45 protein-coding genes and 2 tRNA genes (1 of these 47 cut by a window edge) are annotated in these 41,088 nt (G+C 33.2%); 12 read left to right on the plus strand and 35 right to left on the minus strand.

Features of this window, described 5'->3' with window-relative positions; all coding sequences use genetic code 11:
• A protein-coding gene (locus ACJAZK_RS04215) for an FUSC family membrane protein (RefSeq protein ID WP_415222763.1) crosses the window boundary here: on the minus strand, window positions 1-976 show its start. It extends 1,280 nt beyond the left edge of the window; 976 of the gene's 2,256 nt are visible here — the first part of the coding sequence; its start codon is at window positions 974-976; the stop codon falls past the left edge of the window.
• A 293-nt stretch (window positions 977-1,269) separates the two neighbouring features.
• Window positions 1,270-1,443: a hypothetical protein gene (locus ACJAZK_RS04220; RefSeq protein WP_415222764.1), complete on the minus strand. Its 174-nt coding sequence runs from the start codon at window positions 1,441-1,443 to the stop codon at window positions 1,270-1,272.
• A gap of 269 nt (window positions 1,444-1,712) precedes the next feature.
• On the opposite strand from ACJAZK_RS04220, the gene ACJAZK_RS04225 reads away from it, so the two are divergent.
• A complete protein-coding gene (locus ACJAZK_RS04225) occupies window positions 1,713-2,204 on the plus strand; it encodes a hypothetical protein (RefSeq protein WP_415222765.1) in 492 nt (163 codons plus the stop codon).
• Window positions 2,205-2,268: 64 nt separating this feature from the next.
• Here ACJAZK_RS04225 and ACJAZK_RS04230 read toward each other — a convergent pair whose 3' ends face one another.
• The 10 genes from ACJAZK_RS04230 to recF all read right to left on the minus strand — a co-directional run bounded on the left by ACJAZK_RS04230 (window position 2,269) and on the right by recF (window position 13,398).
• Entirely contained in the window at window positions 2,269-3,057 is a 789-nt protein-coding gene (locus tag ACJAZK_RS04230) for a PhzF family phenazine biosynthesis protein (protein WP_415222766.1), read from the minus strand.
• Between the two features lie 1,252 nt (window positions 3,058-4,309).
• Window positions 4,310-4,486 (minus strand): hypothetical protein, encoded by a 177-nt coding sequence (locus tag ACJAZK_RS04235; RefSeq protein WP_415222767.1) that lies wholly within the window; start codon window positions 4,484-4,486, stop codon window positions 4,310-4,312.
• A gap of 103 nt (window positions 4,487-4,589) precedes the next feature.
• Window positions 4,590-5,369 carry a hypothetical protein gene (locus tag ACJAZK_RS04240; protein WP_415222768.1) on the minus strand — a complete coding sequence of 260 codons (780 nt, stop codon included), beginning with the start codon at window positions 5,367-5,369 and terminating at the stop codon, window positions 4,590-4,592.
• A gap of 321 nt (window positions 5,370-5,690) precedes the next feature.
• Window positions 5,691-6,602 carry a DUF2268 domain-containing putative Zn-dependent protease gene (locus tag ACJAZK_RS04245; protein ID WP_415222769.1) on the minus strand — a complete coding sequence of 304 codons (912 nt, stop codon included), beginning with the start codon at window positions 6,600-6,602 and terminating at the stop codon, window positions 5,691-5,693.
• Between the two features lie 1,100 nt (window positions 6,603-7,702).
• Complete coding sequence (locus tag ACJAZK_RS04250; protein ID WP_415222770.1) at window positions 7,703-8,056, minus strand: hypothetical protein; 354 nt, start codon at window positions 8,054-8,056, stop codon at window positions 7,703-7,705.
• On the minus strand, window positions 8,046-10,472 hold the full coding sequence (locus ACJAZK_RS04255) for a penicillin acylase family protein (protein ID WP_415222771.1): 2,427 nt from the start codon (window positions 10,470-10,472) through the stop codon (window positions 8,046-8,048). Before ACJAZK_RS04255 ends, ACJAZK_RS04250 begins: the two co-directional genes overlap by 11 nt.
• Before the next feature lie 65 nt (window positions 10,473-10,537).
• A complete protein-coding gene (locus tag ACJAZK_RS04260; RefSeq protein WP_415222772.1) occupies window positions 10,538-11,314 on the minus strand; it encodes a metallophosphoesterase in 777 nt (258 codons plus the stop codon).
• Window positions 11,315-11,369: 55 nt separating this feature from the next.
• Window positions 11,370-11,666 carry a DUF721 domain-containing protein gene (locus ACJAZK_RS04265; protein WP_028872254.1) on the minus strand — a complete coding sequence of 99 codons (297 nt, stop codon included), beginning with the start codon at window positions 11,664-11,666 and terminating at the stop codon, window positions 11,370-11,372.
• Between the two features lie 51 nt (window positions 11,667-11,717).
• Window positions 11,718-12,155, minus strand: a complete 438-nt coding sequence (locus ACJAZK_RS04270; RefSeq protein ID WP_415222773.1) for a hypothetical protein — start codon at window positions 12,153-12,155, stop codon at window positions 11,718-11,720.
• Window positions 12,156-12,318: 163 nt separating this feature from the next.
• Window positions 12,319-13,398 (minus strand): DNA replication/repair protein RecF, encoded by a 1,080-nt coding sequence (gene recF, locus ACJAZK_RS04275; protein ID WP_415222774.1) that lies wholly within the window; start codon window positions 13,396-13,398, stop codon window positions 12,319-12,321.
• Between the two features lie 120 nt (window positions 13,399-13,518).
• Here recF and ACJAZK_RS04280 point away from each other — a divergent pair, with 120 nt between their 5' ends.
• From ACJAZK_RS04280 to ACJAZK_RS04310, 7 genes are all read left to right on the plus strand, one after another.
• On the plus strand, window positions 13,519-14,292 hold the full coding sequence (locus ACJAZK_RS04280) for a tetratricopeptide repeat protein (protein ID WP_415222775.1): 774 nt from the start codon (window positions 13,519-13,521) through the stop codon (window positions 14,290-14,292).
• A gap of 34 nt (window positions 14,293-14,326) precedes the next feature.
• Window positions 14,327-14,809, plus strand: a complete 483-nt coding sequence (gene ribH / locus ACJAZK_RS04285; RefSeq protein ID WP_415222776.1) for a 6,7-dimethyl-8-ribityllumazine synthase — start codon at window positions 14,327-14,329, stop codon at window positions 14,807-14,809.
• A gap of 527 nt (window positions 14,810-15,336) precedes the next feature.
• The gene (locus ACJAZK_RS04290) at window positions 15,337-15,642 is read left to right on the plus strand and encodes a hypothetical protein (protein ID WP_415222777.1); all 306 of its coding nucleotides are present in this window, start codon (window positions 15,337-15,339) and stop codon (window positions 15,640-15,642) included.
• The gene (gene mutL / locus ACJAZK_RS04295) at window positions 15,642-17,501 is read left to right on the plus strand and encodes a DNA mismatch repair endonuclease MutL (RefSeq protein ID WP_415222778.1); all 1,860 of its coding nucleotides are present in this window, start codon (window positions 15,642-15,644) and stop codon (window positions 17,499-17,501) included. The genes ACJAZK_RS04290 and mutL overlap by 1 nt, the downstream gene beginning before the upstream one ends.
• A 6-nt stretch (window positions 17,502-17,507) precedes the next feature.
• Entirely contained in the window at window positions 17,508-18,260 is a 753-nt protein-coding gene (locus ACJAZK_RS04300) for a rhomboid family intramembrane serine protease (protein ID WP_028872262.1), read from the plus strand.
• Entirely contained in the window at window positions 18,257-19,132 is an 876-nt protein-coding gene (locus ACJAZK_RS04305; protein WP_415222779.1) for a rhomboid family intramembrane serine protease, read from the plus strand. The genes ACJAZK_RS04300 and ACJAZK_RS04305 overlap by 4 nt, the downstream gene beginning before the upstream one ends.
• Window positions 19,133-19,137: 5 nt before the next feature.
• On the plus strand, window positions 19,138-20,163 hold the full coding sequence (locus ACJAZK_RS04310) for an endonuclease/exonuclease/phosphatase family protein (protein ID WP_415222780.1): 1,026 nt from the start codon (window positions 19,138-19,140) through the stop codon (window positions 20,161-20,163).
• 249 nt (window positions 20,164-20,412) lie between these two features.
• Here the strand turns inward: ACJAZK_RS04310 and ACJAZK_RS04315 are convergent, their stop codons facing one another.
• The 14 genes from ACJAZK_RS04315 to ACJAZK_RS04380 form a co-directional block, all read right to left on the minus strand.
• Window positions 20,413-20,721, minus strand: coding sequence for a DUF6122 family protein (locus tag ACJAZK_RS04315; RefSeq protein ID WP_415222781.1), 309 nt, complete (start codon window positions 20,719-20,721; stop codon window positions 20,413-20,415).
• On the minus strand, window positions 20,721-21,341 hold the full coding sequence (locus tag ACJAZK_RS04320) for a WbqC family protein (RefSeq protein ID WP_415222782.1): 621 nt from the start codon (window positions 21,339-21,341) through the stop codon (window positions 20,721-20,723). The genes ACJAZK_RS04315 and ACJAZK_RS04320 overlap by 1 nt, the downstream gene beginning before the upstream one ends.
• A 15-nt stretch (window positions 21,342-21,356) precedes the next feature.
• Window positions 21,357-22,931, minus strand: coding sequence for a signal peptidase I (gene lepB / locus ACJAZK_RS04325; RefSeq protein ID WP_415222783.1), 1,575 nt, complete (start codon window positions 22,929-22,931; stop codon window positions 21,357-21,359).
• 64 nt (window positions 22,932-22,995) lie between these two features.
• A complete protein-coding gene (gene dapB / locus ACJAZK_RS04330) occupies window positions 22,996-23,697 on the minus strand; it encodes a 4-hydroxy-tetrahydrodipicolinate reductase (protein WP_415222784.1) in 702 nt (233 codons plus the stop codon).
• A gap of 3 nt (window positions 23,698-23,700) precedes the next feature.
• The gene (locus tag ACJAZK_RS04335; RefSeq protein WP_415222785.1) at window positions 23,701-24,297 is read right to left on the minus strand and encodes a DUF5683 domain-containing protein; all 597 of its coding nucleotides are present in this window, start codon (window positions 24,295-24,297) and stop codon (window positions 23,701-23,703) included.
• Window positions 24,287-25,186 carry a ParB/RepB/Spo0J family partition protein gene (locus tag ACJAZK_RS04340; protein ID WP_415222786.1) on the minus strand — a complete coding sequence of 300 codons (900 nt, stop codon included), beginning with the start codon at window positions 25,184-25,186 and terminating at the stop codon, window positions 24,287-24,289. The genes ACJAZK_RS04335 and ACJAZK_RS04340 overlap by 11 nt, the downstream gene beginning before the upstream one ends.
• Window positions 25,186-25,950: a ParA family protein gene (locus tag ACJAZK_RS04345; RefSeq protein WP_415222787.1), complete on the minus strand. Its 765-nt coding sequence runs from the start codon at window positions 25,948-25,950 to the stop codon at window positions 25,186-25,188. Before ACJAZK_RS04345 ends, ACJAZK_RS04340 begins: the two co-directional genes overlap by 1 nt.
• Before the next feature lie 623 nt (window positions 25,951-26,573).
• Complete coding sequence (gene scpA / locus ACJAZK_RS04350) at window positions 26,574-28,694, minus strand: methylmalonyl-CoA mutase (protein ID WP_415222788.1); 2,121 nt, start codon at window positions 28,692-28,694, stop codon at window positions 26,574-26,576.
• A gap of 5 nt (window positions 28,695-28,699) precedes the next feature.
• Window positions 28,700-29,356 carry a hypothetical protein gene (locus ACJAZK_RS04355; protein ID WP_415222789.1) on the minus strand — a complete coding sequence of 219 codons (657 nt, stop codon included), beginning with the start codon at window positions 29,354-29,356 and terminating at the stop codon, window positions 28,700-28,702.
• A gap of 11 nt (window positions 29,357-29,367) precedes the next feature.
• Window positions 29,368-30,729 carry a methylmalonyl-CoA mutase subunit beta gene (locus tag ACJAZK_RS04360; RefSeq protein ID WP_415222790.1) on the minus strand — a complete coding sequence of 454 codons (1,362 nt, stop codon included), beginning with the start codon at window positions 30,727-30,729 and terminating at the stop codon, window positions 29,368-29,370.
• Entirely contained in the window at window positions 30,722-30,976 is a 255-nt protein-coding gene (locus ACJAZK_RS04365; protein WP_415222791.1) for an FtsB family cell division protein, read from the minus strand. Before ACJAZK_RS04365 ends, ACJAZK_RS04360 begins: the two co-directional genes overlap by 8 nt.
• 50 nt (window positions 30,977-31,026) lie before the next feature.
• Window positions 31,027-31,635: a uridine kinase gene (gene udk / locus ACJAZK_RS04370; protein ID WP_415222792.1), complete on the minus strand. Its 609-nt coding sequence runs from the start codon at window positions 31,633-31,635 to the stop codon at window positions 31,027-31,029.
• A 51-nt stretch (window positions 31,636-31,686) separates the two neighbouring features.
• Window positions 31,687-32,139, minus strand: a complete 453-nt coding sequence (locus ACJAZK_RS04375) for a c-type cytochrome (protein WP_415222793.1) — start codon at window positions 32,137-32,139, stop codon at window positions 31,687-31,689.
• A complete protein-coding gene (locus tag ACJAZK_RS04380; protein ID WP_415222794.1) occupies window positions 32,136-33,242 on the minus strand; it encodes a PQQ-dependent sugar dehydrogenase in 1,107 nt (368 codons plus the stop codon). The genes ACJAZK_RS04375 and ACJAZK_RS04380 overlap by 4 nt, the downstream gene beginning before the upstream one ends.
• A 124-nt stretch (window positions 33,243-33,366) precedes the next feature.
• On the opposite strand from ACJAZK_RS04380, the gene ACJAZK_RS04385 reads away from it, so the two are divergent.
• The 3 genes from ACJAZK_RS04385 (at window position 33,367) to ACJAZK_RS04395 (ending at window position 34,946) form a co-directional block, all read left to right on the plus strand.
• Window positions 33,367-33,441 (plus strand) — tRNA-Pro (locus ACJAZK_RS04385).
• 8 nt (window positions 33,442-33,449) lie between these two features.
• Window positions 33,450-33,523, plus strand: a tRNA-Arg gene (locus tag ACJAZK_RS04390).
• Between the two features lie 625 nt (window positions 33,524-34,148).
• Window positions 34,149-34,946: an ice-binding protein gene (locus ACJAZK_RS04395; protein ID WP_415222795.1), complete on the plus strand. Its 798-nt coding sequence runs from the start codon at window positions 34,149-34,151 to the stop codon at window positions 34,944-34,946.
• A gap of 538 nt (window positions 34,947-35,484) precedes the next feature.
• Here the strand turns inward: ACJAZK_RS04395 and ACJAZK_RS04400 are convergent.
• The 4 genes from ACJAZK_RS04400 to ACJAZK_RS04415 form a co-directional block, all read right to left on the minus strand.
• Window positions 35,485-35,613 carry a hypothetical protein gene (locus ACJAZK_RS04400; RefSeq protein ID WP_415222796.1) on the minus strand — a complete coding sequence of 43 codons (129 nt, stop codon included), beginning with the start codon at window positions 35,611-35,613 and terminating at the stop codon, window positions 35,485-35,487.
• Between the two features lie 203 nt (window positions 35,614-35,816).
• Window positions 35,817-35,984, minus strand: a complete 168-nt coding sequence (locus ACJAZK_RS04405) for a transposase (protein WP_415222797.1) — start codon at window positions 35,982-35,984, stop codon at window positions 35,817-35,819.
• Between the two features lie 427 nt (window positions 35,985-36,411).
• Window positions 36,412-36,594 (minus strand): hypothetical protein, encoded by a 183-nt coding sequence (locus ACJAZK_RS04410; protein ID WP_415222798.1) that lies wholly within the window; start codon window positions 36,592-36,594, stop codon window positions 36,412-36,414.
• A 4-nt stretch (window positions 36,595-36,598) separates the two neighbouring features.
• Complete coding sequence (locus ACJAZK_RS04415) at window positions 36,599-36,895, minus strand: hypothetical protein (protein ID WP_415222799.1); 297 nt, start codon at window positions 36,893-36,895, stop codon at window positions 36,599-36,601.
• Between the two features lie 523 nt (window positions 36,896-37,418).
• Between ACJAZK_RS04415 and ACJAZK_RS04420 the strand changes: the two genes are divergently transcribed.
• Window positions 37,419-37,838, plus strand: a complete 420-nt coding sequence (locus ACJAZK_RS04420; protein WP_415222800.1) for a hypothetical protein — start codon at window positions 37,419-37,421, stop codon at window positions 37,836-37,838.
• A gap of 3 nt (window positions 37,839-37,841) precedes the next feature.
• Here ACJAZK_RS04420 and ACJAZK_RS04425 read toward each other — a convergent pair whose 3' ends face one another.
• The 5 genes from ACJAZK_RS04425 to ACJAZK_RS04445 all read right to left on the minus strand — a co-directional run.
• Entirely contained in the window at window positions 37,842-39,020 is a 1,179-nt protein-coding gene (locus ACJAZK_RS04425) for a class I SAM-dependent methyltransferase (RefSeq protein ID WP_415222801.1), read from the minus strand.
• A gap of 7 nt (window positions 39,021-39,027) precedes the next feature.
• Window positions 39,028-40,116, minus strand: a complete 1,089-nt coding sequence (locus tag ACJAZK_RS04430; RefSeq protein ID WP_415222802.1) for an AI-2E family transporter — start codon at window positions 40,114-40,116, stop codon at window positions 39,028-39,030.
• 24 nt (window positions 40,117-40,140) lie between these two features.
• The gene (locus ACJAZK_RS04435) at window positions 40,141-40,647 is read right to left on the minus strand and encodes a TrmH family RNA methyltransferase (protein ID WP_415222803.1); all 507 of its coding nucleotides are present in this window, start codon (window positions 40,645-40,647) and stop codon (window positions 40,141-40,143) included.
• A 37-nt stretch (window positions 40,648-40,684) separates the two neighbouring features.
• Window positions 40,685-40,894 (minus strand): hypothetical protein, encoded by a 210-nt coding sequence (locus ACJAZK_RS04440; RefSeq protein ID WP_415222804.1) that lies wholly within the window; start codon window positions 40,892-40,894, stop codon window positions 40,685-40,687.
• A 15-nt stretch (window positions 40,895-40,909) separates the two neighbouring features.
• Window positions 40,910-41,088: DUF4159 domain-containing protein (locus tag ACJAZK_RS04445; protein ID WP_415222806.1), on the minus strand; the 179-nt coding region annotated here is incomplete at its 5' end.

Below are 41,088 nucleotides of genomic sequence, written 5' to 3' on the forward strand. Positions count from 1 at the left end.
ATTTGACAGTATTGATATAGTTTGTGATAGATTCGTTGGCTCTTGATAATGCTTTTATTAAAGTATCATTGTTTGGTATTTTATCATTTTGAATCAATAATTCAGATAAACGAATAAGATGGTTACCCATAAGTTTATTTAGCGTCTTAGAAGCTTTTAGGAATTCTTTTCGATGGCCAAAAATCTCATCGATCATTTTATAATCCAAATGTGTTGCTTCTATCAATTCGAAGATATTGATAGAAGAGAGGAAAATTAATAGTTGCTTTTCTTCGTAACGAGAACGTCCTGAGCGTTTACGTTCGGTAAATAGAGTTTCTCGAAGTGTCTCGTGTTTCTCATTGATTTGGTGTTGAAGTACGAAGATTTGTTTGAGAAGTTTATCACGCTTGGTTTTCTTTGTTAATAATTTGGCACGTAATTTTAAATATTCACCAATAAGTAGGAGCGTATCAGACAATAATTGATTCTGATCTTTTTTAGGCGCTAATTTTTGAAAAACAAAGGAAACGACTAAATACCAAAGACCACCAACGCCCATTAGTGCCACCTGAATTAAAATCTCTTGTGGTGTTTGTTTTTGAATAGCAAATGCCAATACCATGGCCAACAAGCCAGAAAAGGAAACTAAAGACGCTCTAAAACCATAAACAGAAATTAGGGATACAACAAAGGAAATGACTATAAGAGCGATTAGCAGAAGAAGTAGAAAAGGTTTTGAGAATAGTATTATCGCTGTAATAACCATCGTTAAACCAATACTGATTAATATAGCATTGACCTTACGTTTGATACTTCCAGGAATATCGCCTGGTGCATTTAAAAAAGTACCGACAACAACAGCAGGAGCATATTCGAAATAGCCTAAAAAATATAAGACACCAAAGGGTACAACAATACCAACACCAAGTCGAATACCTCGATCAAAGTTGGAACTTTTTAAAAATAATTCTAACTGTTTTAATTTTTCTCTCAATTGGATTTACACTTTGATTGCAAAGTTAGAGTAATTGAGCTAAAGTACGGTCTACAAAAATTGTTTTAGTTGTGGTTTGAGTTGTACATTTAAGAAAATGTCTGCTGTGAAATTGTGTTGTAAAGGCGTTCTTAACTTTTGTCTTTTTGATCCGGAAAGCTTTTAGGAGAAGGAATCTCATTTTTTAGTAAGTAATTTTAAGGTTTATTAATTATGTATCTTTAAAATTATAATTAATTATTTATGATCAAAGTTTTTAGACGTATTTGGCAGGAACTGTTCTCTCAACATAATTATGGTTTTAATGGTAAAATTATAATAGTTTTAACCTTATTGATAGCTAGTTCTATGTTTTCCCAACCACCACCGCCATGCGAAGCAAACGGAAATTCAGGATTTGGAGGTGCTGTGGGCGAAGGCCATTTTTTATTTACTGGCGAATTCAGTAATCCAATAATATTTGCCATGACTACTAGCGGTAATGAAATAAACGATATTTTCGTTTTATATTATAGATACAGGTGCCCCTGGGCGCAATGAAATTGATCTTACAGTTGATGATGACACCAACGACCAAACTATTGCAATATCAAATAGTAATGCTTTTGGTAATGGAAGTATTGTCAATTTTCCAGCTGGTTTTGAAGCTTCTTATGCTGTGGCTTTAGATATGAATTCTGGTGGTTTGTGACCCACACCAATTACAGGCACTGTAGGAGAAGGAGAATTAGAGTTTGTGACGTCTGTTAACTCTACTTTAGAATCAAGTACACAATCTTTTTACGAGTTCAGTTTTAATTGGGAAGATCTTGGACTAACTAGTCCAAATGAGTTCAGTTTTGTAGGACTTTATGTTAGTAATACAGCGTATTCCTCAGACGAAGGTTATGGTGAAGGAATTGCTATTGGAACAGAAGGTTCTGATGCTATAACATTTACGGGCTACCTCACTTTACCTGGTTGTGATGCTGTACTAAGTACATTAGCTAATTTATTTAGTGCGATTACTAGTTATTATGTAAATGGCCAGTTGTTTATAAAAGGCATCAATGAGTTAGCTATAATTAGTGTTTATGATTTACAAGGTCGAGAACTATTTAGAAATCAGTATCAAATCCAAGACGCCGTACCAATATCATTTGAGCTTAATAATAATAATAATAAATTACAATTTATTATTATCGAAAGCTCTAATAAAAGAAAAGTGCTAAAAGTAATTTCTAATTAATAATGTATCAAGCCTAAAAGAACTAGCAGCACTATTATGATCTAACTCAAATTAGTTATGGTTTTTAGTCAATCCAAAAAGTGCCTATTGAATACGTTTTCGCTTGACCACTAATGATGACTCTATCGTTTTTATCTTGACAGTTTAATGTTCCAACTCTTTCAGAGATTTGCATAGCAGAAAGTTCTTTTTTGTTAAGTCTCTTTGACCAAAATGGAATTAAAGAGCAATGAGCTGAACCAGTCACTGGATCTTCTAAAATTAAGGCTTGAGGTGTAAAAAACCGTGATACAAAATCACAATCATTTCCTTTAGACGTGACAATAACACCACCTGGATTTAGGTTTATTTGGTCAAATGTTTGTCTGTCAATTTTGATGTTTTTTATATCTTCTTGAGAATCATAAATTAAGACGTAATCTCTTGATTTAAATACCTCCTTTGGTAATATGTTTAGTGATTTTTCTATTATTTCTGGTAGTTTAGAAATCAAGGGCATTCTTGATGGAAAATCTAAAAAATAGAAATCATTTTGCATGAAAACAGTGAGGTCTCCACTCAAGGTTTCAAATATAATTTTGTCTTTAGGATAATTTAAAATTGATTTTAAACAATGAGCAGTTGCAAGAGTTGCGTGACCGCATAAATCCATTTCAATATCTGGAGTAAACCATCGTAAATGTATTTTATCTCCTTTGTCAACATAAAATGCAGTTTCTGCAACCGCATTTTCTTTCGTTATTTTTAAAAGTAAGTCGTCTGATAACCATTCGTCTAAAGGTACTACACAAGCTGGATTTCCACCAAAAATAGTATTAGTAAATGCGTCTATTTGATAAAGGTCTAATTTCATATCTCGTGAAGGTAGTAATTGCAGTTCGCGTTTGGTAATTGTTTAAACAACTAATTTAGCTAAAATGGGATTAACCAAAGAGAATTCCAAAGAAGTTTCCCGAGCAGACTAAAACTGGTAATAAATTATAAACTTATATGAATATGTACCTCGTCAATAGTTGCATCCTTATTGATTTTCGATAGTTGTTTATCTTTTTTCTTCTTTTCATCCAACATCTAGATCATTTCTTCATCACCTAATTGTTAATTTACAAAAGTAAAGTTGTTAACTTATATGATGTATACACTTAACTTTATAATTCCGTAGAGGGGAGCTATTTTTATTCCTAATTTTATTTAAGGCGTTATTAATTAAAATATATTGTTCTTGTTTCTGGTCATTATGGTTGCCTACTGAACTTCAAAAAACGCTGATGAAAAATAAGTAATTGATGCTGATAAATAGCTCGAAAGAGATTTAGAAATGCATCACAAGGAAGGGGCTTCCTATTTAGGCGGAGATACATCTGTGATGAATTTACAAAACTTTACTAAGGATATTGTTATAGTAACAGCTGAAGGTAATCTGGCTGGAATGGATGAGTGCAAAGCTTACTGCTTAAACTATTTGACTGGCTTTACTGAAATTAAATAGACCATTATTGACGCTTGTGGGCAAGGAGATAAACTGACCAAACACTGGAACTTTAGAGGCAAGCACATTGGAATGTTCTTCGGTATTACTCCAATAGCAATTTTTTTAGATTTAGCCAGAAGGACTCTTTAATACTAAGAATAATTACTGCAAATTCCAAAAGGTATTTAATAATTTTTTTCGTCATCGATGCTAATTAATAGGAGTACCTACAATAGGATAAATTATTCATGTTCATCTCTTAATTTCGAATCAATTTATGGCTACAAGAAACACTAATATTAGTTATACGTTTTTCAAGTAGTAAGTCGGGATTACAATTATTGGTGAATGGTTTGTTGCGTTTTTAAGCAATTAACTTAATATTATTTCAGATGATAGTGCTTTACTTTGGACCTAGCGTCACAAATAGGTGAGATTTTATTTTCCTTACATTAGACGTTTTAATCTACATGGCTGAATACTTCCCATTGACTAAAGATTCGTCACTTTTTTCTGGGTCGTATCCATTCCAAATTCCAGTTTCCCAAACCAATCCTATTTTTTCATTAACTATAAGTGCTTTTGTTTCGCGAACCAGATATATTTTACTTTTTCCACCATCTGAAATATATTTTTATAATGCTTTTTTTCCAGACAATAAATTTCCATTTCCCTTTGTTGTCAAGACGTCATTGGTTAGATATGAAAGTACTACTTCTTCTTTGTGTGACTTAAGAGCTAGATTTGAAGCCTTTCTAATTGCTAATATTTGCTCTTCATTAGTTTGCGATAATAGTTCTGATGTGCACATTAAAAGGCAAAGAACTATAAAAAGGATGTGTTTCGTGTTTTTTATTTATTCTATACTTTATTGGTGTTCGCTTTTATTTATTTTAGACATGTTTTATATTCAATTATGGGCAAGAGCTGATAACAGATAATGCGAAATCAACAAGAAATTGATATTTATCTGTATTGTTACTATCACCTATACTGTGCACTAGCGCCGTTCTATCTCCGATGCCTAAGTCTTGATACTTGTTTATAATTATTATACCGTTTTCTGGATCATGTGCATCTGGGTTTATTGGGTTCTCGGATGCTCCTGGTTCTCTGCCATAAACAAAGTAAATTGGTGCTGATGATATATTTACTTCGTCTGTTGGAGACCACCAATTAGGATCTGTCCAAATACCATCAGGAAGTGCATTATAAAAATAAAATCCTTTAATATTTAGGCTCTCTTGGTGTCCATATTTCCAGCTGATAATGCTTCCACGAGAAGAACCTCCAATAATAAAGTTGGACGTGTCGAGGTTGAATTCTTCAGCATTATTTATAACCCATTCAAACATAAGTTCTGCATCATTCCATCCCATTTCTACCTCGCTTGGTGTATTTACTGAAGTTAGAGATTCCCATGCAATAACAGAGATACCTTGGGCATTCAAATCTTCTATTATTGAGTTTGGCATATAGGTATTGCCACCATTTCCATGAGCATCAAAATAAACAGGCGTTGAACAATCTGATTCAGCTTTATAGATATCAAGGAACTGTCTAGATTCCGAGCCATATTGTACTCCTTTTAAAAGGAAACTTTCTGTTAAAGAGTTATTGTTTATTCCTTCATTATTAGAACTACAGGAAACAAAAAGAATCGCAAGTGTCAAAATTTTTAAAAATGTCTTCATCTGAATTTAATTTTTTGTTACTCCTCTTTTGATCATTTAAGGACCCTGTTGCTTAATCCAATTCTGAATAATATATTTGTAATATATTGAAAATAAATGTATTAAATCATTTGTTTTTGTCTTTTATCCGCTAACTAAATGTCAGCACAAAGTCATTATTTGCTGTCCTTTAAAAAGAGAAATTAGTACGTATGATTTATGGTTAGCCGCTTTGGTTAGCAACTAAATTAGTCAAAGAAAATGAATCAGAGGGAAATCTGGAGGATTTTTCGAGTATACGCATAACAAGTAATTAAATATTCACGTTATTAGTGGTTGTTTCTATTTGTATTTACTCTTTCTTAAAATATTGACAGCTTCAAGATTAGTCCAATATTCTACTTTAAGACTTTTATTGTTTTCTAAGGCTGTTCTCACAATATCATAGCCAACAGAATAACCGCCCCAAACAGGGTAATTGTTTGACCCAAACATAATCTCCATTTGAAGGCCAATATCTGTGCTTTGTAAGTTTGGCTGAATAGTATTCCATAAATCTGAAATTTGCTTTTCAGTTAATGCCGTGGTCCAAGGAGCTATTACACTAGGGTACATTGAGTGGGCGAAACAGTCGCCTTTTCCTTCAAATACCAAGTAGTCAAGCAGTGTCCAATTGGTTGATTTTCCAAAATTTAAGTTTGTCCAGTATGCATGGTTAAATTCATGAGCAACCGCATATTCAAGCATGTTTTCCCATCCTAAAATATCTGGTTCAATTGTCAAAATGATTTGTTTTGAACCTGCCGTCAAACCCATTATACCACTCATTTCTGCTATGACTTGCTTAAGATTTGGGTTTACAGGAAGGACATAAATGGTCAAACTTTCGTTGAAAATAGATAGTCGACTTTTATTTATTGCCCCAATTATTTTGTTTTCAATTGTTGTTTTGTTTTTCGAAATTCTATCAATTGATTGTTTTAGTTCGAAGATGTTGTTTATAGGAGAGGCGATAAAGTCCTTAACAATGGCAGAATACTCGCTTTTCTTAAAGTATCTGTTATAGATAGGAGTGAGTACCTTTTCATTATAAATGCTGTCCACTTTTTTATCGTCTGCATTTAATTCTTCAACGAAAGTTTCATAGTAGTCTGTTAGGAAAATAATTTTGTCTGAAGTTGTTTGTCCATAGGATGAAACCAAGCTGGACAACAAAGTAAATGTCAATAAAATAATTTTATTACTTTTATTCATGGGTAATTATTGCTTTAAGAAATGACGACTGATTCGTTGAATTGTTACAAGTGAGATTAACGTGTGGTTCACATTTAATTGACCTGGCTAGCATCTAAATTAGTAAAATAAAATTAACCAGAGGTGAATTTGATAGCATCTTAAGAGTACACATATAATAAGCATTTGATTATACAGGTTATTGGTTTTTCTTTATACTGCTCGTAATTTGGCCATAAAGCATTATATGTTCAAATCATCTTAAATTTTTTATTTCTCTAAATCCTTATTAATTCAGTCTTTTAAATTGTTTGATTTAATACTAATAGCATCAATAGGTCTTATAAGGTTTTCTAAACTTTTTTGTACAAAGATGAATGGTCTTATTAGTGTGGTCTATTCGTCAGATTTATTGTAAGGTAGCTCTGTATTGCTGTGAAGTGCATAGTTTAGTTCTTTTTTGCTGTAGTCCTATTTGTCTTTTGTGATTCCTTCATTGACATCACTAATAATAGTACTTCTCACCCAATCATTTCCTATCAGTATATAGTAATTTCATCTTTTGTAAAGTTTGTAATTAGGCGCAATGGTATTTGGCAAATAGTTAGAGTTTAGTGCCTAGGGTTTTTCTCTAGTTTTCGTTTGCTCATAAGCAGAACTGCTAAAGTTAAATGTACTTTATGAATAATAATTTTATTTTAAAGATATTTCAACATTTTACCCATTAATACTGACCAATAATGTGCCATGTTATTTTAAAAAATAGTTTCAAATTTAACAGATATAAAATTTAAGCAGTCGATGTTTGATTGCAGTTCTATATCTAATTTCTTAAGTAATGAGGTTTGAATAGCCTCATTTTGATGATCAGTATTCCAATTACTTATGTGAAGTGCTATAAAAATTTCGGTAGCTACAGGAAAAATTTATTCAATAGCATAAAGTACATATTTACAGCCTTATCATATTTATTTCTCGGGAACGAGGGAAACTTATTAGTTGGTCTTAATGAAGGCTAACAATCGGATATACCCAACTGTAAACATCCAAATTAGGACGCTAATATAATAAATCTTTGATTTTTACATATGATTTATTGGAGTCATGATTGTCTTTTTAAATCACTTCCTAACCAAACCAACAAGTTGCTTACCAAACACTGCAGCAACACCAGAGGCCAATCCACCAACTAATCCAGTCACCAAAATCAATACATAAGGATTACCACCAAGAGGTAGGAGTACGGCTATCTTTTTAGCCAAAGTGAAATCATTAGCACTACTTACGATAAAGGCATAGATTGCCCAAAAGCAAAATACAGCTAGAAAAGGCACAAAAAATACAGCAGCCTTTTTCAGACTAAAAAATAGTGCAGATACAAATCCTGCAACCATAACAGACCACCAAGGTAAATAGAGCGATAGGAGTAATGCCATAATTATTGTGATGACGAAGTTTATAATGTTAGTCTTCATAGTATTTGATAGGTGTTAATGTTTGTGTCCCCATAATTTGATCTGTAGCCTCAGCATTGTACAAGAAGTTTAATTCATGATACTTGCCAATTGCCCAATCATCAATAAAATTATCGTAATAGGCGCTTCCTGGATTACCAGATTGTCCACCAGGATAAATCCCGAAAGCTTTAGGAGGCGAACTCATTTCTACAATCATTCTCCACGATGGTCCGTGAGTTGAAGAAGCCGCATTGACAATATTGCGATCACCCCCAATAGGTAAATCAAATCTCGAAAAAGCAGGTAAACCCTGAAGTAGATGACCAACATGAGTGCCTTTATAAGCTTGCCAATTATAGTCACCATTTTTAGCTTTCCAATCCATGAGCTCTTTTACAGTATCTTTAAATGACAATAAAAACAAATCTTGAGCCGTTTCTTTCTCTGGAGTTTCTACAATATCCATAAATTCATTCTCCGGTTTTGTTTTCATCAAATAAATAGTCTGATAGGCATATGGTGACATCAATGCTTCCTCTTCGGTATCAAATTCATCCCAAGTTAAATGGTATAATTTGGAGTACCATTTTGACCAAATACTCGGACCTAATTTTTCTATATCGTTAATAAAATCCCAAGCTTTGATTTGGGTATAAATCTCCTTTTCTTCGGAAGTCATTAAACTATCGTCCATCGAATCAAACATAAAAGGCAATAACTCAGCGGCTTTTAAATTATAATTATTATTGTGAAGTGCTTTAAAATCATCTATTGAAAATTTATCTTTTGAATTAAAGAAATCATTAATCACACGATTTCTATAGGTTTCATAACCGTCATTAAATACATAAAACGGATAGTTTTTATCAACAGGATGTTGATTAGCCGAACTCACAAAACCACGTTCTGGATTTTTAGTGTGTGCATTAAATGCCTGCGGAATATAACTCTGCCAATCATGTTCTGGATTAGAACCATCCAATAAGAATTTACCTTGACCTTTCCACTTATTAGGAAAAAGACCTTGAATCCAAATAGCAATATCACCTTCCGTAGAGGCAAAAACAAAGTTTTGAGCGGGTGCTGTATATGCTTTTAATGCGTTGACATAATCGTCATAATTTTTTGATTTGTTCAACGCTAAAAAGGCACCCTGATTATTGCCTCCAATATGACCAACCCATTTCATAGCATAACCAGATTTTTCGTTATCACTCATGAAATTATGATCGTAAGTCACAGGTCCGTGATGCGTATAAATTACAGAGTCGATAACCGTTGCAGCACCTTTTACTTTAATCTCTTCAATACGCACTGATGTGTTTCTCCATTGATTATCATATTTGTATTCTGTTCTAGTGTTGTCTTTAAATTCAATTTTGTACCAATCTAAAACATCACGAGTCGCGTTAGTTTCTCCCCAAGCTATATGATTATTAAATCCTGAAATAACGCCTAGAGCCCCTGGCAACGTCGCTCCCATAGTATTATACTCTGGTGTGCTCAACTGCATAACAAACCAAATGGAAGGTAAGTTTAAGCCTAAATGTGGATCGTTGGCAAGAATGGGATTTCCAGTAGTCGATTTTGCTCCGGAAACTGCCCAATTATTACTGCCATTATCTGGATTTGGTTTTTCTATGGTTTGCGGTATGGTATCCAACGGCAGTTGTCCTTCAGGAGTTTTAGTGATCTCTACATCAATAAAACTCCAATCTGTTTCTTTTGGAATAATGGGATCATTAACATCAAAAAAATCTGGAAATAGTAAGTCAAAACGCTCTTTTCCGAATTTGCGCAACATATTCGTGTATTCTAAATCATTGTCTCCACCAGCTAACATCTTTGTCATATACATTAATAGTAGCATGGTCTTTTTTGTGGTCCAAGCTTCTGGCTTATAATCTAATAGTTTATATTCTACAGGAAATGTTTTAGCATCTAAGGATCTTATATAACTGTTTACACCATCACGATAGGCTTCTAAGAACTTTATAGCCTCTGGATTTTCTCGCATTTTTTCTAGTGCTTTTTCTGCACCAAATCCCATTCCTCGTCTACGTTCACTACGATCATAATTTAAGCCTGCGCTTCCAATAAGTTCTGAGACACGTCCTGCAGCAGCATGTGTTTGGAATTCCATTTGCCATAACCTATGTTTTGCAGTGATATAGCCTTGTGCTTTATATAGATCTAAATCGTTTTGAGCAAAAATATGGGGAATCAATTGTTCATCATAATGAATGGTTACTGGAGCAGACAAACCTTGGATATTGACATTTCCGTCGATAGTTTCTTCTTGATCATTTTGCCAAACTCCACCTGCAGGATCTAAGAATTTACCAATAGGAGGTACTGAACCTAATTTTGTATTAAATCCATAGAAAACAGTTATTGTGGCTATAAAAGTTATGACGAGTTTGAGGTATTTCATATGGTTAGGGTTAGTCTTCTAAATTACTGATATTTAGGATTATTATTGTTATTCAGATTTAAGGTTTAGATATCAATCTCAACCATTTCTGCCCTAGCACCAAACCGAATTGGTATGGCACTTGTTCCAATTCCTTTTGAAACATACATTATAGGTTCAGTTTCAGTATACCAACCTTTTAGATATCTACCGCTACCTTGAGGTGTAATTGGAGCAAAACCTAAGAAAGAAATTTGCCCTCCGTGCGTATGCCCTGATAAAACAAGATCAATATGTAAATCTGCTTTTTCAACTACAATCGTATCTCTGTGTTGTGGGCAATGCGTTAAGACAATATTAGTTTCAGTGTTTCTTAAGTTAGTGACCGCTTTTTGGAAATCAGGATAACCGCCAACAAAATCATCAATACCTATAACTGAAACTGACCGATTTTTAATAGAGATACTTCGGCTCTCGTTAATTAAAAGCTCACAATTATTTTTTGAAAACATAGTTTCCAATTTAAGTAAATCAACTTCTCCCCAATATTCCCAATTGCCTGTAATCGCATATTTTGGAATGGTATTATCGATTAATTGCAAAAACGTATCTAAAGCATCTATTTTATCTGTGTTATTAACAGAATCACCAGTTATAAAAATCAGATCAGGTTGTAGGTCATTTATTTTTTTTGCTATTGATTTGTGGAAATATCGAAGTGTCTCAAAATGCAAATCTGATATTTGAATAATTTTTATCTTGTTATTTTTAGGTTTAGAAATATCGAAATAGTTCCAATCGATAACATATTTTTCAAACCAAAAGCCGTCTAACAGGACTAAACCAATAGTTGCTAGTAACATTCTTTTAACAAATTTTCTTCTGGATAATCTTGACATTTATAAAAAATAAATAGCTTTATCTGAGCACCAATTTACTCACCACTTTTTTACCGATAGCGTCATTAAGCATGTCCACAATTTTTTGTTTTCCGTAGCTTAATTCTTCACGAAGTACGCTAGAGCTCAAAGCCACATATAAAACATCTCTGTCCAATGAAACATCTGTAGTATAATTATTCACACCATTTCCCATCATTTTTGCCCAGGCATCTTTAACATCTACCTTGTCCAAGCCAGATTGTAATTTATTCTTCTCTACAAACTCTTTAAGGATATCGCTAATTGGTAAGTTTTCGTTGTGTCGCTTTGCCATGTTCATTTTCCGAAGTTATCGGAAATCTTATTATTCATTACTAAAAAATTGTTATTTGGTATCAAAATCTAAATCTAAAGATTCGTAACGTTTATAAATATAGACGTCTTTATTGGTGTTATTGAGAATTATCAATTGGGTTTCATTGGCATTTAAAATCGTTTCTTTCCATTTTGAATAAGGAGTTGTATAATAAATATTGAGACTGTCGTCTTCTATTTTTATACTGAAATTTTCTTCACTTCTAGACGTTTCAAAAGTTCCAAATAAATTTGGTTTTAGTTTTCTTCGGAAACCAGACAAACTATCTGAAACCTCAATATAATCTATCGTATCATTGAAATTATAGTCTTTTTTTGTGCCATCACTCAAAGTTACTTCGTCAATTTCCCAATACCCATTAAGATGATTTATCATCGTATTAGGATCGTTTGAGCAGCTAAATAACAGTAATGTTATAACTAGTAAAGAAAGTCTTTTGTACATCATATCACCAAATTCCAAAAAATTAAAGTACAAATTCCGTGCGCCTTCAAGAACGGTATCTGTAGAAATTACATTTATAAGATTTATTAACAGTCCAAAGTTAAAAAACAAAATACAATAATATCTCAATAAGCCTTTGGAATTTTTATATCGAAATTTTTAAATTTTAAAGCTTGAATATTTTATAAGACTGATGAATTTGCTTTATCACATGTTCTGTACGTTCGGCATGAGTATCACTGATAAATAATTGACCAAAATCTTCCTTATCAACCAAACTAATTATTTGAGCAACGCGATTTTCATCTAGTTTATCAAAAATATCATCTAGTAATAGGAGTGGAGTAACACCACTTTGTTGTTTTATAAAATCAAATTGTGCCAGTTTTAAAGCAATCAAAAAGGATTTTTGCTGACCTTGACTTCCAAACTTTTTAATGGGATAGGTTTCAATTTCAAAATTAAGATCATCCTTATGAATTCCAACGCTTGTATAATGTAAGGCTTTATCTTTATTAATATTTTTTGCTAATAAGCTTTTTAAATCATCGTCAAACAAATCACTTTTATAATTTAAATTGACTTCTTCATTATCATTACTAATAGCTTTATACCGTGCTTTAAAAATAGGAATGAATGTATTTAAAAATTCATCACGGGTTTTATAAATCTCGCTTCCATAAGTGTGCAGTTGTTCGTTATAAACTTCAAGTGTTTGTACATTAAACGTGTTATTAAGTGCAAAATATTTCAATAAGGCATTACGTTGTGATAAAATCTTATTGTAATTAATTAAATTACTCAGATAGACTTTATCACTTTGTGATATGACACTGTCAATGAATTTTCGGCGTGTTTCACTACCTTCAATAATCAAATCACGATCTGCAGGAGAAATTATAACTAGAGGAATTAAACCAATATGATCACTAAATTTTTCATACGCCTTTCCGTTGCGTTTGATCATTTTCTTTTGTCCACGTTTTAGGGACACGACAACCTTTTCGGTTTTGTCGTTTTTATCAAAAATACCATCTACAACAAAAAAGTCTTCGTTATGTTTAATGTTTTGAGATGCAATAGGGTTAAAGTAGCTTTTTCCGAAGGATAAATGATAGATTGCATCAAGGGCATTTGTTTTACCAACACCATTAGCGCCGACAAAGCAATTAATTTTAGCGTCAAATTCGAAATTCTGTTGTTCAAAATTTTTATAATTAACTAAGCTTAAAGTGTTTAAAATCATAAAAGTAAAGGGGAATATGGGTATTTGGGCGTCCTAAATATACGCGGAAGTAAAAATAACAAATAATTTACCTTTTAAATCCCAATAAAAATTTTATTTTTGCGCCACAAATAAACAACCATGGCAACATATAAGAAACGAGGTTATAAACCAAAAGCTACCAAAGAAAAAGGTGAAACGTTAGATGCTTTAGAGCAAGATTCTACAACAGCAGAAGTGTTTAATACACTGGATGAAGGAGCTAATAAAGCTGAAGATTGGGTTGCTGGAAATCAAAAAGGAATTTTTATCCTTATTGGTGTGGCAGCAGTAATTATGCTAGGTTACTTAGGATATAACAAGTTTATTGCTGAGCCTAAGGCTGAAGAAGCAATGAATGAAATGTACTCTTCTCAGAAATATTTTGATGAAGCTGTAGATGGAGTAGACAAAGATTCTTTATATAATTTAGCCCTTACAGGTGGTGGTGGAAAATTAGGTTTAACAGATATCGTTGACCAATATGGAACGACTCCTGCTGGAAATTTAGCAAACTATTATGCTGGTATGGCATATTTAAATACTAAAGATTATACGAATGCTGTTAAGTATTTAGCTGATTTTAGTACCGATGATGCTGTTCTTGGACCAATTGCTAAAGGAGGAATGGGAGATGCATTTGTTCAATTAGAACAATTGCCAGAAGCTTTAGAATATTATGAAAAGGCAATTGCCGCATCAACTAATGACTATACAACACCAATGTATCTTTTAAAAGCGGCGAATGTTGCACAATCATTAGGTGAAAATGATAAAGCTTTAAAATATTACATGAGAATTAAATCTGATTTTAAAACGTCAGACCAAGCAAAAAATATTGATACCTTTATTGGTAGAGCAGAATCGAGTAAATAATTAAATAGAGCTCCGATGTTACGGAGAATGCACTATGGCAACTGCAAATCATAATTTATCTCATTACGATAAAAACACAATCCCAGACGCGAAAGACTTTCGGTTTGGGATTGTTGTTTCTGAGTGGAATGATACCGTCACCAACGGACTTTTAAAAGGAGCACAAGAGGTCTTAATAGATTGTGGTGCTTTACCAGAGAATATTATCACATGGGATGTTCCTGGGAGTTTTGAGTTGATTTACGGAAGTAAAAAAATGATCGAGCAGAAGGTTGATGCGGTTATTGCCATAGGTTGTGTGATTCAAGGTGAAACCAAGCATTTTGATTTTGTTTGTGAAGGTGTCACTCATGGTATCAAAGCACTCAATCTAAACTCTGATACTCCAGTTATTTTTTGTGTGCTTACTGATAATACAATGCAACAATCTTTAGATCGTTCTGGAGGTAAGCATGGTAACAAAGGAACAGAAGCTGGTATTGCTGCTATAAAGATGGCAGAATTACGCGGAAGGTAGTACTCCGTTTTCAGTCGCGATTTTCATATTTTCACTCTTACTCTACACATGAAATCACTCTAACTCTCGAGTTGTCTGGCAAAGTCAACGAGATGCTAACGCTACTCATACGCCGAAGGCCCCCTTTTTTTAATAGTTTATATGATTTTATAATTAATACATCAGTTAGCTCTTAAATGGATTGATGACGTGTATTGATTTAAAATTTCTAAAGTAAATATTAACAATTTTTAGCACTCCAAATCGCTATTTTCCTAGTAAATTCTGTACTTTTGAGGTATGGCAATTATAATTTATAAGTCACTTGTTTAATCAAAGAAAAAATAAACGTTTTAGTTTTAAACCTAATTTTAAGGATTTAAAAAAAACTGAATATAAAGACGACTTGGAAGAGAAATGGAATGAAATGCGTTACAATACTAAGCGTAGTGGGAATATTTTAACTTCATTTCCAGCTCTAATTATAATTTTAGGTTCGATTTTTGTGTTAATATATATACTTAACAGATATATTTAATAATTGTATTATGGGTCCAATAAAATTTACTGTATTTAAAGGGTTGTCTAGAAATAAAAGGTTCAACTATACACCTATGCATTATAATGGTAAAGAAGGTACAGATACTTCACAATATCCAACAAAGTTTGATGCCTATGCCGACACATATAATAAAAATGATTTTTCTGGTCAATGGTATGAGAATAGAATAAAAAATAGAACTAGAAATAATTACGGATTTAATAGAACTATCTTAGTGTTAATTGGAGCCTTTGTGTTAATTTTTCTGTATATCATAGATTTCGATTTATCAATATTCTCTATTGAAAGCTAATGGCAGACATCATTCAATTGTTACCAGACCATGTTGCTAATCAAATCGCAGCAGGTGAAGTTGTACAGCGACCAGCATCGGTTGCAAAAGAGTTACTTGAAAACTCTATTGATGCTGGTGCAAAAACTATAAAACTTATTGTAAAAGATGCCGGCAAGACCTTAATACAGGTCATTGACAATGGTAAGGGCATGACAGCCACAGATGCTCGATTGAGTTTTGAGCGTCATGCGACATCTAAAATACGTTCGGCCCAAGATTTATTCAGTCTTAATACCAAAGGGTTTCGAGGTGAGGCTTTGGCTAGTATTGCTGCCATTGCTCATGTAGAATTAAAAACAAAACAAGAGCAAGATGAACTTGGAACGCTTATAGAAATTGAAGGTAGTGAGATAAAAAATCAAGAGGTCACAGTGACACCGACAGGTACTTCACTTTGTGTAAAACATTTATTTTTTAATATTCCTGCACGTCGTAACTTTTTGAAATCTAATAATGTAGAGCTCAGACATATTGTTGATGAATTTCATCGGGTAGCTTTAGCGCATCCAGATATTGAATTCTTAATGTATCATAACGGTAGCGAAAGTTTTAACTTACCAAAAAGTAATTATAGACAACGTGTGGTACATATCTTCGGACATAAAACAAACGAAAAACTCGTCCCTGTTGAAGAAGCAACTGAGGTTTTAAAAATCTCGGGATTTGTGGGTAAACCCGAATTCGCGAAACGTACTAGAACTGAACAATTTTTCTTTGTCAACAACCGATTTATAAAAAGTCCATATCTTAATCATTCTATAAACTCTGCTTTTGAAGGCCTAATGAAAGATGGAAGTCATCCTACTTACTTCTTAAATCTAACCGTTGACCCTAAAAGTATAGATATTAATATCCATCCTACAAAAACAGAAATTAAGTTTGATGACGAACATACATTGTATGCCATTTTACGCTCTGCTGTTAAGCATAGTTTGGGACAGTTTAATATTGCACCCGTTTTAGACTTTGATCGCGATAGAAACTTAGATACACCTTATAATTTTGAAAACAAAAGAGTATCCACTCCAACGGTAGAAGTAGATCGTTCTTTTAACCCATTTCAAGCAGAAAAAATAGAGATCAGGTCTAATAGGTTGTCGTCAAGCTATAAAAAAGAACCCACTTCACAATGGGAAAGTCTGTATGTTGGATTAGAATCTAAAGGCACAAAAACCGAAAACGATTTTAGCGAAGTACAGTTTGAAAGTCAACCAGAGGCCCCATCATTATTTGATGATGACAAACAATTAGAAACCAAACAAACAACGTATCAACTACACAATAAATATATTATTAGTACTATAAAATCTGGGATGATGATTTTAGATCAACATCGTGCACATCAACGTGTTTTATATGAAGGATTTCTTAAACATCTCACGGTAAAAGAGGCTGTAAGTCAACAACTACTGTTTCCCTTACGTTTAGAATTTTCTTCTACGGAAATGGAAATACTGCAAAATTTAAAAGAAGATTTAGAACATACAGGATTTGTGTTTTCAGTATTTAAAGATATTATTATTGAGATTACAGGAGTGCCAATCAATGTTCCTGAGAGTGAAGTCTCGATTATTTTAGAGCAGCTTATAAGTGATGTTGAGCAAGAGGTACCAGATAGTAATTTTAGTGCAACAGATTTGTTGGCGAAATCAATGTCTAAAAGTTTGGCTATTAAAACAGGACAAAGCATATCACGTTTAGAACAAGAACATTTAGTAAATAGCTTATTTGCTTGTAAAGAACCAACGGTTTCTCCTACTAATAAAGTCACGTTCATCACAATGAGTGTAGATGACTTTGATAAAAAATTTATATAATTTATGATGAGAGGTATTACAGATACAGTAAAGCATTTGATTATTATAAATGTAGTCATGTTTATTGGTACGCTTGCTATTGGTGGAGGTGAGTTATTTTATCAATGGTTCGCACTATATTTCCCAGAGAACGATTTATTTAAGCCATGGCAAATAATTACCCATATGTTTATGCATGGTGGAGTAACTCATATTTTATTCAATATGTTTGCGTTGTGGATGTTTGGTACAGCTGTGGAAACACAATTAGGGTCCAAGAACTTTTTATTTCTATATATATCGGCAGGTTTAGGAGCAATGCTTTTTCAATTAGGCTATTACTATTTTAATTATCTACCTGCGTACTCCGAATTAATAGCTTCTGGTTTATCTGATGGTCAATTAATTGAAATGTTTACAACCAATAAGTCAGTAGTTCAAGTATCTAGTTCTCAATTGAATTTACTTCGAGGCGCTTATAGTGCCTACAATGCCAGTATGGTAGGCGCTTCGGGCTGTATCATGGGTGTTTTAGCAGCTTTTGGGATGATGAATCCCAATGCTAAGTTGATGATGATATTTCTGCCTATACCTATAAAAGCAAAGTACTTTATTCCTGGGATTATACTGCTAGATATTATTTCTGCAGTCTCTGGACAGTCTTTCTTTAGTCCAAGTAATACAGCTTATATGGCTCATGTTGGTGGTGCGATTACAGGTTTCCTCATCATGTGGTACTGGAAAAAAACACAGTTTAATAAAAACCGTTGGGATAGATGACTTCATTAAATAACGACTTTAAAGACAAACTCAAAAACCTAAATGTGTTTGAAAAAATTATGGCAGTTAATGTTTTGGTTTTCTTCATTGGTTGGTTACTACAAATGATTCTTAAAATCCCAAGATTTTATACATTGTCGTGGTTAGAGTTACCCAAAGGATTCCTTGACTTTATTGTGACGCCTTGGTCTATTTTTACATATGGATTTACACATTATGATTTCTTTCATTTGTTGTTTAACATGGTCGTCTTGTATTTTGTGTCACGTAGCATGGTTAATTTGTTTCCATCTAAACAATCGCTTAATATTTATTTTTTAGGAATCTTAGCAGGAGGATTATCATTTTTAGTCGTGTACAATATTCTACCTGAGTCGTGGTCTTCAACAGTTGGGTCTTTAGTAGGAGCATCTGCGGGAGTAAATGCGCTTTTGATTTTTTTATGTAGCTATATGCCACATAGGGAAACACGCTTCTTTACGTTATCTATAAAGCTGTGGCAAGTAGGGGCCGCTATTGTATTATTTGATGTGATTGGTTTATTTGGAGCTAATCAAGGCGGTAAGGTAGCGCATTTAGGAGGCAGTTTATTAGGTTATCTTTACGCTACACAACTCATAAAAGGCAATGATATTGGCTCTGGATTTATGAAATTTACAGATCGTATTGTTGATATGTTCAATAATAAAACGTCTTTAAAAACAGTACATAGAAATAAGAAAAATGATTTTGCGGGTCATAAGAAGCAAGATTTTGACGCGTTTAATACACAAAAGAAAATAGATCTCATTTTAGATAAAATAAGTAAAAGTGGTTATGAAAGTTTAACTAAAGAAGAGAAATCATTTTTATTTAAAGCAGGGAAGAAATAACGTCTATGGGTAAACTTAAGCTATTTGAGAAGTTCATATTCCTTATCAATTCGTTGATAGCATTTGCATTACTCTTGTCTTATATTTTACCTTATGTTGAGCCTAAAAAATTTGCATTCCTATCCGTTTTAAGCCTAGCAGTTCCGTTCTTAATAATCCTTAATATTCTATTTCTCATTTATTGGTTATTAAAAGTCAAAAAACAACTATTACTATCGCTTCTAGTTTTGGCTATTGGTTATAATTATGTGTTGTCGTTATATAAGTTTACGTCTTCTAAAAATGTGGATGATAGCGAGAATATCTCCGTTATGAATTATAATGTGCGCTTATTTAATCTTTTTGATTGGATTGATGATCCCAATTTAAAAGAGAATATGTCTTCATTTATTTTAGAAAAGAGTCCAGATATACTCTGTATGCAAGAATTCAGACCTGATGAGGAGATAGACTTAGAGATGTATCCCTATAAACACATTGAACTATCAGGAAAGAAGATTAGGAATGGTCAGGCGATTTATACCAAATTTCCAATCATTAACTCTGGGTCCATAGAATTTCCGAATACATCAAACAACGCTATCTTTGCAGATATCGTAAAAGGAAAAGATACGATTAGAGTTTATAACTTGCACTTAGAGTCTTCTCGTATTGATCCAAATGCTGAGGAATTCTCAAAAGAAAATTCACAGAACTTATTTAAACGGGTAAGCTGGACCTTTAAAAAGCAACAGTCACAAGCAGAGCAGTTTTTAGTTCACAAAAATAAATGTCTGTATAAAACAATCATTTCTGGAGACTTTAATAATACAGCATATTCTTATATTTATAAACAGATTAAAGGTGACATGGAAGATGCTTTTGAACACGCAGGAAATGGTTTTGGGAGAACATTTGATTTTAAATTTTTCCCTGTTCGTATTGATATTATATTAGTGGATGATGCTTTTGAAATCAATGCCTTTAAGACATTTGATGTTAAGTATAGTGATCATTATCCTGTGATGGCCAAAGTGAAGGTTAAAGAGTAAGCGATCGCAGTTTTTAGGTTTTACTCTTGTACGTTAGAACGTTAAATGGAGTGTTTGTTTTTTGCAGTTGTATTGCCTATTCATTTAAATACTTTGAGAAAGCATACTCCATTGATTATAAATATGTCCCCTAGGAAATTTTAAACCTTTTGTGTTAGTCAATTCTAAAAAAAACCTATACTCTTTGTGAAATTTTATGCTATTATTTGAGCCGCTGTGTAAATAACTAGTGCCAAGTAGGTCATAGTCTTACATCATTAAACAATCTGCCCAATCTGCCAGCATATGAATAAGTAGCCCTAAACCAATAATTCTTGTTTTCTTTATAAACGTTAGAATGATGTAAATAGCAATGGCATAATAGGAGTGAAGTGGGTGAAAATTAATGCTACATCGTGTTGGGTCAAAAACAGGATTTGCGAGTAAATGATCGAGATCAATTATGATAGCACTCAACATAATTATAGATGCTAATTTCCAATGTTCTCTAAAAAAGAGTAGCGCTATGAGGATAGGAACTAAAAAATGGATGCTATAGTGTATAGTTGTTTGTAGCATTACAAATCAAAAGTTTGAGATTTGAGATATAACTCAGTATTTGGCCCTTCATTAAATAAGACATCTAGAATACTTAGATTATTTAAAAATTTGTGTTTATTATCAAATACTTGTGCATAAAGCTTGAATTTCTGCGGTATCTCCTTGCGACTATTTGCTAGCAACCTAGCGTCAATGACATGTTTTGGTTCTCGTTCAAATTCTTCTGTGATTTTATACTCAAACGGAAGTTGCAAGCACTCAAATATAAGCTCTAAACATGTAAAGTTATAATCCATAATCGTGTCAGCTTCCGAAGTAAATAGAGGCATTAGATCATCAATATAAAATTCAAAAAAAGGGGATGTTCTGTAGGCCGACTCTAAAGATTTTAGGTGTTGAGCTTGCCAATTTTCAGTATTAAAAATTTTGACATCTTTGTAAAGCTGTCTGTTTTTTTGTGAGTAAACAACTGGTATGTTTAGATCTAATTTTCCGTTTGCGCCATAAATTGAAGCACGATTGCGATACGTTTGCTTTTGATAATTATCACAAACTTCAAATACAAGCTCATCAGCGTTCATCATAGCAACAAAATGCGCTACGTTTGGAAGGTATGTAGGATGAATTATTGTTTTCATCTTTAATTGAAAAAGCTATTTATGCTTTCTTTTTCTCCATGTATTAAAACCAAACCAAGCGGCTAATAAAACTAAAAAAGGAATTAAATAAGACATGGGATTTCCAGATCCACCAACAGTCGTAAACCAACGTTCCCAACGTGGATTTTTAAGACCATCCCAACTCATCCAAATAAATACAGGTTTACCTACTACATGATCAAAAGGAACGTAACCCCAAGCACGAGCATCAATAGAATTATTTCTATTGTCTCCCATCATCCAATAATAATCTTGCTTAAATGTATAGGATGTTGTGGGTTGGTCATTAATGATTATTTGATTACCTCTAGTGACAACGCTATTTCTCTCGTATTCTCCAATGAGGCGCTTATACAATGGAAGTACTTCCATTGTTAATTCTACAGTTTCTCCTTTCTTCGGAATATAAATAGGTCCAAAATTATCATAACTCCAGTCATAACCAGCAGCTCTAGGGAACAAGGACTTGTAGTCAATACCTCTTGGAGTTTCGCTTCTAGTGATACTTCCAACGTTTGGATGATTTTTGGCTTTTGCTGCAGCTTCAACTGTAGCTTCTATAAGCAACGTAGTTTGACCAATTTGATAGACATCTGTAATATCATATCGTTTTAAACCATCATAAATTTGTTCACCACTATAAGTTCCTTTTAATTCAATTTGATAAGCAAACTGAAGTTTAGCACGATCTGGCAATTCGTTACGTTTGCCATTGATATAGACATATCCATTTCTAACTTCTAGTGAATCTCCGGGAACACCAACACAGCGCTTAACAAGATTTGTTTTCTTGTCTATTGGCTTATAATAATTGCGATCTGGATTAAAATCGTTCATATTTAGAAGCGTATCTGCAGGTTGATTAAAAACAACAATATCGTTACGCTCAATATTTTCAAATCCAGGAATCCTCATATAAGGCAACTGTAATTTATTTTTCCATGACGTGCTGCGCTTCTCGAAATTGTCGTCAAACAAATATGATTTAACATTGGCTATAGGAATCGTATCATGAACCATAGGTGTTCCAACTGTTGTCATTGGTATTCTTGCACCATAATGAAACTTACTTACGAATAAGAAATCCCCTACTAATAATGATTTTTCTAAAGATGAACTTGGAATAGTAAAGGGTTGAATAAAATACGTATGTACTATGGTTGCTGCAACAATAGCAAATAATATAGAGCTCGTCCAGTCCCCAGAACTTGATTTTGGATTAATATCTCTATCGGCAACGTAATTGACCTCTGTTCCATAATTGAGATAAAAATTATAAAAACCTAAAGTAATAACTGCTAAAAAAGTATCAAGGAATTGATTCTTGCCAAAACTTCTAGCGGTTTCAACCCAAACTACAGGGAGCATGATTAAGTTAACAATAGGAACAAACAATAAAATCGTCCACCACCAAGATCTATTAATTATTTTCATTAATATAATCGCGTTATACACGGGAATAAACGCTTCCCATGCCTGACGTCCAGCTTTAACGTATAGTTTCCAAGTCCCAAGTCCGTGAAGGATTTGGATGACTAGAATAAATATTAACCATTGTGTAATTGTCATGTCTATAGTTTAATTTCTTTAATGAGTTGAAAAGTCTTCGAAAACGTTACATCAATCTGTGATATTAACTAATGTTTAAGACGTCTTTCATTGTGAATATTCCTTTTTTGTCATGTACGAATTCTGCAGCAATTACAGCTCCCAAAGCAAAACCTTCTCTGCTGTGTGCTGTATGTTTAATTTGAATGCTATCGACTTCAGATTTGTAAATTATCTCATGGGTTCCTGGAACATTTTCAATACGTTTTGCTAAAATACCAATCTCATTTTGTTTTGGCGTATCTAATGTCCACTTTTCGTAATTAGTTTTATCTATTATTCCCTTAGCCAGTGTAATCGCAGTTCCGCTAGGCGCGTCTAATTTTTGAGTATGATGAATTTCTTCAACAGTTACATTGTACTTTGGAAGCTTAGCCATTAACGTGGCTAAAGTTTTATTGAGTTCGAAAAATATATTGACACCTAAGCTGAAATTTGAAGCGTATAAAAAGGTGCCTTGAGTAGATTCACAAAGAGAAACTATTTTGTCGTAATCGTCTAGCCAACCAGTAGTTCCTGAAATCACTGGAATTCCTACTTCTAAACATTTGGAAATATTTGTAACCGCTGAAGATGGGAGACTAAAGTCTATGGCGACATCACAATCTTGGAGTGAAAAACTTTCCGAAGCACTAGACACTTTTAGCCTAATACTATGACCGCGTTGTATAGCGATAGTTTCTATAGCTTTTCCCATTTTCCCATAGCCTAAGAGTGCAATTCTCATACTTTAGAATTTGAAATTAAGAGTTAAACCTAAATTGGTGTTGTTTTCCATTTCATTGTACTTAAAATGTGGACGCAATGATAAATCTTGGTCCACATTAAATTGCAATAGATGTGCATCAACGTTAGCATCTACAATATTTAAGGCATACATACCAATAGCTATAAGTAAGGCTAATTCTTTGTTACGCCTCAATTGTTGTTGTGCGCGTATTAGACCATCGTTTGAAACATTGGGATAAGGTGCACCGTCCCTACTTTGATCAAATCCTGCCAAACGTCTTTTATATTCGTCACGATATAAGCCTAAATCTCGATCATTGGTAATGAAGAGATAGGTAGGAATACCAATAGCAGCATAGACTAAAGGAACCTTCCAATATTTTTTATTGTAAGCTTGGCCCAAGCCGGGTAAAATAGCAGAGTAGAAGGCCGCTTTTGATGGTGCCAGTACGTCCAGAGCTCGTCTTTTAGTTTTAACAGTATCTTGAATAACCATTAAGCCTGTATCTACGTCTTCAGCTTTTTTGTCATCCTGTGCAAATGTTGTGCTACTGAAAAAGAGAAAGAAAAGACTGCTATAGACCAATTTATTTAGCACTTTCAACTAGTTTTTTTATACGGTTAAAATCTTCTTCAGAATGAAACGGAATTGTTATTTGTCCCTTACCATTCTTTGACAATTTAACGCCAATTTTATGCCCAAAGTATTCTGAAAATTCTTTTATGCCTTTTTTAACAAATTTAGGTAGCTCTTGAGCTTCGGTCGCTTTTTTAGCTAACGGATTTTGGAAATTCTTAACCAGTTGTTCCGTTGCTCTAACCGATAATTTATCTGTAATTATTTTCTCGTAGATATCTAATTGGTTATTCGGGTCGTCAATATTGATCATAGCTCGTCCATGACCCATTGAAATGAATCCGTCACGCATCCCAGTTTGAATGATAGGATCTAACTTTAATAAACGCAGGTAGTTTGCAATTGTTGATCGTTTTTTACCAACACGCTCGCTCATTTGCTCTTGAGTTAAAGCAATTTCATCAATTAAACGCTGATAAGAGAGTGCAATCTCTATAGGATCTAAATCTTGGCGTTGAATATTTTCTACTAACGCCATTTCTAACGACTCTTGGTCATTCGCAATTCTTATGTAGGCAGGAATTGTAGTTAACCCAATGAGTTTCGATGCTCTAAAACGTCGCTCACCAGATACCAATTGAAATTTGTTGAATTCTAATTTACGTACTGTAATGGGTTGTATGACACCAAGTTCTTTAATAGAAGAGGCTAGTTCTCTTAGCGTTTCTTCATTGAAATTGGTACGTGGTTGAAATGGATTGAGGTCTATAGTACCTAAATCTAATTCTACGATGTTACCAATAATGGTATCAGCGTTTTTGTCTTGAGCAGACTGTATGTCATTAGAAGGGTCTTTCAACAATGCTGATAAACCTCTACCAAGTGCTTGTTTTTTTGTTGCCTTCGCCATTATGTGTTTTTCTTTATGATTTCTTTAGCCAAACTTAAATAATTCGTTGCGCCTTTACTGCTAACATCATATTTGATAATGCTTTCTCCATAACTAGGAGCTTCTCCTAATCTTACATTTCTTTGAATGATGGTATCAAACACCATATCACTAAAATGTTTTTGAACTTCTTCTACCACTTGATTAGATAAACGTAAACGTTGATCAAACATGGTTAATAACATCCCTTCAATATCTAAATCTTTATTATGGATTTTTTGAACACTTTTTACAGTATTCAAAAGTTTACCAAGGCCTTCTAATGCAAAATATTCACATTGAATAGGAATAATTACAGAATCGGCTGCAGTTAAAGCGTTTAAAGTAAGTAATCCAAGAGAAGGCGCACAGTCAATTAAAATATAATCATACGATGATTTTAGGTGCGTAATTGCTTTTTTAAGCATGTATTCACGTTCCTCTTTATCTACAAGTTCTATTTCAATCGCGACAAGATCAATATGAGACGGAATAATATCTACGTTTGGTGAATTTGCTGCAATGATACATTGTTCTGCAGTGGCGGTATGTTCTAATAATTGATAGGTGCCAACTTCAACATGTTCTACATTAATACCAAGACCAGATGAAGCATTGGCCTGAGGATCTGCGTCTATAAGTAATACCTTCTTTTCTAGAACCCCTAGCGATGCAGCTAAATTCACAGAAGTTGTTGTTTTACCAACACCTCCTTTTTGATTGGCAATTGCAATGATCTTACCCATTAATTGATTTCGTTTTATGACATAGAGATTTAAAATATCCCCGATGTAAAAATACGATTATTTGTGAGTTTTGAAAATTGAAGTTGTTAATAGTTCTTCAAATTTTGACTTTGAAATTCAACTAGAATTGAATGTTCAATTGTAATTCAGGAATTAATTTTTCTTATTGTTCTTTTGGCATTTTTGTGACATACATCATATCATTTTTTGTGTCAACGTCCTTAATTATAAGTGGATACGTATTCTCTTAAATATGACCAATTGGCTTTTTTGCAAAACTAATGGCATTGAAATACTTAGTTTTTATCCCATCTTTAAAACAATCGCAGTTTGAGGCATAAGAGCAATTATTTTTAGATATTATAATTTCCACTCTACCATAGGTGTTTCAAAGCGCAATTCATAGTATTAAAACCCATTAAGTCAAAGATGGAAATAGTCATAAAATAGCCTACATGGATTCCTTTTTCTTCAGAAAATATAACTTATCATTCCTCCTGTAGGCAAAATTAATAGAGATAAGCTTAAAACAAACATGAGTAATCTCATAAAAACAGGAGAGGGTTTTACAAATAAGGCGAGTGCATTACCTTCTCGCAGGTATTGATGCATTCATTGGATAACTAATCAATTAATATCTCTAAAATTTTAATCGCTGCATCACTAATTTTAGTTCCTGGTCCAAAAACCGCAACCGCTCCAGCATCAAATAAATATTGATAATCTTGCTTTGGGATGACACCTCCAACAATCACCATGATGTCTTCACGACCATAGTTTTTAAGTTCTTCTATGACTTGAGGTACTAATGTCTTATGTCCAGCAGCTAAGGATGATACGCCTAGAATATGAACATCATTCTCTACGGCTTGTTTAGCAGCCTCTTTGGGTGTTTGAAATAAGGGACCAATATCAACATCAAAGCCAACATCAGCATAACCAGTAGCGACAACCTTTGCACCACGATCATGACCGTCTTGTCCCATTTTAGCAATCATTATACGAGGCCTTCGACCATCTTGCTCTGCAAATTGGTCTGCAAGCTCTCTTGCTTTTTTAAAGCTTTTGTCGTCTTTAATTTCTTTACTATACACTCCCGAAAATGTTTTTATTTGTGCTTTGTAGCGTCCAAATACGTCTTCAAGAGCATCACTAATTTCTCCTAAAGTGGCACGTTCTTTTGCTGCAGTTACTGCTAAAGCTAATAAGTTCTCTTGTCCTGAGCGAGCAGCTTCAGTTAATTTTAAAAGTGCATCACTAACAGCGCCTGAGTTTCTTGTTGATTTTATGCGTTCTAGGCGTTTAATTTGCCCGATTCTAACAGTTTGATCATCCACTTCTAAAGTAGATATAGGATCTTCTTCTTTTAATCGATATTTGTTGACACCAACAATGACATCTTGATTAGAATCTATTCGTGCTTGCTTTCTAGCTGCAGCTTCCTCAATTCTTAGCTTAGGAATTCCTGCCTCTATGGCTTTGGTCATTCCACCTAGCTCTTTAACCTCTTCAATTAAAGACCAGGCTTTTTGAGCAATGTCATGGGTTAGTTTTTCAACGTAGTAACTTCCAGCCCATGGATCAACCGTTTTAGTTATGCCTGTTTCTTCTTGCAAAAATATTTGTGTGTTTCTTGCGATACGTGCAGAAAAGTCTGTAGGCAATGCAATGGCCTCATCTAAAGCATTTGTATGCAAACTCTGTGTGCCACCAAAAGCAGCAGCAGTAGCTTCGATTGTTGTTCTAGCTACATTATTAAAGGGGTCTTGTTCGGTTAAACTCCATCCTGAAGTTTGACTATGCGTTCGTAATGCTAATGATTTTTCATTTTTAGGATTAAACTGACTCACTAATTTGGCCCACAACATTCTTGCTGCACGCATTTTAGCAATTTCCATAAAATGGTTCATTCCAATAGCCCAAAAGAAAGATAATCTAGGAGCAAAGGTATCAATATCCATACCGGCCTCTAATCCTTTTTTAATGTACTCGAGTCCGTCAGCTAAGGTATACGCCAATTCAATATCGCCAGTTGCACCAGCTTCTTGCATGTGATATCCTGAAATACTAATACTATTGAATTTTGGCATATTCTTACTCGTATATTCAAAAATATCTGAGATAATCTTCATAGAAGGTGAAGGAGGATAGATGTATGTATTTCTCACCATAAACTCCTTAAGGATATCGTTTTGAATTGTTCCAGCTAAATGAACTGGATCAACACCTTGTTCTTCTGCAGCAACAATATAAAACGCCATAATTGGTAAAACAGCACCATTCATAGTCATCGACACAGACATTTTATCTAATGGAATCTGGTCAAAGAGAATTTTCATATCCTCAACCGAATCTATAGCTACTCCAGCCTTACCAACATCACCGACAACACGTTCATGATCTGAATCATAACCTCGATGAGTTGCTAAATCAAACGCAACAGATAATCCTTTTTGACCAGCAGCAAGATTTCTTCTGTAGAAGGCATTACTATCTTCGGCAGTAGAAAAACCTGCATACTGACGAATCGTCCAAGGTCTGCGAACATACATCGTAGAATAAGGTCCACGAAGATGTGGCGCAATACCTGCAACAAAATTTAAATGCTCTAAATTTAAAATGTCTTCCTTGGAATATGAAGATTTTATATCAATATCTTCAGCTGTTTTAAAAGTCGTTTTAGCTGTTGACTTGGAATCTGTAGGAGCTAACTTTATAGTTATATGTTGTATGTTTTTGCGCATAAATATTAATGGTTATGACCATCATTTTCTGAATGTTCGTTTTCTATTGGAGTGTTGGTCTTTTTTGATACATCAGCACTTAAATCGGTGTCATAAAATTTTCCGTAGAATAATTCTAAAGCCACAAATGTTGCTAAATATTTGTCATCTTTCATTCCAAATGTTTGACGTCTTAGTTGACCACTAAACATCCTTAAACTCATGCTGTTTGTGTCTATCAAGGCCTTGAACGTCTTACGCAAAGGCTCATCTTTAATTTGATTACCAATGCAATCAAATATAGGGTGATTAAAATTAACTTTACTACCATCTGGGTTTGTCTTCCAGAGCATTTTATCTTGTTTTAGGGCTTCTAGTACTGTTTTAGAATGATCTGAAACCATTGCTGAGTAATCTACTTTATTAGAAATTGCCTGACTCACAAACAGACTGTATGCACGGGACATTACAGGTTGCTCTGGAGTATAGAAATTCGCAATGTCTTCTTCAAAAGATTGCATAGCTTCTTGGAATAAAGCATGGTCAACGCCTTCACAGTCAACGAGCTTTTGTACGCTTGGAAATTTGTAATCAAAATCTACTACTTTTGTTTCTGTTTTCGCCTCTTCTTTACAGTTAAATAGGCATAAGGATAAGGCCAGTAGTACTAATTTATATGTCATGATTATATTATTTATTCGTTTTTTAATCGGTCTTGCTCTAATGTTTCGGCTAGACGCTTTTCTATAATGGGTTCTATTAATGTCTTAATTGGATTCGTTTTAACGAAAGGATATATTTCTAAATTGGCTTTCATTCTATCCTGAGGATTAGGGTATTTATTTGTACCCAATAAAACAGTGTCACCAGAATCAAAAAGGTTTTGCTCTTTAGTCGCACTTTCTTTTATTTTTTTCTGGATAGTGCCTACTTTCAGTTGTGACAGAAACCCTCCATTTGCTTCAATATCTTTAAATAATTCTAAAGCTTTATCGCATAATTGACTGGTTAAAGATTCGATATAATAAGCACCATCTGCAGGATTGTCAACCTTATCAAAGTAGCTTTCTTCTTTTAAAACAAGTAATTGGTTTCTTGCTATACGCTCTCCAAATTCGTTGTCTTTATGATAAAGGCTGTCGTAAGCTAAGTTTGTTATGCTAGAGGCACCACCTAATATTGCACTCATACATTCTGTTGTTGTGCGCAACATATTAGTATTGTAATCATAGATAGTTTTGTTACGCTTCGTTGGCGTTACACTAATTTCACAATTAGTATTAAAACCATATTCATTAGAAAGCGATTGATAGAGTTCACGTAACGCTCTTAGTTTTGCGATTTCAAAAAAATAATTAGTTCCAACCGATACCTGAAACGTCAACGTGACCTTTTTTTTATCAGTTTTACTTAAAATAGGATCTAAATAATTAAAATACTCATTGGTATGCGCTAATGCGTAAGCTAGTTGCTGTACCATTGTTGCTCCAGCATTTTGATACAAACTGTTATGAATACAAAATGAATGGGTCAATTTTACGATAGCTTCAAATTGTTTATGGTCGTCTTTAATATTTTTAAACCAATTTCCTGTTTTTGCAAGATGACCAATAATATCGGTTTGGATTGTTATGTTATGATCTGTTGGAATGGATTTTACATATTCCGAAGATAAAAAAAGCAACTTAAAATTAATTGGAGTAGAAGCGTGGTCTATGCCTTTTAGAAGGTCTTTAGTTGAAATATCTTCCGAGGGAATAATAAACTCTATAGTCTCTGCTCCTCTAGAAATGGCATCTATAGCCTTGGCATTAGATTTTTCTAAATGAGCAACAAAAATGGACTGACAAATCTTAAACTCACTAGCTTTTGTTTTTGACGGTTTAAATTTTTGCTCAAACTCATCGGCATGATAAAATGGTTTTACGTCAATACCTTCGGTTGTATGCCAAATTAGCGTATCATTATAATCTACCCCTTTTAAATCAACTTGGATTTTTTGTTTCCACTGTTTAGAGGACACCTCTTTAAAATTGTTGAATAGTATTTTACTCATCCTTCCTTTTTAATTTTAGACTGTCTTCATATTCGATAATATAAATGTCTTCATTTTCCTTCTTCATATAGTATTTCTCTCGAGCCATTTTCTCAATACCTTCTTCGGTACTTAATTCTTTAATGGCTTTATCATCCTTTTGTATTTCATTTCTATAATAGCCTTTTTCGTCCTCAAGATCTGTAATATCTTCATTAAGTTCTTGATGAATCAATAATGAGTTTGAATCAAAAAAGAGCATCCACACTGCGAAAATGGCAAATACAATGACAAATATATTTCTAAACTTTTTGATAATTAATTGAGTTTTTCGTTGATAATGGTCTTCACTATATTTACAGCTACCGTATTGTACTTATTGTTTGGTATAATAATATCTGCATACTCTTTCATGGGTTCAATAAACTGTTGATGCATGGGTTTTAGGGTTGTTTGATAACGTGTTAATACTTCATCTATATCTCGTCCCCGTTCGGTTATATCGCGTTTTAAACGTCTAATTAAACGTTCATCACTATCTGCATGAACAAAAATTTTAATATCAAACATTTTACGTAATTCAGGATTTGTAAGTATTAAAATACCTTCAACAATCATTACTTTTCTAGGGTTCGTTTTAATTGTATCTCCAGTTCGATTATGTTTTACAAATGAGTAGACAGGTTGATCTATAAAATTACCGGCCTTTAATTCTCTTAGATGCTGCTCAAGTAATTCAAAATCTATAGACCTCGGGTGATCAAAATTAATTTTCACTCGCTCATCATATCCCAAATGTGAAGTATCCATATAGTAGGAGTCTTGAGAGATTATTCCAACTTCACCTTCAGGTAATTCGTTAAGTATTTGATTTACAACTGTTGTTTTCCCACAACCCGTTCCACCTGCAATTCCAATAATAAGCATATTTTTAAAAACTATTTTTAGTAGAACAAATTTAGTAATTATGATATAATATCAAGGTTCAATTTTAGAAACTTCACTTTCAGTTATTAATTTATCGTTAGCATTACCCCAACTATTTGTAATATAGTTCATAACATCTGCAATTTCATCATCTTCTAATCCTAGCGGAGACATCACATTATTATATTTTTGACCATTAACAATAATTTCTCCAGACTGACCATATTTAATAGCTTTTATACTAGCCATACGATTAGTCATCAAGTAGTCAGACTTTGCTAAAGGCGGAAATATTTTAGACACACCCTTACCATTAGGTAAATGACAAGTTATGCAAAAATTAGAGTAAACAGTTTCCCCACGAGTCATACTTTCTTTAAGAGCAGAGTTTTGTACCGTGATTTTTTCTTCGGAAATAGTAACTTTTGACAGCTCCTCCTTTTTTTCCGAAGAATTGCAAGACACCAATACAAGTGCTATTATGCTATATTTTATTCTCATCATTTTGTTTTAATAAGTTTTACGATTCCTAAATTTTCTATACCAACATAAATATAACCGTCAGGTCCTTGGTTTATTGATCTCACGCGACCTAACCCATTTAAAAGACGCTCTTCTTTAACAACTTTGCCATCTTTTATATAACAATTATCTAAATACTGAAATTTCAAAGACCCAACTAATAGATTGTTTTCCCAGCCTGGGTATTTATCGCTAGAGATAAACTCCATTCCGCTTGGAGCGATTGAAGGCGTCCAATAATGTAAAGGGTCTTCCATTCCTGGTTTGCTGGTTTCATCAGTGATTTTTGTACCAATATAGTTTATACCATAAGTAATTATGGGCCAACCATAGTTTTTACCAGGTTTTATAATATTAATTTCATCTCCGCCTTTAGGACCATGCTCATGCGTCCAAATCTCTCTAGTTCTAGGATGAATTACCATCCCCTGCGGATTTCGATGCCCATAAGAATAAATTGCAGTTTTTGCGTTTTCAACAGTAATAAACGGATTATCATTTGGGATGGTTCCATCATCATATAAGCGATATACTTTACCCCCATCTCGCGTTAAATCTTGTGGGTTCTCATCTCGATTACCACGTTCTCCAATTGTAAAAAACAAATAGCCATCATCATCAAATACAATTCTAGAACCAAAATGCTGACCTTTTGTAGTATTTGGAGTTGCTTTATATAGTACTTGTGTTTCTACTAAAGAATCTTTACTAAGTTTTGCACGCATTAAAGCTGTATGGCCACCTTTCTCTTCACCTTCAGAAGACGAGTAGGTGAGGTAAATCCAAGGATTGTCTTCATACTTAGGATGTAATTTTATATCTAGCAATCCACCTTGGCCACGATTATAAACTTTAGGAACTCCCTTTATATCTATTTTTACTCCGTTATTAAAGTGTACAATCTTCCCTTCTTTTTCATTAATTAACATAGAGCCATCTGGTAAAAAAACAAAACTCCAAGGGTTAATTAATTCTGATACAATGAGTTCGTAAGAATGTTCGTTGTTAATTGGGTTTTTGTCTTGTGCACAAGCAAAAAAACTTAGAAAAGCACTAATGAATACCGATTGTAGCAGAAATTTCATGAAAATAAATATTATGTATAAATTTAGTAATAAAAGTTGTCAAATTTTAAAGAAAATATATATATATTTGCACCTCGAAATTTTGGGAACTTATTATTATTCTCAAAGTATTAGATAACCAATTCGGGGTGTAGCGTAGCCCGGTTATCGCGCCACGTTTGGGACGTGGAGGCCGCAGGTTCGAATCCTGCCACCCCGACTTTTTGAGGGCTCTTAGCTCAGTTGGATAGAGCACCTCCCTTCTAAGGAGGCGGTCGCAGGTTCGAATCCTGCAGGGCTCACAACTCACAAACCTAGCGGTAACGCTGGGTTTTGTTGTTTAAAGACACTTCTACTTGTTCACTTTGTTGGTAAATAAATACCTTAATACATGTCAATTACATATTCGTAATTGCTTAAACTCCAACATTACTGTTTTTTGTAACCGCAATATCACATCGTAAAATTAAAATTCCGATAAAAAAATGTTTTGGATTCCGATTAGTCTGTGTTTTATCCATAAAATTAGTCTTAAAAAACGGAAACGATCCCCCTTTAATTTTGTAAATAATGTGCCTTTACCGCACTGAATTATTGCTAACTTTTGTTATATGGCTTGTTGCGTTTTTAAACATCTAGTTTAATAAACAAATCACAGATATAAAATTCCGTTGGAATTTTCTTAACTAGGCTAGTATCAAGCAATAAATCACAGACGTTGTTATTCTTTCGTTATTGTTCTACAATTTCTTTATCAATTAAGTCTAATTAGTTTATATATCCTTTTTAACTCCTTATAAATCAGCTTAAATACACATAAAAACTGTTTAAAAGGAAATAGGATTAGTTAACGTTGGTTTCATTATCTTTAAACTATATTTACACCAAACTACTAAGTTTTAAACAGTTTAAAATTATAAAAAAATTATGAAATCTATTAAAAAAATCCCAATACTAGCGATACTATTTTTTGGACTATTGTCAAGCTGTAATTCAGAGATAGAATCCTTAGAAGTTGAGGAAGCGAATGTAATGAGTAAGAAGTCTGGATCTTTAGTATCTGTTGATCTTGGTCTTGCTGGAGATTTTGCGATTCTTTCAAAATCAGGAATCACTAATGTGCCTCCATCTGTCATTACAGGCCATGTAGGAACAAGCCCAATAACGGGTGCTGCTCTTTTATTAACATGTCCTGAAGTTACTGGAAACATATATACAGTTGATGCAGCAGGCCCGCTCCCTTGCAGAACAACTGATGCTTCTGGACTTACAGCAGCTGTGCTTAATATGCAAGCTGCATATACAGACGCAGCAGGACGCTCTAACCCAAATTATTTAAATGAAGGCGCTGGAAATATAGGAGGACTTACTTTAAATCCAGGGCTTCATAAATGGACAAGTACACTCTTAATACCCACAGACATAGAACTGGACGGTGGTAAGGATGATGTATGGATATTTCAAGTTGCTGGAACGCTTACGATGAGTTCTGCAGTTAGAATGAATTTATCTGGAGGTGCACAAGCAAAAAACATTTTTTGGCAAGTATCAGGCGCTGTTACACTAGGCACCACAAGTCATTTTGAAGGAAACCTATTAGGAGCAACCTCAATAGCGGTACAAACAGGAGCTACAGTAAATGGAAGGTTGCTAGCACAAACAGCGGTAACTTTACAGATGAATACAGTTACTGCAGAAGTAGAGGTACTTCCAGTTGGAAGGTAACTTGAACGATGATGTAGTAGTTTTCTGGATAAATCCAGAGGATAATGCACATGGTTTGGTATGTGGTCTTGTAAATGTAGCGAACAACCCTAAAAAAATGGTCCTATAATGTATCAAATATAGGTGCAACAAGTAAAGACGAGTTAACCAGAATGCACAATAATAAATCAACTTTGGAAACACAGTTTAATATGACTGGATTCAGTAATATGTATTGCGGTACCACAGAGAAAAATGAAGCCAGAGTTTGGTGTCAGATTTTTTATTAGCACTTAGGATACAAGCCACAAAGGGCTATATACATTACTACAATACGGTATTCCTATGTCTGAATTATGAGTAAGCTGTTTAACATTTTTAGCTTGATAAATCGCTTTATTAAGAGCTCTTAATAATCACGTTTTAGTGCAAAACAATGGGTAGGTCTTTAAAGTAGCAAATTTCTTAAATTTCTCTTTAGCTTTGATTAGTGTTTTATACTTAATTTTTTTAGTTCAACTACAGATTTGTATCCTAGATCTCTTGCATCTGCTTCAAGTTAAGAATCCAATACTAGGGCACCTAGACCCTTTTTTAAGAGTCGTTTTTTAAACTGTTCAATTTCTTTTTGAAGTGCTTTCATTTTAGATATTTCTTCTTTTGTTTCCACTTTAACTCTAGTATTCATTGAATCTTTACGATTGTGCTTGTTAATCCATTGATTAACCGTTGCGGTGCAACGGAATAGAGTTTACATAGTTTGCTATTAGTGTGCTTTACAGTACTAAGTTCGGCTAAAATTTTTAATTTAAAAGGTTCACTGTAATGTCTAATTACTTTGTCATTTCTGTACATAATATTTAAAATTATGTAGTCTTATTTCAGGACGGGTCAGTCTTTACGATTGTACTTTTTAATCCATTCGTTTACTGTTGTAGGTGCAATAGAATAGAGTTTGCAAAGTTCACTTTTTGTGTGTTTGCCAGTACTAAGTTCGGCTAAAATTTTTAATTTGAAAGGGTCACTGTAACGTCTAATTACTTTGTCATTTTTATACATAATGTTTAAAATTATGTAGCCTTTTTTCAGTACAAGTCATAATGAATGCCAACGTTGTTGTATATGGTTAGTTACGTGGTTAAGCAACTAATTTAGCGAATAACTCACAGATAGAATATTCCGCAGGAATGTTCGTAAGTCGGCAGTGACCAAGCAATTAATTGTACAAGGTGTTACCACACGTTTTTATTCGGATTATTTTTTTCTCAAATCTACTATTATAGAATCTTTTACTTTAATAAAAATCAGATTGTCATTGTGATATAATTCCGTTGTATCTCCTCTAATTTCAGTCCGAACAAAGTCAAATTCAATAAATGTCTTTTCGTTTGAGTCTAAATAAATGGGAATAGCCACACATAAAAAACAAGTTAATATTATGAGACTATTTGTGATTATTATACTTTTTAACTTATCCGTTTTTGCTTTAAAAAAAAATTCCGACACTTACCAAAGTCCGAATGATTCCAATGACTAAAGTTAAAAATAAAATCAGGTGATGAACTCCAGGTGCGTGAATATATGCATTTCCAATAATTGCATAAGCGATTCCTGCAATTCCAAATCCAATTCCGTAAAATAGTAACGTTCTGAAAATTCGGTTTTTCATAATATTAATCGAACATTTCAGATTGAAGGGTTAAGCAAATAATAACGGTCAGAATATGAAATCCAAGAATAATGAATTTCCACTTCGGTTTTTTGATTAAAATAAGCGAATATATTAGGATTTGTATAATTGCGATTATTATCGGAAATATTCCGATTCCGTTTTTTGTCAAAATAGCAATTAACATTGTAAATGGATAAACAACTTTCGCTGGTAAATAAGTTCCGTGTCCTCCACCTATTGAAAATACGACAACGATTAATAAAATAAATGTTATTAAAATGGTAGTTCCGATTTTCATTTCAAATGTTTGGTAACAATAGTATTTACAACATCTCTTAATTATATTCTCAGAGATCTAGAGGAGGCTTTATCTTCTTCAATCAGCTTTTTAGTACTCGTAAGAACTGCCATTCCTGAATTATAAAGTTTAATTCGTTTATTCACTCTAAAACAGATAGTATCCTAAATATTTCACTAGTAATTTACCATCCAAATTATTAAAACTTTAAAAAATAATATGCTTTTTGAAACACTTAAACCAAATCCTAGAGTAAATCTTTGATACAAAAATCATCTTTTTAAACAGAGGTTTGAGTACGTATTAAATATAAAGGGATGCTTCTTTATTTAGACTTTAGTAATATCAATTTATAAACGTCACTAAATACAGTGATTTTCAATAACAGAAAGGTGTATTTCATCGAGTAATTTCTAGAAAAAACGCACTTCACCGAGTATTTTGTATATTTAATCGATAAAGTAATTTGTTTTATTCAATATTAAAATTATATTTGTCTTGAATTTCATTAAACCCCAAATCGATGAAAAACCTACTTAAAAATGCAATTGCATCTGCAATTGTTATATCAATGCTTTTTAATTGTTCGATTGAATCAATTGAAAATGAGCAAGAAGAACTTCTTTTTCAAACTCCTAATGCACAAAACGATTGTGCAGATGAAGATCCTCAGGCGAGGGTTACTAACGGTGGAACCATTGCAATTACTTTTCAGATTTCAACATTGGATGGTACCGTGTTACATTTGGTAGAAAATATAGCCCCTGGAAATTCTTCTGGCTTCTTAACATTCGCACCTGATGACATTGTGTTTAACATTTCGAAAAATACAACAGGTATTCAAGATGACAAAGTTGTTTTTACTATGAATCAATGTATGAGTTTTGATATGGTATTAGGAGCTGATAATTATTTAGTTGCTGGATCTCCAGATATCCTATAAGTCTTAGAGTTTATTGCAAATGATTACTAACTTAACTCCGAGATGATTGGTCGTAAAGAAAAGGTAAGTGTGTCCTCCATCTTTAATACTATATTTTTTTCTTAAGTTTTGAACAGTCTCTGGGAAGTTTCTAGTTGTAATATTAGCTTGTGATATTTTAAGTGATTTTATATTCTTTTTGCTGTAATCCACTATGGATTCAATAGTAAAGGATCTTCCTGGAAATATCAGGTGTTCATTACTAGTGTATAAATGAGAGTGTTGGTGTATTTTTGAAATCTTTAATTGCTTTGAAACACTATTAAAAGCTCCCGATTTTAGAATAGCAGCATTTGGCTCATATAAAAATTTTAAAGGATTACTCAAAGTGGCGTTGTGTGTAGCCTCATTCTTTAATTTAAAAGTAAAAACTTCTTTGGTATGATTAACAATATTAGCGGTTTTGATGGTGATTTCTCCCTTAAAGTCGTTTTCTAATATCCAAATAAGCTCCTTTACTTCATTTTTAACTGCTATGATATGAATGTCCTTAACATGCTTTAATTCACTTATTCCTATAGACAAGTCTAATAAGGGAGCTGTTTTAATGGCTATATTAGTCGTGTATTTAAATAAAGTTTCTAAATGATGAGGAACATTAGGTAAACAATATTTGAGAAAAAAGACCTTGCCTTTGCTTTCATGTCTTCGGGAGGGATCTATATAAATCCAATCATACTTATCTTTTTTTGAAAGCAAATAATCTATGCCATTTGAGTTAATTGTTCTTATGTTTTCAACCTGTAGTTGAGTATAATTATAAGCAACGATTGCAGACAATTCCTCATCAAGCTCACAATGTGTGACCTCCTCAAAATGCTTCGAAAAGTATAAACAGTCTACACCAAAACCTCCAGTAATATCTAATATGGATTTACCTGTAAATAATTTAGACTTATATTCAGCAGTGATTTCAGATGACGTTTGTTCTATGTTTAACTTGTTTGGGTAGTATATCTTTTCCGAAGAAAACCAAGTCGGTAATTTTTTTTTACACTTAACTTTCGCTTCAATTTGTTCAATAATTTCTTTAGTAGCAACCTTGCTAAAGTGCGCGCCTTTTAATAGAATACTGGATACTTCGGTATTAATATTATTAGAAATAAACTCTTGAATTTCGCTATTTAGAATGTCAGTATTCAAACGTTGATTATAAGCCTTGCGTTAATTTTTTTACCATTTTATTATCTGATAAAAATTCTTTAAGAATCACCTTTATGGCCGTGTAGAAAGGAACTGCGACAATCATACCAACAACTCCAAAGAGTAGACCTGCAATTATTATAATTAAGAAAATCTCTAATGGATGTGATTTTACACTTTTCGAAAAAATAAAAGGCTGACTAAAGAAATTATCAACCAACTGCGCAATTGCTATAACGATAAATGTATAAAATAATTTTGGTAAAACAATAACACTAAAGCTCTCACCGAGATTATTGGTCATTACTAAAAGCATCATAATAGCACCTCCAATTAACGGACCTAAATAGGGTATTAGATTTATTAAAGCACATAAAAAGGCAATAACTACAGCGTTTTCAATACCAATTATTAGTAAACCTATTGTGTAAATAATGAATAGTATTAAGATTTGGAAGAACAACCCGACGAAATAACGAGATAACAAATCTGAAATCTTCTCAATAGACCGTTTCGTATTTGACTCTTTATTATTAGGTACGAATGTCAAAATCCCTTGTTGAAATAGGTTTCTATCTTTTAAAAAGAAAAAAGCAATAAATAAAACAGACATCAAACCAATACTGAAACTTCCTAACCCAGAAACGATGCTATTTAAAAAGTTTGGTATGATACTATAATCCATACTCGACAATATTTTAGAGTCTTTAATAGCTTGTTCTGCATCGATATGATTAATTTCTAAATACGTAATAGTTTCGGTATATAGTGACTCAATATTACTTTTGAGTCGATCTATATCTAGTAGTGATAAATTTTGTCCTTGCTCAACTAAAAGCGGTATCAATAAGCTCACTATCCCCGTAAAAATGGCTATTAAAAAGACCATGGTTACAATTACAGCAAGTGTATTATTGAATTTTAGACGCTTCCTTAAAAACATAACAATGGGTCTTCCAATAAGTGATATTACGCCTGCAATAAGGATATAAACAATTACAGATTGTATCTTATACAAGAAGTATAAAACCAATGAAACAGCAACGATTACCCCAGCTGCCCTAAGTATTCCGTATGAAATATTTTTAGAATTCATGGAGTAAATATATAAAGACTTTAGTTAAGACTGTTTAAGTTGTTTGGTTATTTCATACAAAGTCACACTAGTGGCTTGTACGACATTCATACTGCTATTTTGGCCAAACATATCAATATGAATAACAGCATCACTCATATTTAAAATAGCTTCTGAAACTCCAAAATTCTCATCACCAATAATTAGTGCCATAGGTTTATGCTTCGGAAATGTGAAATCTATCAGAGCTTCGCTTTTTGATGTGATTTCAAGAGCAATTATAAAATAACCACTGTTTTTTAAATTAGAAACTAGGGTTAACGCGTCATTTTCGTGTTTATACTTTACAGATTTCTCAGTAGCTCTTGATGTCTTCATCATTTTTCTACCTAAAGTCGTGTTATCTCCACAAAAAATCAATTCTTCAATACCAAAAGCATCTGCAGTTCTAAACAAACTTCCAATATTTGGAGCATTAGTAACATTCTCACAAATGAGAGTAATAGGGAACGTTTTGTTGTTAAAGTTAGTAGAGTAGTGGTTCAGTTGCATTTGATATAGTCTCGTAAGGTCTTAAACTCGAAATGGATTAAGTGATTGAAGGTAAATGAAATGTTTGTCCGCAATTATATAAAGCGTGTAATTTACCACACGGTCCAAAACAACATATAATTCCTTTTGGAGCTGGGCTAATGTGAAAATTGCTAATACCCACAGCATAGGTATGGCCATTAATTTGACCTAAATACTGAAATATCATTAGTGCAATTAAAACAACTGCAATTACTCTGTATCTCATACTCATATTTAATGACTAATTCTCAAACGCATATTTTATAATATTAGCTCCCATTTTTAAAGCTTTCTCTCTGACGTCTGCGGGATCATTATGAACTTCTGGGTCTTCCCAGCCATCACCAAGATCACTTTCAAAAGTAAAAAGTAAGACGAGTCTATTTTTATAAAAAAGCCCTAAAGCTTGTGGTCGTTTGC

It is taken from the genome of Psychroserpens sp. (genome assembly GCF_047633235.1).
Lineage (GTDB): Bacteria > Bacteroidota > Bacteroidia > Flavobacteriales > Flavobacteriaceae > Psychroserpens.

Bases quoted from the DNA above. Each gene is read 5' to 3' on its own strand.
- ACJAZK_RS04220 (WP_415222764.1), bottom strand. From the start codon at position 1,443: ATGGCAAATATTATTGGATTACTGAATTCGCCAGTAAATAAAAAATGG.
- ACJAZK_RS04230 (WP_415222766.1), bottom strand. From the start codon at position 3,057: ATGAAATTAGACCTTTATCAAATAGACGCATTTACTAATACTATTTTT.
- ACJAZK_RS04235 (WP_415222767.1), bottom strand. From the start codon at position 4,486: ATGTGCACATCAGAACTATTATCGCAAACTAATGAAGAGCAAATATTA.
- ACJAZK_RS04240 (WP_415222768.1), bottom strand. From the start codon at position 5,369: ATGAAGACATTTTTAAAAATTTTGACACTTGCGATTCTTTTTGTTTCC.
- ACJAZK_RS04245 (WP_415222769.1), bottom strand. From the start codon at position 6,602: ATGAATAAAAGTAATAAAATTATTTTATTGACATTTACTTTGTTGTCC.
- ACJAZK_RS04250 (WP_415222770.1), bottom strand. From the start codon at position 8,056: ATGAAGACTAACATTATAAACTTCGTCATCACAATAATTATGGCATTA.
- ACJAZK_RS04255 (WP_415222771.1), bottom strand. From the start codon at position 10,472: ATGAAATACCTCAAACTCGTCATAACTTTTATAGCCACAATAACTGTT.
- ACJAZK_RS04260 (WP_415222772.1), bottom strand. From the start codon at position 11,314: ATGTTACTAGCAACTATTGGTTTAGTCCTGTTAGACGGCTTTTGGTTT.
- ACJAZK_RS04265 (WP_028872254.1), bottom strand. From the start codon at position 11,666: ATGGCAAAGCGACACAACGAAAACTTACCAATTAGCGATATCCTTAAA.
- ACJAZK_RS04270 (WP_415222773.1), bottom strand. From the start codon at position 12,155: ATGATGTACAAAAGACTTTCTTTACTAGTTATAACATTACTGTTATTT.
- recF (WP_415222774.1), bottom strand. From the start codon at position 13,398: ATGATTTTAAACACTTTAAGCTTAGTTAATTATAAAAATTTTGAACAA.
- ACJAZK_RS04280 (WP_415222775.1), top strand. From the start codon at position 13,519: ATGGCAACATATAAGAAACGAGGTTATAAACCAAAAGCTACCAAAGAA.
- ribH (WP_415222776.1), top strand. From the start codon at position 14,327: ATGGCAACTGCAAATCATAATTTATCTCATTACGATAAAAACACAATC.
- ACJAZK_RS04290 (WP_415222777.1), top strand. From the start codon at position 15,337: ATGGGTCCAATAAAATTTACTGTATTTAAAGGGTTGTCTAGAAATAAA.
- mutL (WP_415222778.1), top strand. From the start codon at position 15,642: ATGGCAGACATCATTCAATTGTTACCAGACCATGTTGCTAATCAAATC.
- ACJAZK_RS04300 (WP_028872262.1), top strand. From the start codon at position 17,508: ATGAGAGGTATTACAGATACAGTAAAGCATTTGATTATTATAAATGTA.
- ACJAZK_RS04305 (WP_415222779.1), top strand. From the start codon at position 18,257: ATGACTTCATTAAATAACGACTTTAAAGACAAACTCAAAAACCTAAAT.
- ACJAZK_RS04310 (WP_415222780.1), top strand. From the start codon at position 19,138: ATGGGTAAACTTAAGCTATTTGAGAAGTTCATATTCCTTATCAATTCG.
- ACJAZK_RS04315 (WP_415222781.1), bottom strand. From the start codon at position 20,721: ATGCTACAAACAACTATACACTATAGCATCCATTTTTTAGTTCCTATC.
- ACJAZK_RS04320 (WP_415222782.1), bottom strand. From the start codon at position 21,341: ATGAAAACAATAATTCATCCTACATACCTTCCAAACGTAGCGCATTTT.
- lepB (WP_415222783.1), bottom strand. From the start codon at position 22,931: ATGACAATTACACAATGGTTAATATTTATTCTAGTCATCCAAATCCTT.
- dapB (WP_415222784.1), bottom strand. From the start codon at position 23,697: ATGAGAATTGCACTCTTAGGCTATGGGAAAATGGGAAAAGCTATAGAA.
- ACJAZK_RS04340 (WP_415222786.1), bottom strand. From the start codon at position 25,186: ATGGCGAAGGCAACAAAAAAACAAGCACTTGGTAGAGGTTTATCAGCA.
- ACJAZK_RS04345 (WP_415222787.1), bottom strand. From the start codon at position 25,950: ATGGGTAAGATCATTGCAATTGCCAATCAAAAAGGAGGTGTTGGTAAA.
- scpA (WP_415222788.1), bottom strand. From the start codon at position 28,694: ATGCGCAAAAACATACAACATATAACTATAAAGTTAGCTCCTACAGAT.
- ACJAZK_RS04355 (WP_415222789.1), bottom strand. From the start codon at position 29,356: ATGACATATAAATTAGTACTACTGGCCTTATCCTTATGCCTATTTAAC.
- ACJAZK_RS04360 (WP_415222790.1), bottom strand. From the start codon at position 30,729: ATGAGTAAAATACTATTCAACAATTTTAAAGAGGTGTCCTCTAAACAG.
- udk (WP_415222792.1), bottom strand. From the start codon at position 31,635: ATGCTTATTATTGGAATTGCAGGTGGAACGGGTTGTGGGAAAACAACA.
- ACJAZK_RS04375 (WP_415222793.1), bottom strand. From the start codon at position 32,139: ATGATGAGAATAAAATATAGCATAATAGCACTTGTATTGGTGTCTTGC.
- ACJAZK_RS04380 (WP_415222794.1), bottom strand. From the start codon at position 33,242: ATGAAATTTCTGCTACAATCGGTATTCATTAGTGCTTTTCTAAGTTTT.
- ACJAZK_RS04395 (WP_415222795.1), top strand. From the start codon at position 34,149: ATGAAATCTATTAAAAAAATCCCAATACTAGCGATACTATTTTTTGGA.
- ACJAZK_RS04400 (WP_415222796.1), bottom strand. From the start codon at position 35,613: ATGAATACTAGAGTTAAAGTGGAAACAAAAGAAGAAATATCTAAAATG.
- ACJAZK_RS04405 (WP_415222797.1), bottom strand. From the start codon at position 35,984: ATGTATAAAAATGACAAAGTAATTAGACGTTACAGTGACCCTTTCAAA.
- ACJAZK_RS04410 (WP_415222798.1), bottom strand. From the start codon at position 36,594: ATGAAAAACCGAATTTTCAGAACGTTACTATTTTACGGAATTGGATTT.
- ACJAZK_RS04415 (WP_415222799.1), bottom strand. From the start codon at position 36,895: ATGAAAATCGGAACTACCATTTTAATAACATTTATTTTATTAATCGTT.
- ACJAZK_RS04420 (WP_415222800.1), top strand. From the start codon at position 37,419: ATGAAAAACCTACTTAAAAATGCAATTGCATCTGCAATTGTTATATCA.
- ACJAZK_RS04430 (WP_415222802.1), bottom strand. From the start codon at position 40,116: ATGAATTCTAAAAATATTTCATACGGAATACTTAGGGCAGCTGGGGTA.
- ACJAZK_RS04435 (WP_415222803.1), bottom strand. From the start codon at position 40,647: ATGCAACTGAACCACTACTCTACTAACTTTAACAACAAAACGTTCCCT.
- ACJAZK_RS04440 (WP_415222804.1), bottom strand. From the start codon at position 40,894: ATGAGATACAGAGTAATTGCAGTTGTTTTAATTGCACTAATGATATTT.